The sequence below is a fragment of the Ruegeria sp. BG3 genome (assembly GCF_056538485.1).
The window spans coordinates 223,462-278,476 of record NZ_JBQFTE010000004.1 but is presented as its reverse complement, the minus strand read 5'-3'; the positions used below and the strand labels follow the sequence as shown (position 1 = coordinate 278,476).

Here is a 55,015-nt window from a genome sequence, read left to right as displayed (position 1 = left end):
TCGAACGCCGGTGGACGCAGTTTCGTGGCAAACAGGAACTGTATTTCTTTACACTCGATGTGATCGTCACGATCATTCTGGCTGGCTTGATCGTCTATCATCCGGTGAGACGTAAAGCACGTAGAAGCGTCCGCGACATAGTTATGCCAAGGCTTTTCTTCCTGTATGCGCTTATCGGCATGGCGGTGGGTTTTCTAGTGGTTCAGCACGGGTCAATGATCGGTTTTGTCATATTTGGAATCGGAGCGTTGCTCAGGTTCCGCTCCAATCTCGATGATCCGGTGGACACTGTCGAAATGATAATCGTGACTGTTCTTGGTCTTGCGGTCGGTTTGGGCTTGCCGCTGATGGCCACACTGGTGGCGGTTGTATGTTGGTGCTTCATTTGGCTCGGAGGGCGAAACAAGGGCGTGGAAGTTTCGCTCAAAGCTTCAGATGAAGAACACTCATTGAAAGTCAGCGGAGACATTGAAGCCATGGCCGCAGACGCTGGCTGGAAGCTGGTCAGAAAACACCACGTCCCCGGAAAGCCTCGCGTCTCTTTGCTTTTCATCACCTCGGGAGGGCTTTCAGAAGCCCGGATCGAAGAGATGATAAACGATCTGGTCCCTGATAAAGTCGAGCTGAAACTCAACCTCTAGTCATTTCACAAGGTCCAAACGTTTCAACACCGCGTTCGGGGATCTGATCTCTTTCGGGAGCGCTTTGAAGTTTGCCGACCTTTCGAAATCGGGCCCTCGATATACCGCAATCCCAAATTCTCCGTTTGGCTGGAACGTTACATGAGTGAAGCTGTGAGGCGATCTGGCTTTTGAGCCGATTAACCGTCGCGGGCCACCGCCCAAACAAGCTTGGGAGACGTAAGCTACACCGTCTTTCCAACCGGGATAGAAGGCATGATGGTGGCCTGACAGATGCAGAACGACACCGCTTTCCAAATAGATCTTTTCAAGTGTTGGGTCACCGATGATTTCGCGTTCGCGCTGGATCGCGAACGGCCAAAGTGGGAGGTGACTGAAGGTGACAATTGGGTCTCCGTCTGCACCCAGTTCCTGTAGGCGGCCCTGCTGGTCACCGGATAGGGGTCCTAAGGTCGTTGCATCCAGAGACGCAAACGTAATGCCCTGCATCTCAAACGCGTAGAAAAACGGGTAGTCATCTGAAATCAGGAAATCAACGTCTGGTTTTCTCGGAGTCCATTCCTCTGCGTAAATTTTTCTTTCACGCTCGAACCCACGGTACGCAGAGGCATCATGGTTTCCAGGCGTGACCGCAAATGGAATTCCGGCAGCCGCTAAAGGATCTGATACCGCCTCATGAAACGCCTTCCACATCTCTCTGACCTGTTTGTCTGACAAGTTGGGAATGCGCTGTCCCGCGACCATATCGCCCGTCGAAATCACCAAATCGGGATCAATCTCGACTATCCGCTTAATCGCCTTGTCGACGCGGGCATCGTATTTCACCGAACCATAGCTTCCATTCAGATCCGATATGACGATGACATCCAATGCCGCCGCTTTGCAGGCGAGCAGAGCGGTCCAAATGAACACCGCAATAAGAGCAGAACACCTACGGGTCATAACAGTCCACAGCCTCTACCTCGGTGCCGTTTCTCAAGAAGAATGCGACAGGATCCAAGTCGAACATCATATCGCCAATTGAACAATTGCTCTGGAGGATGGACGTTGCCAACGCGGTGTTATTCACAACTTGGGCAACCTGCCTATCTGACAACCCAAAGCTTTGCGATAGCCAGTCATAGACCGGGCCTTGGGATTGAAGGTCACTATTCAATGCAACCAAGCGCCGATACGTGCTTGGAGAGAAGTGGCGAATTTTCTCCAGCATTTGAGTGGATTTCGCGAAGTTGGCATACTCGACACGCCCGCCAGCATCGTTGTCGTTTAGATTGCTGCGACGGATCAATAATGCGTCGGCGGGAACGTCTCCATCGTTTGGCTCATGGTGCTTGGCCTTTTTATGCTTCAGCTTTCCGTCTTCGACCCAATACCAATAGGGTGCGAAGTCTATATTTCCTACGCGGTCCTGCTGGCTAAAGATGAAATCGAGAAGAACAATCTCGGTGAGTTCTTGCATCCAAAATGCCATCTGTTGGTCGCTGACATCGGGACCGAGATCCTTGTTGATCATACGGTCTTTTCTACCTTCTCCGACGCCCTCTGCGATTGCCTCTGACAATGGTTTTGAAGAACGCAAAGCTAAGAAAGCGGGGGTTTCCTGAAAATCACGGTTTTGTCCTTTTCCCCAACCAGATTTGCGGGTGCCGTTGATTTCTGAGCCATATCGATGCCCAGGGCTATCAAGCAGAACACCGTATATTTGCGTTCGATCTGCGGTGAACAGATCGTCGGTTGGCTGGTATGAGTTCGGGTCAGCATCCGCAGCTGCGAAGACCCGCCAGCCTTCGTGGTTCATGCGCCCGCCATGAGAGCCACCAGAAATCGCAAGGCCAGGCTCGGCGACCTCGGAAAAATGCGCCTGGGCGTCCATGCTACGCCAAACGGCGACTGGAACTTTTACAGTCGCGTCGAAATATCTGGAGAAATGATAGTAAAGCAGTGAAGACGTGGAAAAGGTTCCACTGGTGCCCTTTTGGTTCATGGTGGATTTGAATTTGGCCACCATGTCCTTGGCCAGATCTTTCGCCGCCTTCCCCTCTTTGCAAGCGTTTCTCTCGAACTCAGAACGGTTACCCGTGTAGGGTCCTTCCGAAATATCGTAGACGGCCATTCCTGGGCTGGTGCTCCAGGTTTTTGGGCAAATAGCAAATTCGGAGGCGTAGAAATCGATCTCGCAATAGGCCGTTTCTTCCTCAAGATCGCTTTTCTTATACTCGCCCGTTGGAATTTTTTTGATCCGAATACAGCGTTCAGTAACGCCGTTGGGACTATCAAATTTCGTGGCTTCACCGAGAACATCGTCGTTCGCCCACAAGACGGTGGGTGCAGTGAAAGCTAGTGACCCCAGAAGAATGAACTTCATTTGGATAGTCCTCCCGGTATCATTTAGGGCAAATCGCTGCCTGTTGTTCGGTGGAGATTTTCAACTTGGGGTCAACACTAAAGTTGGAGAATTTTGAGTCGATCCACTGGTCGCACCCGCCTGAACATGGGGCCCCATTTCGGGCATCATTCCAATATTCCTTGGCCCTTTCTTCTGTCCAACCGCAAAACTGAACGAGCGCCATCGCCGACAATGCACCTGAGGAATGAACCCCCCACATACAGTGCACCAGAACAGGGCCCTTTCCAGGGTTTTCAATCACCTCGTGTATGGACGCCATGACAGCACCGGGTCGGGAGGATCTGGCGCTTTGATAGTCAAGGGACCCGTTTCCACAACTGGTGCGACCGTATTCGGTGTTTTTGCCAAAGTCGGCATAAAAACCGGTTGAAAACCCTTCATTGCACAGAGTTTCGCGTTGACCTTCACTCAGGCCAGTTCGATCCTTGTCGCCGCCCTTGAAACCGGATCGATACAACACTCCGCTTAAGACTGGGCGAAAGAAAGCGACACCATCAACGCCTCCGTCACCCCCCTTTGAAAGCATTTGACTGTTGGTTGGACCGCCATTTCGACTGGTCACGTCAGAGTTCGCAGCGGTTGCGAGAAAACCAATGAATATGAGGGACGCAAAAAACCGCATGCCAACTCCTTTCTATTCTTGAACCTCTGATGCCCAAACCTTTGCGACCTGATAGTCTCTCGGAAAGGCTAATTCACGACGACCATATCAAGTGGGCAGTTAGCTTTCCGCTGTGGAACTTTAAATAGGCCACACCAGATTGATGATAACGACGACCACGAAGTAGGCTAGAAAAACTTTCCAATTCCATTGGTGCTTGTTTTCTTCGTTGATCACGCCAGCCGATTTCAATGCCAGGTTAGTGATGATCAAGGCGACTACGATGACCGCCGCGTGTGCCAGGTCGAAATGCAAGTTTGAGCTCCTTCTTCAAGATTTGGGATTGATGGAAATTTGTCAGCAGTCACCTGATGGCAGCATAGCTACTTCTGAGTACCTTCCCTCAGACGTCGTAATCCGAGCACATGCACCAGTATCCTTGTTAAACCAGTACGAGGTCAGACCTTCGCTTCGGATGAGTTCAAATCCGAGACTTTGGATGCCCATTTCAGCTTGGCCCGCTCTTGCCCCTTCAAATGACGAAAGATCGCTAGCGCTGCCCACAGTTGGTGCACTTGCATCCACCGATCCGTCACTCTCGTCGCATGCTGCAAGCGCCGAAATGCACATTGTGCCGATCACCAATAGGACCTTGGGTTTCATCTGTTTTTCCCTCGCTTTTTTGGACTTGCGTTCCAGGGTTTCTGATTGATCACCTATTCAATTCCGAAAATGACGTTGTAGTCGACAGAAGAGTTGCTGCGATTGATAACCTCCACAACATGATCACCGGATTGCCAAAGCTGTCCTCGATACTCCTTGTCCGCCGACATCAATCCCAACAGTTCAGATCCATCGGGGTTGCGAATAACGTAGTCCAAGGAGCCATTTCGCGGAGCAACGCGAACGTAAAGGAACTGTTCGTTTTTGGCACCCAGAACATATTGCTGAGAGGCGCCGGGCGCGAGTTCACCAACTAGTTCGGCACCGGTGGAGCCAGCATCGAATTTGACACGTTGGCTACCGGTAGAACCAGCGACGCCTGCCATTGCTCCACCGCCATCATCCATCGCTTCGACAACCGACATCTCGCCGATGCTTCCATCTTTGTACGCGATACAGCGCCAGAGTGTTCCACCTGCATCACGCAGCATGACCAGCGTACCGGCTTCCGAGAACTGCGAGCTTTCAATCGTACCTGATTGACCGTCTGGTCCACCAACCTGCCGCAAATGGTCGATACACGCGTCGTCGGCTTCTGACATTGCAAAAGCTGCTGCGCCCGCGATTGCGAACATGGGTGTGAGGAGTTTGAGTAAATCGAGTTTCATCAGATGGTTCCCTGTCGGCTTGTCTTTACAGTTCTGTTCCATGCAAAGCGGAACCTCACTTTGCTTCTCGTAACTTTGACAGAAATTCATCGCATGCCTGTGCGCTGCTGACGATCTCGTCCGTCGTTTCAATTCCTTGCAGTGACGCCACTTCGGAATTTACGCGGTTGAGGATCTGATCCGCTTGCTCGGCGGTGATAAGGTTCTCGGCTTGTGCTCCTTTCAATGTGGTGCAGACACCGGCGGACAAGCCTGTCGCAACTCCGAAGCCCATCGCGGCACCGCCACCCAAGGTCATCGCCCCAACCACGCCAAGGACGAGCCCGATCACAATTCCCAAGATCACTTTCCCATGTTTTCCTCCCTTTTGGTGAGACAGAGCTCTGCCTTCATTTCTGGTGTAAACTGCGAGCCCACCTGCAAATAAAAACCAGTACCAAAATGTTGAGTGCCGGTGCAATCGCCGCGAACCACGGCTTGGAGGACTCCGAGACCAAGTCCGCTACAAGTATCCAAGGTAGTCCCAACGGCAGAAGGAACACCCCGGACAAAGGGTTTCGTTCCTGTCCCAACCAGCCAAATGTGCCGGTTAAGAACGCAACCAACGCCAACAGGTACAGAATTGCGAATACGATGATAGTGGTTCTACAAACCAAGTCGAGCCTCAGAAGATCAAGCCAGTGCTGCGCAGCCGTTTTCAGCCAAGCAGCAGACAGGTCACAATGCACCTTCGTCGCCCAAGAATTCGATACCAGCTGTCGCGCCATCCGTGTAAGCAATACAATTCCAAGGAGCGCGATCCTCACCAACGCCGACAGTGACTTGTGTTCCAGCTTCGCTAAACGCGGATGAGAGCACAACGACTTGCGAATTGTTCGTTGTTTTGGCCACATCTCGCAAACATGCCTGCTGAGCGGGTGTGGGTTCGGCGGACGTGCTCGACGTACTCGTTTCGTCACATGCCGCAAGCAATGCGAACAAAGTTGTGCCTGCAATCATCACTGTCTTTTTGGTCATTTTCTTCTCCATCTGGGTCCTTCGAGATTGATGAAACTGGACGCTCCTTTTTGAAGCGCCCGCTTCTATTCAGCCAATTGAGCACAGCTCGATCCGGTGCCCACCTTTTCCGAAGATTAGTCGCCAACGGATTGGTCGGAAGAACGATATTGAGCTGATTGCCGGGGCCGACAACAACGGGAGTCAAATAAAGCTTAGTCGAATTCGCATGTTTGAATCTTATTTTTCATAAATCAACATTTTTTCCGCGCGTAAATTTCGCTACCTTTTCCTACGAAAGGTTTTTGGCGTTCAAACAAAAAGGAAGGCGGGAAACCCAGAAGGGCGAGGGCGTGCTTTTGGGTCCGCGAGGCGTTCTGAGGCCGCACAGAAACTAAGAAAGGGTTGAAAAATGGGATTTGGTGAAGCCGTTAAAACGTGTTTCTCGAAATACTTCCAGTTCTCCGGTCGGGCGATACGCTCAGAATACTGGTGGTTCTTCTTGTTTGTGGTTCTCGTGAGTGCGGCTTTGGCTGTGCTGGATACGATCATATTCGGGACCGACCCCGAAACAGGACAGGGATCTCGGGTTCTGTCCTCCGTTTTCCAACTGGCCGTTCTCATACCAATGCTGGCCGCCGGTTGGCGGAGGCTGCATGATACAGGTCGGCCTGGCTGGTACTTGCTACTGCCGATGGCGCTCAGCATTACAACGCTTTTTGTCATGCTGGGTGGGGTGGCGTTCTTCTCGGTATTGGAGCAAGGGACCGAAAACCCAGATGCGTTGCGAGGACCTGCGGCCGTCCTGGGCGTTACCGGTATTGTTGTTGTCTCAATTCTTCAATTGGTTCTGTCCATCCTGATGATCTGGTGGCTGACGCGACCTTCCCAAGAAGGCGCAAACGAATACGGCCCACCTGTTTCCTAACCTTGTTGCCTGGGTAGCGGGCCGGAAACTCTGACTTAATGACAATACGAACCACAACACCATGGAGAGAGAAAATGAGTTTCAAAACGATTTCCATTGGAATGCTACTGGTGGCTATGGCGACCACAGCATCAGCGGAGTGGTCGTTCAGTTCCGGGCCCAACCCCAATGCTATTGTTCAGACCGGCAACATGACGCTGGAACTTCAGTGTAATCGTATCCGCTTTGCTCCGGCTGGATTTGAGGACAGCCAGGACATTGTGGATAAGCAGGGGCTCTCCATTCGATTTTTGAAGAACGGCACCACCGAAGTCGGGGCATTTCAGGTTGGCGCAGAAAACGCTGCTGTGCAGATCGTCGACAATTATCCTGTCGAGGTTAGTTTCAATAGCCAGCAGGATTATGGTTTCGTACTGGACCAGCTTGCGGCCAATGCATCCGTTAATCTGTCTATGATTGATCAAGATGTCAGCTACGGAATCTTTGACTTGAAAGGTTCCAGCGCGGCAATTCAGTCCCTTCGTTCAGTCTGCGATTCAGGTGCTAGCCAGGGGGCCTCCTACGAACCCCCAGAAGGCATCGTCTATTGTGGTGGCGGAGCGGTAGAGCGAGTCATCGAACCCGTAATTTTGGACAACCCGGAGGGAGAATGGGACGCGCGAGTAACGGTCGACGGAGAGTCGATCAGAGCCATGACGGCCTACAGCTACTTCGGAAACTATGAGCCGCCCGCAGGATTTGTCGTTGCCCTGCTTGGGGAGGACAGGTCAGAGTTTCTGCTTTTTAGCGAAGGCTCGGAAAACTGGCTGGAGTACGGGGACTACAGGTATGATCAATGCAACTAAAACCACCTTCCAACCGGCTTCCCAATTGGCAAGCTACTTGAAGCGTTTGGTATCTGCGATTCTGCTTGGTTCGGGCCTAGTTTGGACCTCACCAGTTGTCGCGGCTGACGTTTCGCAACTTCCAACTGGTTTTCGAGCAAAAGGTTGATCTGGCGGCGCAGGCATGCGCGGAGTTTAACAACGGTCAGTTCGACTTAGATTGGGGCGCGGTTGAAAGGGTCGATCTCGACGGAATAAACCCAACGCCTTGCCCAACCGCCAGTGTTTGGGATGCGGACGCTACGACGTGGCGCTCGTCTGCTGGCGATTGGGAATAAGTTGCATTTGAGAATTGCAGATAAGCCATAGGAGCTGGTCTGTTCGATGGGTTCTCTGTGGCACGTAAACTCATGGGCAAATCGTTCAATCGTTGGTAATTGTTCTGCAAATCAATCAACTACAGGCGTTATGCCTCAATCATAGATGCACTTAGATAAGCAAAATTCAACCTTTATCAGAGGGATTCAGTTTGCGGGCAATTGCGAGTGATAACTTCACCGGTCTTCTTGCCGAAATCTTTCCTCTCCGCGTCGAACGGAGAAAACAACCCGTTAACAACCGACGAACTCATACGATGTATCGATTGGGTGCTGACGCGCACGGCAAAGGATGCACGTCAGCACTCAAAATGAGACATCTGGGCCCTAAGAGATATTGACCCTTCTTACTTGAAGGGCTCTCTGCACCAAACGTATGAGGCGGTACGCCTCACGCAACGGAGATTTTGTGAAAGAGACCCCGGCCTAACGCCCCTTCCTGCCGAACCAAATTCAGGAACACCAACACTGATGGGTACACTCACGCGCGATGCTGAGTGTCCTTTTTGTTGTGCTTTCGTAAAATCGAGACATCCCAATGAATATCTCAAAGCACGAGTAACGTGTTTTACACGAACTCGCCCTTGGCGGGGCGATCCACTTCGAACGACTGAAAAACGGAAAAGTCCATGACGTCACTTGTTATACGCGTGACGGCTAAGCATTTCCCCAACACTGCTCTGCGTCTATTATAGGTGTCCACCAAATCAGAGCAAAACCAACCAGCCCAAAACGGACCTTGCTCGTCGGGCTTTGCAAACGCCTATTTGCGGACAAACGCCGCCATTCAGCCTCAGCGACTGATCCGTCAGGATAAAGCAGTCTCCAAACGTTCCAACGAATTCTGCGGCCACACCTCATCGAATTTGTAAAATTCCTCGAAGATAGGAATGTCCTCGCTGAGTGGCACCCAGGCCTGTTTGCTGCTCGTGAAAATCTGTGCATCCGGAGGACATTGATCCGGGTTGTTCAGTGTTCCGACGCGCACGTACCTAATCTTTCCAAGGCGGATCATGTAGCTGCTAAAAACGGCGACGCCGCAATCCCTGCAGCGCGTAATAATCTGCCCTTTCCCGCTTGGAGTGGAGAGCTCATTTTCGGTGATTGGCCCCTCGAACTTCACGCGATCAGCTTCAATGATGGCGTTCAAGACATAGGCTGCTCCGGTTTGTCGCTGGCATTCGCGACAGTGGCAGCAATGCACGAACATGGGTGGCGAAGTCATCTTATACGTTACGGCTCCGCAGCCGCATTTCCCTGTGATCATTATTTCCCCCCGAGTTATTTCCTAGCATTCAATCCATGGCCCTTATTGGACCAGTTCGTAGTGCTTGATAGAACGCGACTCGACTAATTCGTCCTCCGCCGGATCGATATGCGGGCTCTGGTAGTTTTCGCCGACAAAAGCCTTTAGTGACTCTAGGTTTTCCCACACCATGACAAAGCTGAACTCTCGTGGTGTGTCAGCACGTGCGGCACCTGGAAACACCTGAACGATGCCCTTAGTACCTCTCATCAAGGGTATAGCTGTTTCATGGAAGAACTTGCTGAACTCTTCCTCTTTGCCTGGCCGAGTCACGACCTGAAAGATGCGCATGATCATTCGTCCGACCTCCGTAAAGTACGGTTCCTGAATGTATGAGCGCCTCTGGTTCTATGATCATATCATTTTGCTACGGGTGTGTCTGCTTTGGGCTCCGACGTGGCCATTCTCCGCTGCCTGCATGAATAGCTGGTCGCAGCCCAAACCGGACATTCAATCCAAGACTTTGCAGTCTACAGAAGCCGCAATTTTGGCTTTACGAAGTATCGAACTGACCGAAGGCGTGGAACCTCGTGATCGGCCCCACGTAATTTGTATGTAATAGTCACTCTGGTTTGATGGTGTAGTCCAAATCAACCGCCTCAGGCCCGTATGCTGGTCCGATCAGCTGGCGCATTTGATCGCGAAACCGCTCGACCATCGGGCGTTTAAGCATCCAGCGGTGGAAGTCGCCTGGTGACGTGTTGTGACGAAGAACCGAACCATATTCACCTGGGGCCTCGACATCCATCCGCACGGGGAATTGCAGCCAGGTGCCCTGGAAGTCTTCTGATAACATCCAGTTCAGATAGAGCTTTGCTGCTGCTTTGTTCTTGGCTTGAACGGGAATGCCTGCGGTTTGGAACCAGGTCAAGAAATAGTCCTCTTCCGGCAGCATGAATTCCGTGTTGAGACCGGGGAAGTTCTCAAACGCCCAGAAGGTTGTGAAGCTTGCCGCATACCAACCATTGTTGACGGCGTGGTAAGGCATCGCGGTGCCGCGCGTCCAAACAGGCTCCTGTGCCACAAGTTTCTCAAGATAGTCCCAGCCATGCGCTTCTTTGAGGTTCCAGAACTGATAGAGCACCGCGTCATCGTCATGAGGATAGGTCAGAATGATCTGCCCCTTAAGGCTTGGGTCCAGGTAGTCCAGGGCATCCCGCGGCGGATTTTCAGGATCCACCATCTCGAGGTTCACGTAGTTGCTGAAGGTAACCCCATAAAGACCAGTCCAGCGACCATGTGGGTCTTTGTGATCGGGATACACCTTGTCCCAATTTGCGGGTTTGTAAGGGTCCAGAAGCCCTCGCTCCATGTAGTAATTGAAATCATGCAGGGTTTGGAACTGGATGACATCAGGGACGTTCTTTGTATCGCCAGCAGCGCGTGCATTGTCGAAACGAGGGGCATGATTGATGCTGACATCCACGCTATGTGTCACCTTAAGGTCCGGGAACCGCTCCTTGAAGCGATCAAGATAGTAGTCGATTTGATTGGGCTCATCGCCGCCTGCGCGCAAGACGAACTCGCCACCTTCGGCCAACGCTTCTGCATAAAGCTGATCGAGCGTTTTGGTTTCGATATCCAGAGCATGTGCAGAGCTGCCAAACAGGCCGAGGCTCAGCACCATTGCTGTCCTTACCATAGACATTGAGGTCCTCCATTTTGAACACTGTCAAAAAGGTGGGTTGCCGTGATGCACAGAAAATTGCCAAAGACTGCAAGTCAGTTTTGCAAAATGGCACAGATGGAAATGCGGCTTCTATGGCTTGCCTAATATCTCATCGGTGATGTGCTTCGTGGCGAAGTCATAAAACGCATTCACCCGTGCACTTCGCCGCACATCCGGATGGGCCAAAAGCCACAGATGCCAGTTCGCGGTGTCATCGGGGTCGTGTACGCGCACAAGGCTCTCATGTTTTTCGCCGAGGTAGCACGGCATGGCAGCAATGCCGAAGCCAGCGTTCACCATGTCAAACACGCTCATCATCGTATTGAGCATTGTGGCTTTGGCCCGCTCATGCTTACAGCGCAGGGTGATTTTGCTCATCGGGGATTGGTTAAGATCGTCGCCTAGCATAACCCAGTGATAGGTGTCGGGATCTTTGTCTCGAATAATCTGCCAATAATCACGATGTGCATAAGTACCAAAAGACAACGCTGACAACTCCCGTCCAATCCAGTGCTCAGGAGGTGTGTTTGTTGGCCTAAGCGCAATATCTGCATCCCGCTGCATCAAGTCGAGGGCGCGCACATCGGACAACAGACGCAGTTCAACATCCGGGTACACAGACTGGAACTTGGCAAATACAGGGGCAAGGCAGTGCAGCAGCGAGTCCGTCGTTGTGACAGTCAGCGGGCCTGCCAATCGCAAATCCTGCCCGCCCAGTTCACGTTCAATCTCATCCATGCCTTTGCAAAGTAGGATGGCGCGTTCATAGAAACACTCGCCTGCCGGAGTCATCACGTATCCACGTGGCAGACGTTCAAACAGGCGGACACCTAATCTTGCCTCCACAGCTTCGATGCGCCTGAACACCGTTGAGTGATTGACCCCAAGCATACGCGCAGCACCAGCAAGACTACCAGCTTCACATACCGACAATAGATAGGGCATGTCGGCCCATTCTAGATTCTGATCGGCACGGGATCTCTGTGCATTCATGCAAAACTCGCTTGCAATTTTGTGATGTTTATTTGCGAGGATACACGCATATCTTTAACCCAAGCAACAGTATGGAGCGGACAATGCACTCTCTTCTAAACCTGCCAATTCGCCCAGGGCCAGCACCGAAGACGCTCGGACAACTCCCCCATTCGCAGCTAACCCAACATGGACCGGACGACATCGTTGAGGCTTTGCATGCCTGGTGCTTTGCGCTGCCGCACATCAACAACGAAGACAGCGGGATATCTGTCCCCGGATCGCGTGCCCTGATCTTGCGCGATGGAGTGCCGGGGAACCAAGCGGCCTTTATGATTGGGCGAGAGTTTGCGCATATCCACCCGAAACCCGACAATGGCAGCATGCACTTGGTGTTGCCGACACAAGATGTGGCGGAGGTTAAACGGACGGGCTGGGGAGAAGACCATTATTTGGTGACACAAGGACAGTGGCACTCCGGTTTAGTTATGATCTTCTCTCCTCGCGATGAAAGCGAATTGAAGGCCGTGAAGCAGATCGTCGCTCGGTCCTATGAATTTGCAACCGGCACACAAGTCTCCGTTTGAATGGCCGACATTCATCCGCCATGCAGCTTCTGGATCTATGGGCTTGTTATCGCTACTTGCCGCCTTCCGCATCAGTAATTGAAGGCAGCCCGAAGCGGACTTTCATTGCCAAACTTTGTATACTCCGAGATGTGGGACAAAGCTGCCATTTGGAAAGTCTGGTGGCTTACTCTTCTACCGATATCCGTCTGGGTCGTTGGGGGTGTGCAGTAATGTGCCTTCAAACGCTTCGAGATCATCAGTCATTTGCAACCAAGACAACCTGCTTTGATTGTTAACGTGAAAGGTCGGTTTGAAATCTTCCGGGTTTTCGAGCGATCCAGCATAGAGGTGCATACCTCCCGGATAGTGATCGGCTTCAAATCCAATGGGTGACCCACAAGTCCCGCAAAAGTGCCTGAAAACGCCTTTGGAACTTTCGTAAGTGCGGGGTTTATCACCAGTCCACTCAAAGTTCTCTATCGGTACACCAAACCACGCAACCACCGGCGCCGCACAATTCCGACGGCAGTCATCACAGTGGCAATAGCATGCCCATGTTTGATTTCCCCGGTAGACCCAGCTTGTTTTTTTACACAGACAATACCCGCGCGTCGCCATTTGATTTGCCTCCAAACCTCCGGAAACATAGGACGCAGGCGGGTTTTGAGATGGATATTATTGGACGTTTAACCAGCAGAAAACGTCAAAACTCAGGGTTGATTAAGGTTCGGGACGGTCATGCTATCCGATCTGACTAAAGGCTGCTATACGGAGAGGCTGTGTGGAAACTCCGGACAAACTTGTCCTTGGATGCCGCTCTTTCAATTTCCGTTTTCATTGTGCGGTAGCGTCCTCGATGCTGTTTCCAGCTCAACACTCAAACTTGCGGCCAAATTAAAAAACTGTCGTCGCACCGTCTCGGCGTAAGGATTGGCCTTCTCAATCGCTTCGAATACTTCTGGCGCATCGTGCTGAACCATGGATATTGCCTCAGATAACAAGTCAAAGCTCTTCGTTGTCATGCGCGTTGGCAGCGGTCCCATTCTCATTAGCACTTTGGCAATGAGGTGCGTGAGGCCCTGGACAACTGCTGCTTCTTGGTCGTGATCTTCTGGTGTCGTCATGATGACGGTCAGACCGAGCGCTTTGCGTAAAAACGCAGCCAACCTTGTATGCCGGTTTCCCTGAATGGGACAGACCGCGATCTTTAGACCCTCAATACCCGTCGCGGCACTCTGAGGACCAAACAAGGGGTGGGTTGCGACGATGTCTACATGGTTCGACAGCAGCCGCCGCATGATTTCCGCGGGAATTACTTTAACTGAGCCAACATCGACAATCAGCGCGCCGGGTTTACAGGCAACCGCGATCTCTCTGACAACCTGCTCGAAAGAGGACACTGGTGCCGCAATGAGGATCACATCAGCCTGCGATACTGAGTGCATGGATGACAGACGCACGCCGAGTTTCTTTGCGATCTTGGCAAGGCCCGGCGACGGATCATAGGCCGATATCTCGAAGTGCTTTCCGAGATGAAGTGCTGCAAGTTGTCCGAACGCACCAAACCCCACGATGCCTAGCGACGTATTTTGACTTCCGCTGTTGTTGTTCATTTTGCGACCTTTGAATTTGCCGCCCGGCACAAGGTCGTTTTCATGTTGACCGCTGTCAGGGGCAGCGGAAAACCAATGATAAATTGCCCGCAGCTATCGAAGCTGAGGATAATAGTCCTGCGATGCGAAGAACGATTTCACCATGAGGTCAGCGATAAGGCACCCAAGAGCGCAAAGTCAACGATATTGCTGCCTAAAGGCTACGATGCAGCACTCTGTAGGAATGGGCTCAATCCGAACATGTGTCGCTTTCTGAACGAACTGCTGCTTCAGATCGCGAAACTGCAAACGCTCCATAATCGCGACTTATGTTAAATCCCAATCAGTCTCTGGATCGGGGGCAAAATTCGCATTTCTTATACGTGAGATTAATTTCGACCTGCAATGGTTGCCCGGTATTCTACAAGTTTTCAGAAATCCAGATTCTCAACGCTTAGAGCATTCTGCTGGATGAACTCGCGGCGTGGCTCCACCACGTCTCCCATCAGTTTGGTGAACAGATCATCGGCCTCGACCATGTCGTCCACACGTACCTGCAACAGGGTGCGCGCGTCCGGGTCCAGGGTGGTTTCCCACAGCTGATCTGGGTTCATCTCACCCAAGCCCTTGTAGCGCTGAAGCGACAGGCCCTTTTCGCCTTCTTCCAGAATGGCGCGCAAAAGGTCCAGCGGGCCGTGGATCGCCTGCATCCGGTCTCGGCGGATCAGGGTAGCTGGGGTGTTGTAGACCTCTTGTAGGCTTTGTGTGAAGCTGCCGGTCTTGCGAGCCTCGCCCGAGCGCAGCATCGGGCCGTCCAGTGTGCGGACCTCTTCAACGCCGCGCAGGATACGGGCTAAGCGGATGCCGTGATCCTGCGTGATACGGCCCTGCCAGCCGCGTTCATATTCCAACGCGATCAGGTCGAGACGGGCGGCGACCTTGTCGGCCACGCCTTGCAGGTCAGCATCGACAGCACCGGGGACGAAGGCACCGGCCACAGCGGCCTGTTCCAGAATGTGACGCGGGTAGTGAGTTGGGAAGGCATCCAGAACGCGTTTCAACTGGCGCGCTTCGTCGACGACGCGGGTCAGGTCTTGGCCGACGATTTCCTCGCCCGAGCCGAGTTTCAGAACAGCACCCTCGACCCCCTGATTGATCAGATAGTCATCCAGTGCGGCCTGGTCTTTCAGGTAAACCTCTGATTTACCACGCGAAACCTTATAGAGCGGCGGCTGTGCGATGTAGAGGTATCCACCTTCAATCAATTCCGGCATCTGACGGTAGAAGAAGGTCAACAAAAGTGTACGGATGTGCGCGCCATCGACATCCGCATCGGTCATGATGACGATCTTATGGTAGCGCAGCTTTTCGATATTGAACTCATCGCGGCCAATGCCAGTGCCCAGCGCCATGACGAGGTTCCCGATCTCCTGCGACGACAGCATCCGGTCAAACCGCGCGCGTTCGACGTTCAGGATTTTCCCGCGCAGGGGCAGAACGGCCTGAGTCAGACGATCCCGACCCGTCTGGGCCGAGCCACCCGCCGAGTCACCCTCAACGAGGAAGACTTCGGTCTTGGACGGGTCTTTCTCAGAACAATCTTTCAGCTTTCCCGCCAGGTAATTCACATCCATCGCCGTTTTGCGGCGGGTCAGCTCACGCGCCTTTCGGGCGGCCTCACGGGCCAATGCGGCCTCGATGATCTTGCCGACGATCCCTTTGGCTTCATTGGGGTTTTCTTCGAACCACTCAGCCAGCTTTTCGTTCATCAAGCCCTCAACCGCAGGTCGTACTTCGGACGACACCAGCTTGTCTTTGGTCTGTGACGAGAATTTCGGGTCAGGCACTTTGACCGACAGCACACAGGTCAGACCTTCGCGTGCATCGTCGCCGGTGAAGCTGACCTTTTCCTTCTTCGCGATCCCGCTGGACTGCGCATAGTTGTTGATCGTCCGGGTCAGAGCGCCTCGGAAACCGGCTACGTGTGTGCCACCGTCCCGCTGTGGGATGTTATTGGTAAAGGGCAGAACCGTCTCGTGGTAGCTATCGTTCCACCACATCGCGATTTCGACGCCGATATCGTCCCGCTCGCCCTTGATATAGATTGGCTCGGGCATGGCCGGGGTTTTCGACCGGTCGAGGTATTTGACGAATTCCTTGACGCCACCCTCATAGAACAGCTCGGTCTCCAACCGTTCTGCAGGGCGCTCATCAATCAGAATGATCCGCACGCCCGAGTTCAGGAAGGCCAGCTCACGCAGACGTTTCTCCAGCGTCTCAAACGAGTATTCGAGGTTCGAGAACGTATCTGTCGAGGCCAGAAAGCGCACCTCGGTCCCTGTGCGATCACCACACTCACCGACGACTTTCAGGTGTTCAGCGGTCTCACCACGCTCAAAACGCGCAACGTGTTCTTTGCCCGCGCGCCAGATGCGCAGCTCCAGCCATTCGGACAGAGCATTCACAACCGAAACGCCCACGCCGTGCAGACCGCCCGACACCTTGTACGAGTTGCTGTCGAACTTACCACCCGCGTGCAGCTGGGTCATAATAACCTCGGCCGCCGAGACGCCCTCTTCGGGGTGAATATCCACCGGGATGCCACGGCCGTTGTCACTGACCGAGACGCTGGAATCAGCGTGAATTTTCACGGTCACATGGTCAGCATGACCGGCCAGAGCCTCATCAATTCCGTTGTCCACGACCTCATACACCATATGGTGCAAACCCGAGCCATCATCCGTATCCCCGATATACATACCGGGACGTTTGCGAACCGCCTCTAAGCCTTTGAGAACTTTTATGGAATCTGCGCCGTATTCCTGGGGTGCCTGTGCGTCTTCGGACATGCCGTTAGTACCTATATTATTTTGGTAACTTATACGTTTTCTGGTGGGGAATGTCACGCGCTCCCCCAAGATTTTGTGGTTGAAATCCGATTTATCTGCGGATCAAAGCCGATCGAGGTCTGCCGCGATATCAGCTGCAATTTCGGCGGCGTTGACGTCGTCCCGTTCGGCCGTCAATCGCAGGCCCAGAAGGTCCGACTGATAGCGCGCAGCAAGGCGTTCGGGATCGTGATCAGGGCTTAACTCTCCGGCCTTTTGGGCGCGGCGAAACAGGTCTGCAAAACAGGATTTCATTGCGATCATATGCGCGCCTGCCTGACCGGCCAGATCGTGATCCTTTGCCTGCAACTCGGCATAGGTCTTGGCCAGCATACAAGCTTTGGTCGGCAGGTCAGAGGCAGCAATCACGCGATAGGGCTGCGCCTTGAGCGCCCCGAGCGGCCCCAGCTCCTCAGCCAAGGCCAGCATACTGGCAACCCCGTCTTGCGCGTAACGCTCCAGCGCCAGCGCATAGAGGGCATCTTTCGAGCCAAACGCCGCATAGAAACTGCCCGGCTTCAGCTTCAACTCGCGCTCAAGGTCCTTCAGCGACGTCCCTGCCCAGCCGTGACGCCAGAAGATATCACGCGCCTGCGCGATTAGAGCGTCTCGGTCATATGCGGGTTTGCGGGGCATTGGATCACCAATTTTTGAGCATTTGCTCAAATATATACTTGAGTGATCGCTCAAGAAACCCTAAATACGACTCATCGCGCCAGAAATCAGGAGTTTTGACATGGCCAACTTCCCGTCTCACGACCTCGAATCCGCCCCTGAGGGGTCCAAACCGCTGCTAGAGAAATCGCAAGCCGCCTTTGGCCGCCTGCCCGGTCTGCACAAGGTGATGGCGGAAAGCCCGCAGCATCTTGAGGCCTATCAGGTTCTTCACGGCCTCTTCCTGCAAACCGATTTCGACAATGATGAGAAAACCGTCGTCTGGCAGACCATCAACGTTGAAAACGAATGCCACTACTGTGTCCCCGCCCATACCGGCATCGCCAAAATGATGAAGGTCTCAGACGAGATCACCGAGGCTCTGCGCAACGAAACCCCGCTGCCGACTGCCAAGCTGGAGGCCCTGCGCACTTTCACCCTGCAAGTGATGGAAACCCGCGGTAACCCGACCGAAGAACAGCTGCAGGCGTTCTTTGACGCCGGTTACTCGCACCGCGCCGTTCTGGATGTGATTCTGGGTCTGGCGCAGAAAACCATGTCGAACTACGTCAACCACATGGCCAAAACTCCGGTCGATCAGGTCATGCGCGGTTTCCTGTGGGAACGTAAAGTCAACGAACCGGCCTAAGCCGACACGACCGAGCCCTCATCGCCTTCGGTAACAACCAGCGTTTGGGCCCGGTCTCCCAATTCCGCAAACAGCTCAGGCCCGGTGCCTGTCATCCAGGCCTGAGCGCCCAGCGCACAGATCTCATCATAGAGCGCCGCGCGTCGCCCGGCATCCAGATGCGCAGCCACCTCATCCAGCAACACGATCGGCGGCGCGCCAACCATTCCCGCCAGAGCCCGTGCGTTCGACAGGATCAGAGACACCAGCAGCGCCTTCTGCTCACCCGTGGAACAATCTTTGGCCGGAATCCCTTTGACCGCGAACACCCCGTACAGGTCCGAGCGATGCGGTCCGACCAGAGTCCGCCCCGCCGCCAGATCGCGGAAACGGCTTTCGCTCAGCGCCTCGCGCAGATCATCCGCTGTCTCGGGCATCGCACCTTCTGTCTGAACCAACTCCAACTCGGCCGAAGGAAACGCTGTTTCGGCCTGATCCTGCGAGGCACGTAAATGATCCAATGCGGCAAGACGCGCCGCGTGTATCCGGTACCCTGTCTCGGCCATCTGACCTTCCAAAGCCGTGTACCAATGGGCGTCCCGGACCTGATCTTTCAATAACCGGTTCCGCTCACGCATAGCCTTTTCGTAGGTCAGCGAAGCCTCGGCATGCGCGGGATCAAAGCTCAGCGCGATGCGGTCCAGAAACCGCCGCCGCCCCTCGGCTCCTTCGATCCACAGCCGATCCATCGAAGGGATCAACCACACCACGCGCGCGAGCTTGCCCAGATCAATCTGACTGGCAGCCTTGCCATCAATCCGAACTTGACGCGCAGCGCCACCTTCGGACCATGTCTCGATCTCATACCGCCCGCCCTGCGCACTCAGCAGGCCGGACAGTTTCCAGCCCAAAGCCTCAGGCCGACGGGTCATCTCCGCCGCACTGGCCCGCCGCATCCCGCGACCGGGCGAGAACAGCGAAACAGCTTCAAGGATATTGGTCTTCCCGGCCCCGTTCGGCCCATGGATCGCAACCGGGCGCCCATCCAAAGACAAACGAGCCAGTTTGTGAGACCGAAAATGCGAGACCGTAAGCTCGGTCAGGGCCAATCCCATGACCCCTCCCTTCTTCTGTTCAAAAATACCTCCGCCGGAGGCATCGCGCGCCAGCGCGATCAGACGCGCATCGGCATGACGACGTAAACCGCGCTCAGATCGTTGCCTTCGCGCATCAAAGTCGGGTCACCGGCCGAGTTAAACAGGAATACCGCATTCTCACGATCCACCTGCGATGCAATCTCGAGCAGGTATTTCGCGTTGAACCCAATCTCGAGACGTTCATCGCCATAAGCAACGGCCAACTCTTCCTCAGCCGCGCCGCTATCCGGGGCATTGACCGACAGCACCAGCTTATCCGCATCCAGTTGCAGCTTAACAGCGCGCGAACGCTCTGACGAAACCGTTGCAACCCGATCCACGGCTTGCGCGAACTCGGCAGCATCCACTTCCAGTTGGCGCGTATTGCCCTGCGGAATAACGCGCGTGTAGTCGGGGAAAGTACCGTCAATGACTTTTGAGGTCAGCGTGATATCCGGCGTGGCAAAGCGCACCTTGGTTTCGCTGACAGAAACTGCGATATCCATCTCGTCATCGTCCAGCAGCTTGCGCAGCTCACCCACTGTTTTACGCGGCACGATCACACCGGGCATGTCCGCAGCACCATCCGGCAGGTCCGCATCAATCCGCGCCAGACGGTGACCATCGGTGGCCACGCAGCGCAGAACCTTGCCGCCTTCGGACCCGTCCGCGACATGCATGTAGACACCGTTCAGATAGTACCGCGTCTCTTCGGTCGAGATGGCGAATTTCGATTTGTCGAACAAGCGACGTAACAACGCCGCCGACGCGGTGAAATTCGACTGATATTCCGAGGACGCCATGACCGGGAAATCCTCTTTCGGCAAGGTCGCCAAAGAAAAGTTCGAACGTCCCGCCTCAACCGTCAGACGGCCAGCGGCGCTGTCGGCTGTCAGGGTGACCAGCGCGCCATCCGGTAGTTTGCGCACAATTTCATGCAGGGTCGTGGCGGCCACGGTCGTCGCACCGGCCTTTTCGACCTGCGCAGGCGCTTTGTCGACAACCTCGATATCCAGATCGGTGGCTCGGAACAGGGCTTGGTCGCCTTCGGCCTCGATCAGCACATTGGCAAGGATCGGGATCGTGTTGCGACGTTCCACAACGGATTGGGCCTGGGAAACGGCCTTGAGAAGGGTGCCGCGTTCGATGCTGATCTTCATACCCTTTGTTCCTCTGACTTGCGTGCCGACATGGGCGGGACTGGCACGTTAGCGTCTCAGCCCTGAGGCACAAGGATTTTTTACCGATTTCTGGGTGGGAATACCCCGGTGGTCAAGAGGCACGCGCGCGAAACGCGTCCATTCCTCCGCAACCGTGGAGATTAGCGCACAAGTAAATGCCCCGGACGCACTGGCGCGGGGCATTTGCCGACAATGGGTGCGGTTCAGGCCTCTAGCGAGCGGCGCAGCATTTCCACGTCTTCTGCGATCTGACCATCAGTTGTCTTCAGCTCTTCGATGCGCTTGACCCCGTGCATGACGGTTGTGTGGTCGCGCCCTCCGAAACGGCGGCCGATCTCTGGTAGAGAGCGGCTGGTTAGTTGCTTGCACAGATACATGGCCACCTGACGCGGACGAGCATAGGACCGCAGGCGCTTGGGGCCGATAATGTCGGACAGGCGAATGTTGTAGTAATCCGACACTTTGCGCTGGATTTCCTCAACGGTGATCTTGCGCTCTGAGGCGCGCAGCACGTCTGCCAGACAGTCCTGCGTCAGCTCCATGTCGATCTCACGGCCCACCAGCGAGGCAAAGGCAAACAGACGGGTCAGAGCGCCTTCGAGAACGCGCACATTGGTCGAGATGCGATGCGCCAGAAACTCCAGCACGCCATCGGCGATGACCAGATCGGGATAGGTAGCGATATGCTGCTGGACCTTGTTCTGCAGAATGCCCAGACGCAATTCGTAGTCGGTGGGATGCAAGTCAACGACCAGACCGCATTGCAGGCGCGATTTTACGCGATCTTCCAGATCCTTGATCTCACCCGGGGCGCGGTCGGCCGAGATGATGATCTGTTTGTTCTGGTCCACCAGAGCGTTGAAGGTGTGAAAGAACTCTTCCTGGGTCGAATCCTTACCTGCGATGAACTGCACATCGTCCACCATCAGCACATCGACCGAGCGGAACAAATGTTTGAAATCCATCATCCGGCGTTCGCGCAAAGCCTGTACAAAGCGATACATGAACTGTTCCGCGGATAGATAAAGCACGTTCAGCTCGGGGCTTTTGGTCTTCAGCTCCCATGCGATGGCGTGCATCAGGTGGGTTTTACCCAGCCCAACACCGCCATAGAGAACCAGCGGGTTGAACGTGACCGGGCCACCTTCGGCTACGCGGCGCGCGGCGGCATGGGCCAGTTCGTTAGGTTTGCCGACAACGAAGCTGTCGAAGGTAAAGCGCGCATCCAAGGGGGCGGCTTGCAGATCCTCAAGCGCCGCATTGGCGGACTCCGCAACCGGTGCAGCAACTTCTGTCAGCTTGGGTTCATCCGTGACAACTGCCGGTCGGGTGGTCGAATTGGCAGCTGCCTTGAAAGCAAGACGTTGGACCGTCTCACCCGCGGTATTCAGTTCATACAGAATCAAATCTGCAAAATTCTGGCTGACGTAATTCCCCATGAAGTTGGTCGGCACCGAGAACACGGCTACACCATCCTGCAGCTCCTGAAATTCCAGAGGCTCAATCCAGGTGGTGAAGTTGTTCTTACCAACGGCCTTCAGTAGTTTGCTACGCAGTTGTCCCCATTTCTCTTGTGTCATCAAGCGCCTCACGCATCCCATTTTTTTTGACCTGTCGGTCTTATCAATCGTCGCCGGTTTCCCGGTCATTGACGTTCACGCACAAGGGTACCCTGCGCCGGACTGTCCCATCCGGCGGGTAAATGAACACTCAGCATGCACAAATCGTATCCCGCAGCAGGATCCCGGAAAACCGGGGCACGCGTCGTAACCCAATTGTTTGACAGGGCTGAGATCATCGGAAAACCCGAGACCCAGAGCAGATCGTTTCACCGGCCATGGCCGGTTTTCGAACGCTGGTTCCTGATGTCTGACTGATGCCCGTCAGTCAAATGTCCGGAACAGCCTGTCCCCCCAAGCGAGTGAATCGCTGACTCAGTGGTAGCAAGATGTTGCCTGTCGCAGCAACGAAACTCTGATATTGACTCGGGGTTCAGGGCGAAAGAATCTCTCGACTTCGTGAGGTCGCGGCTTTCTGGCAACAAACACGAAAGGCGCCGCAATGCGCGACGCCTTTACGTAGGAAAACGCTTGACGCGTCCTAGCGGGAATCAACCCAGCGCTTTTACGCGTGCCGACAGGCGCGACATTTTACGCGATGCGGTGTTCTTGTGGAAAACGCCTTTGGTGACGCCGCGCATCAGTTCAGGCTGAGCTGCGCGCAGAGCTGCGGTTGCAGCGTCTTTGTCGCCGGAAGCGATCGCTTCTTCAACTTTGCGCAGGTAGGTGCGGATGCGCGAACGGCGTGCTTTGTTTACGGCGAAACGCTTTTCGTTCTGACGGGCGCGTTTCTTTGCCTGGGGCGAATTTGCCATGTGTCTCTGACCTTTGTTCGGTACGGTTATCTAGGGTTGCGCGCCACGGATTTATCCGCACCGGATCAGAAATCACGAGTGTGAGTCGGGCCAAGCGGGCCGCACGCGCATGTATGACGGCGCTCTCTACCCAAGTTTTACGGGTTTGCCAAGCCGATTCTTGCCTCGTACGCCCAACAAAAAAGGCAGGCCACCGCCTGCCCTTCCGGAATTCTTTGTCGCGACGCTACTTGTCGCGGAATTGCGCGGCGCGTTTTTCCAGAAACGCCGCCATGCCCTCTTTCTGGTCTTCGGTCGCGAACATCGAATGAAAGACGCGACGCTCGAACAGAAGACCTTCGCTCAGCGGTAGCTCATAGCTGCGATTCACGGCCTCTTTGGCCGCTGCAGCCGTTAGCAAAGATTTCTCAGCAATCTTATGGGCTGCACCCACAGCTTCCTCGATCAGCTTCTTCGCAGGAACCACGCGGCTGACAAGACCTGCGCGCTCAGCTTCTTCGGCGTCCATGAAGCGACCGGTCAGGTTCATGTCCATCGCCTTGGACTTGCCGACAAAGCGGGTCAGGCGCTGGGTGCCGCCGATACCGGCTATAACGCCCAGATTGATCTCGGGCTGGCCGAACTTGGCGGTGTCTGCGGCGATTATGAAATCGCATATCATGGCCAATTCGCAGCCGCCGCCCAGCGCGTAGCCCGCAACCGCCGCGATTATGGGTTTGCGAATGGCCGAGACACGCTCGTTGACCGAGGCAAACAGGTCGGTGCTGAACACATCGACAAAGCTCATCTCGGACATTTCCTTGATGTCCGCACCTGCGGCAAACGCCTTGTCCGAGCCGGTCAGCACGATGCAGCGCACCTTGTCGTTTTGATCCGCCTCTTCCAGCGCGTTGCACAGCTCACCCACCAATTGGGTGTTCAGCGCGTTCATCGCATCTGGTCGGTCGAGTTTGATAAGGGCGACGTGGTCTTCGATTTCGACGATGATCGTCTCAAAAGCCATGAGGTATAAGCTTCCGGTTGTTCCGTTCAGGTACGATTCCTTAACACGCGATTTCGCTGGATCAAGCTATCTTTGGCATTGCGCACAATAGAAGGATGAGCGACCGGACTGGGTGATTCTCTTGATTTCAGCACCGCAGCCCTGGGTTCGGCAGGGTTCTCCTTCGCGGCCATAGACATCAAAGCTGTGCTGAAAATATCCAAGTTCTCCATCGGCTTGACGGAAATCTTTCAGGGATGACCCCCCTGCCTCGATCGCGTCCTGCAACACCTGCCGGATGATCGGCACAAGGGCTGCGACACGCGCCGCAGAAATCTGTCCGGCCTTGCGACGTGGCGACACCTTGCCGCGATAAAGCGCCTCGCAAACGTAAATATTCCCCAACCCGGCAACGATTCCCTGATCCAGAAGTGCCGATTTGACCGGCGTGTTCTTGCCCTTGAACGCGTCAATCAGGTGCTGTTCGTGAAAATCATTGCCCAATGGCTCTGGCCCCAGAACAGACAGCAGTTTGTGGTCTTCTGCGGTTGCGGTTGGCAGCAAATCCATAGCTCCGAACCGGCGGGGATCGTTGAACGTCACGCGGGCCCCATTGGCCATGTGGAACACGACATGGTCATGCTTTTCGGGCATTGGATGGTCATGGACGAACTGCCCCAGCGGGTCACCTGATACCGTCATACGCCCCGACATGCCCAAGTGAATCAACAACGTCTCGCCACTGCTGAGATCCGCCAGAATGTATTTGGAACGTCGCCTTAGCCGATCCACCCGCTGTCCCGTCAGTCTCTCGGCCATACGCTCCGGGAAGGGCCAACGCAGATCGGGGCGGTTCACATCTGCACGCTCGATTACCACCCCCTCCATCGCAGGGGTCAGGCCGCGTCTTACTGTCTCGACCTCGGGCAATTCGGGCATTAGATGGCTCCTATTCCAAAGGGCCGCATTGTGCCCGCCTCTGATGGCCCTATAACAGAGGCGAAATTCGACAAACGGCAAGGCAAATGTCCGACAACAGCGACAAGACCACTCATTTCGGGTTCGAAACCGTCCGCGAGGCTGACAAGGCCGGGCGCGTACAGGGCGTTTTCAATTCGGTGGCCTCGAAATACGACGTGATGAATGATGTCATGTCGATGGGCATCCATCGGGTTTGGAAAGACGCGATGATGGACTGGCTTGCCCCGCGCCCCGGTCAGCGCCTGCTGGACGTCGCCGGCGGCACCGGAGACATCTCGTTCCGCTTTCTCAAACGCGCGGGCTATGGCCACGCCACCGTTCTGGACCTGACCGAGCCGATGCTGGTCGAGGGCCGCCAACGGGCTGAGGCCGACCAGATGTCGGACAGCCTGAACTGGGTCGTCGGCGATGCGATGTCCCTGCCGTTCGAGGACAACACCTTCGACGTCTATACGATCTCCTTCGGCATTCGGAACGTCACCCGCCCGCAAAGGGCGCTGAACGAGGCCTACCGCGTGTTGAAACCCGGCGGCCGCCTGATAGTGCTGGAATTCAGCCAATTGCCAAATGACGGGCTGCAAAAACTCTATGACCTCTACAGCTTCAACGTCATCCCACGCATGGGCAAGCTGATCGCCAATGACTACGACAGCTACCAGTACCTCGTGGAATCGATCCGCAAGTTCCCCGATCAGGAGACATTCCTGGGCATGGTTCGCACTGCCGGTTTTGAGAACGCCAAATACCGCAACCTGAGCATGGGAATCGCCGCGCTGCATTCCGGCTGGAAGATCTAAATGCGCGGCCCTCACAACATCATGCGCCTGATCCGCACAGGCGCCACGCTAGAGCGCACAGGCGCGATGAATGTCGTGCTGGACGCGTTCGAAGCCCCCCGCGCGGTCCGCTTTGTCGCCCACGCGCTCGGCAAACCGTTTCAATGGCTTGGGTACAAGGGCGACCCCGAGATGCCCCCTGCCACACGCGCCCTGACGGCGCTGGGTCCGGCGTATATCAAATTCGGACAGGTCCTGTCGACCCGACCCGACGTGGTTGGCAACGAACTGGCCGAGCAACTGCGCGTATTGCAGGACAAGCTGCCCCCATTCCCGAAGGCCGAGGCCATGGCTGAGGTCGAGAAGGAGCTGGGCCAGCCGATCTCGGACATGTTCAGCGAGTTCAGCGAACCGATCGCTGCAGCCTCGATCGCTCAGGTTCACAAGGCCAAGCTGGCGACCACAGGCGAAGACGTCGCCGTCAAAGTCCTGCGTCCGGGAATCGAGCGCGCTTTCCGCAAGGATGTTGACGCGTTCTATTTCGCCGCACGCATGGTACAACTTTGCGCGCCTGGCGCGCGCCGCCTCCGTCCAATGGAAGTGATCGAACACTTCGATGGCGTGGTTCGGGGTGAGCTGGATCTGCGTCTGGAAAGCTCAGCAGCCTCAGAATACGCCGCCAACACCAAGGATGATGCCGGGTTCTGGTTGCCTCCGGTTGTGTGGTCCCTGTCCGCGCGCCGGGTGATGACACTCAGCTGGGCGGATGGCATCCCGCTTGGCGACAACGACGCTCTGGACGCCGCGGGCCATAACCGCCGCGATCTGGGCGAGCGTGTCCTACGCCTGTTCCTGTTGCACGCCCTGCGCGATGGCTACTTCCACGCTGACATGCACCAGGGCAACCTGAAGGTCGCCGCCAATAGCGATATCATCGCCTATGACTACGGCATCATGGGCCATATCGACGAATACACCCGCCGGGTTTATGCCGAGATCCTGTTCGGCTTCATCCGTCGCGACTACAAACGCGTGGCCGAGGTTCATTTCGAGGCCGGATATGTCCCAGCCAATCAAGACGTCGACGAATTCGCCCGCGCCCTGCGCGCTGTGGGCGAGCCCATCTTCGGCATGGACGCCACCCATATCTCGATGGGCCGCCTGCTGAACTACCTGTTCGAAGTCACCGAACGCTTTGGCATGGAAACCCGAACCGAGCTGATCCTGCTTCAGCGGACCATGGTTGTGGTTGAAGGCGTCGCCCGCTCACTCGATCCGCATATCAATATATGGGAGGTCGCGCGCCCGGTCGTCGAGGATTACATTAAGAAATCCATCGGCCCGCGCGCGGCGCTCCGCGACTTTGGCAAAACCGCGCTGGTTCTGGCACGGTTCGGCCCACGTCTGCCTGCGCTGGTGGAAGACGCTCTGATCGCACAAACCCAGAAAGACGATCAGTCCAACTCCCGCCTGTGGTCCAAAGCCCTTCCCGCCACGCTCGGAGCCGTGGCAGGCGCTGCTTTGGTCCTGTTGCTAACAGCGCTCAGCTAGGCGCCAGCCGCCTGCTTCATCTGGCTGAAAATATCCTCGGGGGGAATTGCGCTTAAGGCGCGATGGGGGGCAGACAGCCCCCTGCCCAACTCGAGGTCAGAGCCGCTCTATGGCAATCGCAATACCCTGACCACCGCCGATACACATGGTGATCAGACCTTTGGAACCTCCAGTCCGCTCTAACTCATACAAAGCCTTCAGCGTGATGATCGCACCAGTCGCACCCACCGGGTGACCCAACGCAATCGCACCACCGTTCGGGTTTACCTTGGCGGCATCTAGACCCAGCTCTTTATTCACGGCCAGAGCCTGCGAAGCAAAGGCTTCGTTGCTTTCGATCACGTCGAAGTCTTCCACCGTCAGGCCGGTCTTGGCCAGCAGGTTCTGAACCGCAGGCACCGGACCAATGCCCATCACCTCGGGGCGGACACCGGCGTGGCCGTAACCCAGAATACGCGCTTTCGGCTTCAGACCAGCCTTCTCTGCCGCGCCTGCCGTGGCCAGAACCATCGCTGCCGCGCCATCATTGATGCCAGAGGCGTTGCCCGCCGTCACCCGGCCATCCTTCTTGAACGCCGGACGCAGACCCGCCAGCGCCTCAATCGAGGTCGCCTTGGGATGCTCGTCGACCATGAAATCAACCATGTCGCGCTTAACCTTGACCTGAACCGGCGCGATCTGGCTCTGGAAAAATCCTGCCTCAATGGCCGCTGCGGCACGGGTCTGGCTGGTTATAGCAAACTCATCCATCTGCTCGCGTGTGACTTGATGTTCATCAGCGACGTTCTCAGCTGTCACACCCATATGTCCGGTACCAAAGGGGCAGTTCAGCGCACCCAACATCATGTCCAGCGATTTGATATCGCCCATCTTGGCACCCCAGCGCGCCTGCTGCAGGATGTAGGGGCTGCGCGACATGCTCTCAGCCCCACCAGCCACAGCAAAGTCGGCATCGCCCAACATCAGCGACTGTACCGCCGACACAATTGCCTGCGCCCCCGATCCACACAGACGGTTCACGTTCATCGCGGGGGTTTCGACCGGGATACCTGCCTGTTTGGCCGCCGCACGCGACAGATACATGTCGCGCGGTTCGGTGTTTATCACATGGCCAAAGACAACATTGCCAATCTGGCCGCCTTCGACGCCCGATTTCTCCATCGCGGCTTCGGTCACAACGGTCGCCAGGTCAATCGGTGCGGTCGAGGCCAGAGCACCCCCAAACGTTCCAACAGCCGTACGGGCCCCATCCAGAATGACGATATCTTTCATGTCTCTTCTCCTCTTGGATTTGGTGGCACTATTACGCCCAGTTGGCGCGTTGTCCTATACGACGTACCGTCACAAGCAGAATTGACAACCCATCGGGAAAAGCGCATCAGATTCCGTCATGACGGAAAACACGGACGATATCCTGACCCTTCTGCCCGCCCGCCTGAAAGAGGCGCGTCGCGCCAAGGGCCTGTCGCTGGAAGCTGTTGCCAATCTCAGCGGCGTATCTCGATCAATGGTCAGTCAGATCGAACGGGGCGAAAGCAGCCCGACAATCTCAACCCTGTGGAACCTGACGCGGGCCTTGCAGGTGGATTTCGCAGGGCTGCTGGAAGAGACCAAGACCTCAGATCAGATCGAAGTTCTGCGCCAGGCCGAGGTGCCCAGCATCGACAACATGGGCACAAACTGTCGGATCCGTATCCTGTCGCCCCCGGAAGAGGCCGGAGGGCATGAGGTCTACGACATCCGCTTTGACCACGACGGGACACTGAACAGCCAGCCGCATGCCCGCGGCACACGCGAACAGTTGACGGTTCTGGAGGGCGCGGTGCGCGTAACCTCGGGCACTGCGATATCTGAGATGCAACAGGGCGACACCGCCCGCTATGCGGCTGATGTGACCCATTCCATTGCCTCAATAGGCCCCGCGCGGGTTTTTTTGATAGTCAAGAACGCCTAAATCGTTTTGCGTTTTACCCGAGGCAAGTCCATCGAAATGCGCGTTCGACCGCAGGGAGAAGCAGCGTATTTCGTTTCAAATCAAACGAAATACGATATATTTTCCGCCTTCACGGAAATTTTTCCCGTATAGTGTAATTCTCCTATTTGGGAATTGCATCCGTTATGTTAGACACCCGACTCAGATGAACGGAGGTCGCCATGGCAGATGCATTCCTGTCCCATATCACGGACACCCTCGCGCAGATCGAATCCGAAGGTCTGTATAAACGCGAACGCATGATTACGTCTCCTCAGGGCGGTGAGATCACGGTGGGCGACAAGCAGGTCATCAACCTGTGCGCCAACAACTACCTGGGTCTTGCCGACCATCCCGCGCTGATCGACGCCGCCACAGATGCAATGGGCCCCAAAGGGTTCGGCATGGCCTCGGTCCGGTTTATCTGCGGAACGCAGGACACTCACCGCGAGTTGGAACATAAACTGGCCGAGTTCCTGAACAAGGATGATTCGATCCTGTTCGCCGCTTGTTTCGACGCAAACGGAGGGCTATTCGAACCCCTTCTCGGCCCAGAGGACGCAATCATCTCGGACAGTCTGAACCATGCCTCGATCATTGACGGGGTGCGGTTGTGCAAGGCCAAGCGCTATCGCTATCTGAACAACGACATGAACGATCTTGAGGCCTGGCTGAAGCAGGCGCGTGAGGACGGTGCGCGGCATATCATGATCGCGACTGATGGCGTGTTTTCAATGGATGGCTATCTGGCCAATCTGCCGAAAATCCGTGAGCTGGCCGATAAATACGACGCCATCGTCATGGTCGATGATTGCCACGCCACCGGATTTATGGGACCGAACGGCGCGGGCACGCCGGATCATTTCGGTGTCGATGTCGACATCCTGACGGGAACCTTGGGCAAAGCACTTGGAGGGGCAATCGGCGGTTATATCGCCGGGCCGCAGCCAGTGATCGACCTGCTGCGGCAGCGGGCGCGGCCCTATCTGTTCTCGAACTCGCTGCCGCCCTCCATTGTCGCCGCCGGGATTGAGGCGATCCGTCTGGTGCAGCAAGGCGACATGCTGCGCGCGCAGCTGTTCGGCAACGCCAAATACTGGCGGGCGGGGCTGGAGAAGCTGGGTTTTGACCTTTTGCCGGGTGAACACCCGATCATTCCGGTCATGCTGGGAGACGCGACTTTGGCGCAGGATATGGCGGCCCGGTTGTTTGACGAAGGCGTCTATGTCTCAGGCTTTTTCTTTCCCGTGGTCCCGCGCGGGCAGGCCCGGATCAGAACCCAGATGAACGCCGCACTGACAAGGCAGGAGCTTGACCAGGCGCTTGCCGCATTTGAGAAAGTCGGCAAAGAGCTTGGAGTCATCAAATGACCTTTGCCTCTGTCATCGACGCCATCGGCAATACCCCTTTGGTGGACCTGTCGCGCATCTGCCAGCAGCTTCAGCTGGACGGTCGCATTCTGGCCAAGCTGGACTATCTGTTGCCCGGATTCTCGAAAAAGGACCGCGCGGCAAAATCCATCATCGAAATGGCCTGCGCCGATGGAACGCTTGCGCCAGGGCAAACTGTTGTCGAGCTGACCTCGGGCAATATGGGAACCGGTCTGGCGATTGTCTGCGGAATCATGGGCCATCCGTTTGTCGCCGTGATGAGCGCCGGAAACTCGGTCGAGCGCGCGCGTATGATGCGGGCGCTGGGGGCAGAGGTGATCATCGTGCCGCAGGCCGAGGGCAGCAAACCGGGTGAGGTTTCGGGCGCTGATCTGGCGCTGGTGGATGAGGCGGCGCAGAAAGTCACAGCAGAACGCGGCGCGTTTCGCGCGGATCAGTTCGGTCATTCGGGTAACCCAATAGCGCATTCAACAGGGACCGGGCCGGAAATCTGGGAGCAGTCTGGCGGTGCGGTCACGGCCTTCTGTGATTTCGCCGGTTCAGGCGGCACCTTGGCCGGAGCAGCTGCATTCTTCGCGCCGCATGGCGTGCGGTGTTACGCCATCGAACCCGAGGGCGCACGGGCCTTGGCTGGTGAAGTCGTCGACACGCCCGACCATCCGATACAGGGCGGCGGCTATGCCATGGCTGACCTGACCCATGTGAACGGCGTCCCCCTCGCGGGGCACCTTTCGGTGTCAGGCAGCGCGGCCCGAGATTGCGCCCGGTTGCTCGCACGCAGCGAAGGGATCTTTGCCGGATACTCAGCCGGCGCGAACCTTGCCGCAGCGATCGATCTGCTGCGCGGCCCGGAGCGTGGCGGCTGCGTCGCGATCGTCATTTGCGACAGTGGCCTGAAATACCTGTCCACCGATTTATGGGAGTAGTGCAATGCGTCCCAATACGATGAAAGCACTGGAAAAATCCGAACCCAAGGAAGGCCTGTGGATGGTACAGGCTCCGGTGCCCGAGATCGGCTCGGATGAGGTGCTGATCCGGATCAACAAGACCGGCATCTGCGGGACTGACATTCACATCTGGAACTGGGACGACTGGGCGGCCGCCACCGTGCCCGTTCCAATGATCACCGGCCATGAGTTCGCGGGTGAGATCGTTGAGGTCGGCCGAAACGTAACCGGGCTTGAGATCGGGCAGCGCTGCTCGGGCGAGGGGCACCTGATCGGAACAGACAGCCGTCAGAGCCGCGCGGGCAAGTTCCACCTTGACCCCGGCACGCGCGGCATAGGCGTCAACGAACAAGGCGCGTTTGCGCAATTTCTGAAACTGCCTGCCTTTAACGTCGTCCCCCTACCCGACGACGTGCCAGACGAAATCGGGGCTATCCTCGACCCTCTTGGAAACGCCGTTCACACCGCCCTCAGCTTTGATCTGCTGGGAGAGGATGTGCTGATCACGGGCGCTGGGCCGATTGGCATCATGTCCGCAGCCGTCGCCCGCCACGCAGGCGCCCGCAATGTGGTCATCACCGACATCAACCCCGACCGCCTGAAACTGGCCGAACACGTTGTGCCAACGGTCCGCGCAGTCGATGTCTCCAAAGAGGACCTGCAAGATGTCATCGCTGAGCTGGGATTGAAGGAAGGTTTCGATGTGGGGCTGGAAATGTCCGGCTCGCAAGTCGCGCTGGATCAAATGGTCGAGGCATTGGTTATGGGCGGAAAGATCGCTCTGCTGGGTATTCCGCCAGGAAAATCTCCTGTCGATTGGTCCCGCATCGTGTTCAAGGCCATCACCATCAAGGGCGTCTACGGGCGTGAGATGTTCGAGACCTGGTACAAGATGATCGCCATGCTGCAAAACGGTCTGGATGTCAGCCGTGTGATCACCCACCAGATGAAGGTCGACGATTTTGCCGAAGGGTTTGCCGCCATGAAATCTGGTCAATCCGGCAAGGTGGTTCTCGACTGGACCTGACCCTCTGGCGCTGCGCGGGCTGACCCCTTACACATCGGGGAACCTCAGGCGTTTGGAGGAGCAAATGAGCGACACTGACAGGTATCTGGAACGCGGGATCGAAGACTCTCTGGTCACCGATTTCACCGAGACCCATCGCAAAAGCTATGGCGATTTTCTGCAACTCAAGACGCTGCTGAACCTGCAGAAGACATTTCAAGACCCCGCCCAGCCCGATGAGATGTTGTTCATCATCATCCATCAGGTCAGCGAGCTGTGGCTGAAACTGATGCACCATCAACTCGTCGAGGTGCGCCGCTTCCTGCAGCAGGACGCGTTTGGCCCGGCGATGAAAAACCTCGACCGCATCAAAGCCATCCAGCATCAGTTGATTGCGGCTTGGGAAACCCTGCTGACCATGACGCCCGCCGACTACATGACCTTTCGGCAGGCTCTTGGCAGTTCCTCCGGGTTCCAAAGCTATGGCTACCGCCAGATCGAGTTCATTCTGGGCAACAAGGACCCCTCGACCCTGAAGGTCCACGCCCATGATCCCGAAGTCATGGAGATGCTGAACGCAGCACTTACCAAGCCGTCGCTCTATGACGAGGTGCTGCACATGCTGGCCCGTCAGGGCTTCGACGTGCCGCAGGACCTGCTGGAGAGGGACTATGCGCAGCCCTACTCCGGTGATCCTCGGGTGGTCAAAATCTGGGTTCAGGTCTTTCGCGAGACCGAAAAAAACTGGGAGCTTTATGCGCTGGCAGAGAAGCTGATGGATGTGGAATGCCTGTTCCAACGGTGGCGGTTCGATCATGCGACCGCCGTTGAACGTGTCATCGGGATGCAGCCGGGAACAGGAGGCTCCAGCGGCGTCGGCTTCTTACGCAAAGCATTGGAATTGCGCTTCTTCCACGATTTGTATGATATGCGCACACAACTGATCTATGCGGGGGACTGATGCTGTATCGCGGGTTTTCACAAGCTGAACTGGAACAGGAATATTCGCCGAGATCAATGATCGGTGGTGACCTGACGCCTTATATTGCCAGCTATAGCGCCCTCAGTGCGCAGGCGAGGGCCAGTCTGACGGTTCAGGAAAATCTTTCCTATGGTGCAGGCCCCGCGCAGGTTCTGGATTATTTCCCGGCGGCCGAGGCAGGCGCGCCGCTGCATGTGTTTATCCATGGCGGCTATTGGCAGGCCCTTAGCCAGCGCGAGTCCGCCATGATGGCACCGGCGCTGATTGAAGCGGGTCAGGCTTTCGCAACATTGAACTATACTCTGGCCCCTGATGCCCGCATCGCGGACATGATCGACGAGTGCCGTGATGCACTGCTCTGGTTGGCGACGCAGGCTGAGTCGCTGGGGTTTGATCCCAGCAGAATAACCTTGTCAGGGCACAGCGCCGGGGCGCAATTGGCCAGCATGGTTATGGCGCAATCTGCAAACGCTCTGGCCCGCGCCGGGTTGCGGGTGCGCGATGTGATCTTGATCAGCGGGGTTTACGATCTGGAGCCGATCAGCCTGACCTCGGTCAACGATCCGCTGCAACTGACCCCGGTTGAGGTCAACGACCTGTCCCCCATCCGTCACGTGCCCCGCCCCGGACCGCGCTACCACGTGACCGTGGCTGAGAGGGACACACCGGAATTCATCCGTCAAAGCCGCGACTACGCCGAGCACCTGCGCAAGGCCGGACATTCTGTCAGCTTCGATCTGAAAAAAGGGATGCAACATTTCGATATCATCATGCATCCAGCAACGTTCACAGCTTCAAAGCAGTCTGGAACGTCCTAGTCTTCCCGACGCGCGGGGCTGGCCCCAGTTAATTCAAACTCGGGTCCTTGATGCCAATCCGTATGTTCAGGGATGACCGGGCCCAAGGGGATTGCACTCCGTCCGTTTCGCCAATCACTTCCGTGCGCACCTGATCAAACATCTGCTCAAGAGTTAAACCTCGGGTCCCGACGGCGCGCGCAATGGCTGCTGTGTAGGGGCTGTTGGCTCCGGTCCCGTCCAGTGCGACGTCGCCGGGTCCGGTGGCATAGGCGATCAGGTTGTTCGTGCGGGCTGTCATACGCGCAAGCCCGTCGCCGACATCCAGTGCACCGTCCGTTTCACCACCAAAAGGATTGTCGCGGCACGCGTCCAGAATCATAACACTCACGGCCTGAGGTGTGTGAATGCGATCCAGAACCCATTCGGCCGGCACCGCCTGATCTGCAATATCGGCCTCGGACTGAATGTTTACGCCCAGCGGAAGCAGGTAGTTGAACTCATCACTGCGCACACCATGCCCGGCAAAATAGAACACCGCCAAAGCCTCGGACCCCGCCGCACGTACGGTACTGGCAAAAGCCTCGACCTCCTGCTCCATCTCTGCGCGACTTGCATCTGTCAGTGTCGTGACCGCAAAGCCCGCGCCGCGCAGTTCTTCGCTCATCAAGCGCGCGTCGTTCACAGGGTTGTCGAGGGCGGGGACACTTGTGTACCCAGCATTCCCGATCACGAGGGCGAACCGTTCATGCGCCGATGCGGGTCCGGCGATCAGGGTGATGACAAAGCAGAGTGCTGTAAAAATACGCGTCAAATCTATCTCCAAATCCTGTCGAACGAGAGAAGCAGGTCTCTGCGTTTAGTCCTTAAGTACTGCGGGTCCGTTCAATCCCGACCAACAGTAAATCAAGACCGGGCCTCGAAAGTCCATATACGAACTTGTTACAGCCTCCTGCAGAGCTTGAATGTAACAAGGAACACGTTGAACCAAAAAATAGACGTAGATCGCGATGTGCCCAAAAAAACAGCGGCCCAAGTCGAGCCGCTGTTTTCAAACCTACTTGTAGAACCGGATCAGTCCAGCGTGCGGGTGACTTCTTCGCGCTCGAAGATTTCGATCACGTCGCCTGCACGGATATCGTCGTAGTTCTCGAACGCCATACCGCATTCCTGACCCGACTGAACCTCGGCCACTTCGTCCTTGAAGCGCTTCAGCGTCTTCAGCGTACCTTCGTGGATCACCACGTTGTCGCGCAGCAGACGGACACCTGCGGAGCGGCGGGCAACGCCTTCGGTGACCAGACAGCCAGCGACCTTGCCGACGCCAGTGACCTTGAAGACTTCGCGGATCTCGGCGTAACCGATGAACTTCTCGCGGATCTCGGCGCTTAGCAGGCCGGATGCGGCCGCTTTCACATCATCCACGAGGTCATAGATCACCGAATAATAGCGGATCTCGACACCCTTCTGGTTCGCGGTGTTCCGTGCCGATGCGTTGGCACGGACGTTGAACCCGAAGATCGGTGCGCCGGAGGCTTCGGCCAGACCGACATCCGTCTCGGTGATCGCACCTACGCCCGAGTGCAGAACGCGCACGCGCACTTCGTCGTTGCCGATCTTTTCCATCGCCTGAACGATGGCTTCGGCCGAACCTTGTACGTCCGCCTTCATCAGAATCGGCAGCTCGGTGACGTTTTCGTCTTCCTTGGCCTTCTGCATCAGCTGCTCAAGGGTGGTCGCGGCACCAGCGGCGGCGCGTTTGTCCTTGGCGGCTTGCTCACGATAGGCAGCAATCTCACGGGCCTGCGCTTCGGTCTCGGTCACGTTCAGAACGTCGCCCGCTTCGGGCGTACCGTTGAGACCCAGAACCTCGACCGGAACCGACGGACCCGCTTCTTTGACGCGGTCGCCCTTGTCATTGATCAGCGCACGGACCTTACCGTATTGCTCACCCACAACGAAGATATCGCCCTGACGCAGCGTGCCGGTCTGAACCAGAACGGTGGCCACGGGGCCGCGGCCCACATCCAGCTGCGCCTCGATCACGGCACCTTGGGCGGCGCGGTCGGGGTTGGCTTTCAGCTCCAGAATTTCGGCCTGCAGCGCGATGGCTTCCAGCAGTTCATCCAAACCCTGACCGGTGATGGCAGAGACTTCGACGTCCTGAACCTCACCCGACATTTTCTCGACGATCACTTCATGCTGAAGCAGATCGGTCCGTACCTTGTCAGGGTTCGCATCTGGCTTGTCGACCTTGTTGATCGCCACGATCATCGGCACTCCGGCCGCTTTGGCGTGGTTGATCGCCTCGATGGTCTGCGGCATCACGGCATCGTCAGCCGCAACAACCAGAACCACGATATCCGTGACCTGAGCACCGCGCGACCGCATCGACGTAAACGCCGCGTGGCCCGGTGTATCCAGGAAGGTCAGCGTGGTGCCGCCATCGGTTTTTACCTGATACGCACCGATATGCTGGGTGATGCCACCAGCCTCACCTGCCACAACACGCGCGTCGCGGATCGCATCCAGCAGCGAGGTTTTACCGTGGTCAACGTGACCCATGATGGTGATGACCGGCGGACGCGGTTGCAGATCGTCTTCGCTGTCTTCGACCTCTTTGATGACGTCTTCAACGTCCGAATCGGAGACACGAGTGACCTTGTGGCCAAACTCTTCGATGATCAGTTCCGCAGTGTCAGCGTCGATGGTCTGGTTCTGAGTAACCATCATGCCCATCTGCATCAGCGATTTGACGACATCAGCCACACGCTCGGCCATACGGTTAGCCAGTTCAGAGACCATGATGGCCTCGGGCAGCTGCACGTCACGAATTACCTTTTCGCGTTCGACCGAACCGCCCATGGCTTTCTGACGCGCACGCTCTTGCTTGCGCTTCATCGCTGCCATCGAGCGTTGGCGGTTGCCTTCGCCACCGGTGGCCTGACCCAGTGTCAGCTTGCCTGAGCGGCGGTTGTCGTCGCGGCCTTTGCCACGACCGCGCTGTTCACGCTCACGATCCTGTTTGCGCGGAGCAGCCGCAGGTGCAGGCTTGCTGGCCGGGCTACGGGCCGCTTTGGGCTCTTCCGGGGCCGGGGCGGCAGCAGCGCGTTTGGCAGCTTCTTCCGCCTCTTGGCGCTTACGCTCTTCTTCTTCGGCCTTGGCGCGGGCTTTCTCTTCGGCCTCACGCTGTTCGCGTTCCTTGGCCTCTTGTTCCGCACGGCGACGGGCGCGTTCTTCTTCACGCGCTTTTTCAGCTGCCTCGCGGGCGGCGGCCTCTTCGACCTCGCGCGCTTTGGCGGCCTGCAATGCCTTCATCCGGCGGGCCATTTCCGCGTCGGAGATCCCGGCAGGACGGCGCGACGGATCACCCGAGGGCGTTGCTCCGCCACTCGGCTTCCCGGCACCCGGCTTGGGGACCACCACGCGTTTGCGTTTGGTTTCCACCACGACATTCTTGGTGCGTCCGTGGCTGAAACTCTGTTTCACATTTCCGGGGCGTGCCCCGCCACGAAGACCCAATGTCTTTTTGCCGTCATTATCGCTCATAAAGCTTCTTACCCTTCCGCGCGGCCCCTGCCGCCGTCATCCGTTTCGCGCAAGCCACGCAGGCGCTGCGCTTCCTCTACAACACGTTTGGCGAGTCCGCCAGAGGCCAGCGCCGCATGAATCACGGTTTGGCGCCCAAATGCCGCCCCTAACTCGTCTGCCGTGAGCCATCCGATGTATTTTCCGAAGTGCGGCGTGCTGAGTTTCGACTTGCCGCGCCCCGATCCATCGCTGGCCTGAATCAGTACCTGAGCCTCTTCCCGGTCCAGCCACGTCTTGACCTTTTCGTATCCGGCGACCGCATCGCCGGACTTGCGCGCCAGGCTGAGAAGCTCAACCACACGACGCGCGACTTGTTTTTCGACCTCATCGGCCAGGTCCGCTTGAGCCGAGACCTGCGCCTTGAACCCGCGCGAGAACAGCTTTTTGCTGACCGCCTTGTCCAAGGCTGCGCGATCTGCCGCCACATAGACCCCGCGCCCCGGCAATTTCGCCGCGACATCAGGATAGACCTGACAATCCGGCCCCGTCACAAAGCGGATCAGCCCATATTTGGGCTGAACTTCGCCCGTGGCGATGCACTTGCGCTCAGGTCCGTCGGACCGATCCTTATGGACGCCACCGCGACCCATCTCAGCCACCCGAGGCCCTGAGATCAGGCCTCGGCCTCCTCTTCGGCATCAACGTCTTCTTCTGCTTGTTCAAGTTCAGCCGGATCAACCCAACCCAACATGATACGAGCAGTCATGACCAGATCCTGCGCCTCTTCCAGCGTTACGCCGAACGGCTCAAGCACACCGTCATCCTTGATACGCTCACCATCGACAGTGGTCCAGCCACCGGCCAGTTCCCAGTCAGCACAGGTTGCGAAGTCTTCGAGCGTCTTCACATCGTCCTTGGCCAGCGCTTCTACCATCTGGGGTGTCAGGCCTTCGAATTCAATAAGGCTGTCCTCGGCACCCAGAGCGCGCGCGGCATCCAGCGCGGCCTTGGCCTGCGCCTCAAGGAAATCGCGGGCACGCGCCTGCAGTTCCTGCGCGGTGCCTTCGTCAACGCCGTCGATGACAAGCAGTTCGTCCAGCTCAACATAGGCAACCTCTTCGAGGTTGGTGAAGCCTTCGGAAACCAGCAGCTGCGCGAAGAATTCGTCCAGATCCAGGCTGTCCATGAACAGCTGGGTGCGGGCTTCGAATTCTTTCTGACGACGCGCCGATTCCTCGGCTTCGGTCATGATGTCGATGTCCAGATTGGTCAGCTGGCTGGCCAGACGCACATTCTGACCACGGCGACCAATTGCCAGCGACAGCTGTTCTTCAGGAACCACAACTTCGATCTTGCCGGCTTCTTCATCCAGAACCACCTTGGAAACCTCGGCAGGTTGCAGAGCGTTCACCAGGAAAGTCGGCTGATCTTCGTTCCACGGGATGATGTCGATCTTTTCGCCCTGCAGCTCGTTCACAACGGCCTGCACGCGGCTGCCGCGCATACCAACGCAGGCGCCCACAGGGTCAATCGAGCCATCATACGAGATCACGGCGATCTTGGCGCGCGAGCCGGGGTCACGGGCCACGGCTTTGACCTCGATGATGCCGTCATAGATTTCCGGCACTTCCATCTTGAACAGCTCGGCCATGAATTCCGGCGCGGTGCGCGACAGGAATATCTGGTGGCCACGCACCTCGCGACGCACTTCCTTGATATAGGCGCGCACGCGGTCGTTGGGGCGATAGCTTTCGCGACCGATCTTGTCATTGCGGCGCAGAACGGCCTCGGCACCGCCCAGATCGACGATGACATTGCCAAATTCTTCGCGCTTGACCGCGCCGTTGATGATGGTGCCTGCACGATCCTTGAATTCTTCGTACTGACGGTCGCGCTCGGCTTCGCGAACCTTCTGCAGGATCACCTGCTTGGCGGATTGAGCAGCAATACGGCCCATCTCAACCGGAGGAACTTCTTCCACAAAGACATCGCCAACCTCAGGCGATTCCATGTACTGACGCGCCTGCTCGACGGTCATCTCGGCCTGGTAGTTTTCCAGTTCCTCTTCCTCGACCACGGTGCGGACGCGGGTAAAGGTCGCCTTGCCGGTCTTGCGGTCGATGGAGACACGAATGTCCATTTCCGCGCCGTAACGGCTCTTGGCGGCACGGGCGAGCGATTCCTCCATCGCTTCGACAACCAGACCGGGGTCGATCATCTTTTCGCGGGCCACGGCCTCGGCGGTCTGCAGCAGCTCCAGCTGGTTGGCTGAGGTGATTGCCATCAGTTCGTCTCCTCTTCGGACCCTTCGGTCTCAATCTCGTCGAAAGCGTTTTCGTTCAGGGCGCCGGCGTCTTTGCGCTGGCGCAGCATTTCCTTGATCAGGTCATCGGTCAGGACCAGCTTGGCGTCGCTCAGCCAGTCGAATTGCAGACCGATGGTGATCGTCTCAGACCCCTCGGGGATGTTGATCAAAACCTCATCCCCTTCGATCCCGGCCAATTCACCCTTGAATCGGCGGCGACCGTCGATCAGCTCGGCAGTTTCGATCTTGGCCTCATACCCTTCGAAATTCTCAAAGTCCTTGAGACGGGTCAGAGGGCGGTCGATACCGGGGCTGGAGACCTCCAGTGTATAGGCGTCAAGGATCGGGTCCTCGACATCCAGCGTGGCGCTGACTGCGTTCGAAATCTCGGCGCAGTCATCCACTTCGATACCGCCATCGGGCTTGTCGGCCATGATCTGCAGCGTGGTCTGCTTGCCGCTCATCAAACGGATGCGGACGAGTTCATACCCCAGATCCTCGATCACGGGGGTGATGATCTCGGCCAGTCGCCGGTCAATGGCCGCTTTGGCTATCAGGTCGTTTGTCATCAGGTTCTCTACCCTATCGATCGGGCACAAAAAAACGGGCGCGCGGCCCGTCGAATTTTCCGGTGGAGCCTTGAACCAGAAGTCCAAACGCGCCGCTGTTGCAACTGCATATACGCAGGAGTTCCCGAGTCTGCAACCCCCGGCGCAATTCGTGAACGGATTTACGCCAACCACCACCGTTCAGCAATGCGGCCATCGTCAAGTGTCGCTTTGCCGATCTGCCTCGGCATTCCCACCTGAGCCGCCACGGCCAGCGCAATATCCGATTCGCTTGGGTAGTAGCGCAGCCCCCGCTGGGTTTTCAACTCGCCGCTCTCGGGCAGGGCGGCAATGTCCACATACCCGTCGCGCAAGGCTTCGGCGCGGACGCGCGCATCAGGGATCACGATGATTTCCACTGTATCGGCCCAACCGGCCTGACCGTCTTTGTAATGGCCCGCAACTTTGCGACCCAGGAAATGACGCCCATCCTCGGCCCGCTCGACCCGGTAGCATCCGGTCCCGTTGGCCGCGTGCAAAGGCGTAACCGCCTGCCCATCGCGCGCTACGACAAAACGGCTATCGGCCAGCAGGAAGGGAAGCCCGGGATTGGCCTCGGCCAGTTCCAGCCGCACGAGATCAGCAGCCAGGGCTTCGGCCTGACCAAGATCAGACAACACGGCCACAACATCCTCGGCGTGCAGCGCCGTTCCATCGTGGAACGAGGCGTCCTGGCGCAGATCAAACCGCCAGATCCGCGCGTTGTCTTCGGTCTGCCACCCTGTCGCCAACTCTCCGCGCAACGTGCCATCCGGCGCGATCTCGGTCAGGGTGTCGAACACGGCCCCACGGGCCAACTGCTCCAAACTGTCATCGCGCGGAACCGCAAGCCGCAGCGCGCCACCTTTCTTCGGAGTATCGGCCAAAGACGCCCCGGTGGCCGCCAGCAGCGCAGCGGCGGCACCCGATGCAAACAAGGCACGACGGTCCATCCGGGTCATGCGGCCCCCTCGGCCACGCGGTCCATGATGCGGACCAGCTCGGCACTTATTCCGGGTTCCGATAGGGCGTGGCCTGCATGGCGAACCATCTTCAGTTCGGCATTGGGCCAACGCTCGGCCAGCGACCACGCCGCCTGAGGCGGGCAGATCATGTCATAGCGCCCCTGCACGATATGTCCGGGGATATGCGCGATGCGATCCATCTGATCCAGAATCTGCCCATCCTTCTGCAGAAAGGCATTGTTGGTGAAATAGTGATTCTCGAGCCGCGCGAAGGCCCGCGCGTATTCACCGGGGCTTTCGCCGGTCGACCCGTTGGAATGGATCGACGCTAGGGCGTTCTCCCACGCCGACCAAGCGCGCCCGTACAGAACTTCGGTCGCCCGGTCGCCCGAGAACAGGCGCTTGTTATAGGCCGCAATCGTATCCGACAGCTCTTCCTCGGACAGCAGGGCGGTGAATTTTGCCCACTGCTCGGGCCAGAACTTGCCCGCGCCGCCGCCATAGAACCAATCCAGCTCGGCCTGCGTGGCCAGAAACACCCCGCGCAGAACCAGACGGCTGACGCGATCCGGGTGCGCCTGCGCGTAGATCAATGCCAGAGTCGCCCCCCAGCTGCCGCCAAATACCGTCCATTCGTCGATATCCAGCAGCGACCGCAACCGCTCGATATCCTCGACAAGATGCCACGTCGTGTTGTCCTCGACCGAGGCATGAGGCCGCGATTTCCCGCATCCGCGCTGATCAAACAGAATCACCCGAAAGACACGTGGATCAAAGTACCGCCGCATCGCAGGGCTGCAGCCACCGCCCGGCCCTCCATGCAGCACAACCACCGGCACCCCGTCGGGATTGCCGCTTTGCTCCATATAAATCTGGTGCCCATCGCCCACATTGACCAACCGCTGATCAAAAGGATCGATCGGCGGGTAGAGATATTGCACTGCGCGCTTTTGGTCCGGGTACTTGTCCATTATGGCCCTATATAGTCCTTAAGACGTAAAAGAGCATACGGAGACAGGAATGCAAGCGCATCCGAACACGGTCGACCCATCCGAGATCGCTAAATTCGAGGCGATGGCAGCGGAATGGTGGGACCCGCATGGGAAATTCAAACCTCTGCACATGCTGAATCCGTGTCGTCTGGATTATATCACACAGCAAATCGCGGGTGAGTTTGACCGCGACCTGACCGCACCTGCACCGTTCGAGGGCCTGCGCCTTCTGGATATCGGCTGCGGGGGAGGGCTGCTGAGCGAACCCATGGCCCGCCTTGGAGCGGAAGTCGTAGGGGCCGACGCCGCTGCAGGCAACCTGCCCGTCGCCCGCATCCATGCCGAGCAATCGGGGCTTGAGATCGACTATCGCCACACCACCGCCGAGGACATGGCCGCCGCTGGCGAGCAGTTCGACGTGGTGCTGAACATGGAAGTGGTTGAACATGTCGCCGACCCGCTGAGCTACCTGGCCGCCACGCAACAATTGCTGAAACCCGGCGGGCTCGAGATTTGCTCGACCATCAACCGCAACCCGAAATCCTATGCCATGGCCATCTTCGGAGCCGAGGTCGTCATGCGCTGGCTGCCACGCGGCACACATGAGTGGAACAAGTTCATCACCCCCGATGAGCTGTTCGAACTACTACGCCAAGCAGGGCTGGAGCCGGTGGACCGCAAGGGATTCGTCTTCAACCCGATCCTCTGGAGCTGGTCGATCTCAGACAGGGATTTGAGCGTGAACTACGTGACGGCGAGTGTGAAGCCGGGGTAGTCTCGGCACAAATATGCGACCGATCAGCAACTGGACAATTGGGTGGTTCCTTCCGCTCTATGATCGAAATCCGCTTGTCGGAAGCGTGTTGGGCTTAGCGTGCGTATTTTTTTTGCGCTCATTGCGATTGACGTGTTCAAGCTTGCGATCAAAGAGAGCGCCGGAACTCCAATTCCTATAACCGGGTTGGTATTGGCACCTGTCTTCATCATTTTGATGCAACCAATTTTTATGGTGATGTGCCTAGCGAGCGAATTCCTATGGCGGAATTTTGGAGTTTACTCTCTTCTAAAAGTTGAAGGTTGCCCTATTCGCAACAGCTATGATCCCCAGGACTAAAGCAAAGTCGCCTCGTGCTCTCAAGAGTCCAATTCTGGCGCATAGCAACACTGCCCGTGCTTACTCCCCCTCCAACTGCAACCGCAAATCTCGCAGCACCGGCAACGTACTCCGGACCCGCTCCAACCCAAGCTCTCCAACCACACGGTTGATCAGCGGGGCAATCGAGGAAATCGCCTGATCGCGCGCGCGGCGTCCGGCGGGGCTGATCGCGACCATCTTGCGGCGGGCGTCGTCCCAGTCGGGACGGATGTGGATGTAACCGGCCCATTCCAGCTTGGCCAACGTGTTGGTCATCGCCCCTCGGGTCACGTGGAAGGTGCTGGCCAGTTGCGCGGGCGTCCGTTCTCCTCCGGCATAGGCCAGATGGTTCAGCACCGAGAAGTGTGAGATTTCCATGCCCTTGGGCAGCACCCGGCTCAGCCGGTTGCGCAATAGCTGGTCGGCGGTCAGGATCTCGCTGAAAAGCGTGACCGCAAGGGCATTGGTGTCGTCTGTCATGGTCCGGTTCTGGTTCAGGGGCCGTCAAAAGCCCGCACATGGGTCAATGAGGGCACGCGACGGCGCGCCTCGGACACAGAACTATCATTCAATTCGAAAAAGTGAATGCCCGGATCGGACCCTGCGTCGATCAGAACCTCTCCCCAAGGGTCGACGACCATGCTGTGACCGTGAGTGTGGCGGGTTTTGCCCCGCGTTTTGGGATGCGTACCGGTTTGCGCGGGGGCCAGAACCCAGCAGCCGGTCTCAATCGCGCGGGCACGCAGCAGCGATTCCCAATGTGCTGCTCCTGTGACGGGCGAAAACGCCGCCGGAACAGTCAAAATCCTCGCCCCGGCCTGCGCCAGCGCAGCGTGTAAGTGCGGAAAGCGTATGTCATAGCAGATGGTCAGGCCGACCTTGCCGAACTCCGTCTCGGCGATGACGGCCTTGCCACCGGGACGGTAATTGGCCGATTCGCGGAAGGTCTCGGTCTCGGTCACCTGCACATCGAACATATGTATCTTGTCATAGCGCGCCACGATCTGCCCCTTGGGGTCGATCATGAAGCACCGGTTGGCAAAACGGCCATGCGCATCATGGGTCTTGATGCCCAACGAGCCGATCAGCAGCCACACACCCAACTCGGCGGCTTGCGCGCGCAGACCGGCCAGAGTGGTGTCGTCTTCTTCATGCTGCAACACCTCGCGCTGCCGCGTGGTGCTGTTGGACACGCAATTCGTGACCTCGGGGGTCAGGATGAACTGCGCGCCTTGCTCGGCGGCCTCGGCCATCATGGCGCGCACCATTTCCAGATTCGCAGCCGGATCGTCCGACGAGGTGATTTGCAGCAGAGCGGTCTTCATCACGCCGCCAGAAGACGGTCCAGCTTGCCTTGGCGGTCCAGTTCATAGAGGTCATCACAGCCGCCCACGTGATCGGGGCCGATGAAGATCTGCGGCACGGTGCGTTTGCCACCGGCGCGCTTGATCATCTCGGGCTTGCGCTTGGGGTGCAGCAAGACGTCGATTTCCTTGAACTCGACCCCTTTTTGCTTCAGCAAGCGCTTGGCCGCGTGGCAGAAGCCGCACAGAGGCGATGTGTAGATTTCAACAGGTTTCATAAATCCGTCCCTTCGGGTTTCACACGATCTTGTGCGAATTAGGCATCCTTGGCAACGCGCGCCAGCACCAACACGAAAATATGATTTGCCCCTGCGGCAAGACACGCCCGCGTACAGGCCGCCAGCGTGGCACCCGAAGTCATCACGTCATCCACCAACAGGATATCGCGACCTTTGATACGCTGATGCCGTTTGGGATGCGGCGCAATGACGCCATCCAGTGCCTCGGCACGTTGGTCAGCTGTTTTGCCGTCCAGAACCAGCGTGCGCGCCGTTCGCACCAGCAGGTCCGGGCAGACCTGCAGCCCTGTATCGCGCCCCAGATGCTGTGCCAGAAGCGCCGATTGGTTGTATTGCCGCTTCACCAGACGGGACCAGTGCAGCGGAACCGGCGCGATCAGCATGTCGGGCTTCAGAACCTTTCGGCCCGCTTGCGCCATCCAGCGCGCGGCGGGTTTGGCCAGCTCAGGCCGGTCGCCATGTTTCAAGGCCAGGATCAGGGATTTTGCCCGCCCTCTATACAGCAACGCCGCGCGCCCGTCCTGCCACGGGCGCGGCGTTTTTCGGCAATCGTCGCAGTCGATTCGAAAGCCGTCCCTTTCGCCGGGGACGGGCATGCCGCAACTGTCGCAGACCGTCCCGCCGATGAAGGGCGTGTCCCGCCAACATGTGGCACATAGGCCAAAGTCGGATTCGGTCAGCTCTCCGCAACTCATGCAACGTGGGGGATAGATCAGGTGCAACGCTGTTTGAACTCGGGGCCAAATGCGATACCTGCGGGGTATGAAAATGCCTGCGTCCAATGCACCCTCCCTGTTCGACCGAGCCACCCTGCGCCACCGCCGCGCGCGGGTTCAGGATGAGGCCCTGTTTCTGCACCGCGCCGCTGTGGACGAGGTGCAGGATCGGCTGAGCATGGTTAACAGAACCTTTACGACGCCCGCGATTGTGACCCCGTTTGCGCATATCTGGCAGGATGCCCTGCCCGGCGCGACACTCGTGGCGGATGAGGAAACGCTGAAGCTTACGCCCGGTGCGCATGATCTGGTGGTTCATGCGATGGCCCTGCATTGGGCCAATGACCCGGTCGGCCAGCTGATCCAATGCCTCCGCGCCTTACGCCCGGACGGGTTGCTTCTGACCGTCTGTCTGGGCGGAGAGACCCTGCATCAGCTGCGCGCCGCCCTCGGGCAGGCCGAGATTGAGGTGACCGGTGGCCTCAGCCCCCGAATCGCTCCGATGGGAGAGCTGCGGGATTTGGGCGCTCTGTTGCAACGCGCGGGGTTGGCGCTGCCGGTGGCGGATGCGGTGCCTCTAACGGCGGAATATCGCGACTTGACCCATCTGATGCAGGACCTGCGCGCGATGGCCGAGACCAACGTTCTGACCAACCGATTGAAAACTCCGACCCGCCGCAAGGTGTTCGAACGCGCGCAAAGTATCTACGTAGAACATTTCGCGACGCCTCAAGGCCGCCTGCCCGCCACGTTCGAGCTGATCTGCCTGACCGGCTGGTCGCCCGACGATAGCCAACCCAAACCGCTGCGCCCCGGATCCGCCCGGATGCGCCTTGCCGAAGCCCTTGGTACAGATGAAGGTAAACTGTCCGATTGACGACCGGACATTTCCCCTTATCTCAGGCCAGACCTAGAAAATGCAGGAAGACCAAAATGTTTGACGCCACACGCCCCGTGCATGCACCAGCCGACCACCCCAAGGTTAAATTGGGGCGCGTGGGCATCCTGCTGGCCAACCTAGGCACGCCCGATCACTACAGCTATTGGCCAATGCGCCGCTATTTGAACGAGTTCCTCTCGGACCGCCGAGTGATCGACTATCCGGCGTGGAAATGGCAGCCGATTCTGCAGGCGATCATCCTGACCAAGCGTCCCTTCAGCTCGGGTGAGGCTTACAAGTCCATTTGGAATCACGACAAGGGCGAAAGCCCGCTGATGACGATCACTAAGGAACAGACCGCCAAGCTGCGCGGTGCGATGCAGGCTCGCTATGGCGATCAGGTCATGGTCGATTTCTGCATGCGCTACGGCAATCCGTCGACCAAATCCAAGGTCCGGAACATGGTTGCGGAAGGCTGCGACCGTATCCTGTTCTTCCCGCTCTATCCGCACTACGCCGGGGCCACGACGGCAACCGCCAATGACCAGTTCTTCCGTTGCCTGATGGAGGAACCATGGCAACCTGCCAGCCGCACGGTGCCCGCCTATTACGACGAACCCACCTATATCGAGGCATTGGCCCAATCTGTCGAACGCGCCTATGCCAAGATGGAGACCAAACCGGATGTGCTGGTCTGTTCCTACCACGGGATGCCTGAACGCTATCTGCAACAGGGCGATCCCTATCACTGCCAATGCGTCAAGACCTCACGATTGCTGAAAGAGCGGCTCGGCTGGTCGGACGATCAGCTGGTTTCAACCTTTCAATCGCGCTTTGGCCCTGAGGAATGGTTGAAGCCCTATACAGTCGACCACGTGGCCGATCTGGCGAAGCAAGGCAAAAAGAACATCGCGGTGATTGCGCCCGCGTTCTCGGCCGATTGCATCGAGACGCTGGAAGAGATCAACGAAGAAATCAAGGAAAGCTTTGAAGAGGCCGGCGGTGAACACTTCACCTATATTCCCTGCCTCAATGACGATGATTCGCATATCGCCGCTTTAGGCAAGATCATCGAAGATAACCTAAACGGCTGGCTGGACTAACCAGCCCTGACGGCTGGACATGAAAAAAGGCGGTGGAAAGCTCCACCGCCTTTTCTCTGGATATTGCTCGTCGAATTAGCTTGCTGCAACAGCTGCGGCAACTACAACCAGCAGGATCAGCGGCAGGATGATGCCCTGCGATGTGCCCTGGGTTTCTTCAACAACAACAGGTGCCTCAACAACCGGCTCTTCCAGGTTACCGGCATAAGCGGTCGAAGCAGCAGCGGTCAGTGCAGCGGCGAGAACGAGTTTTTTCATATTAACCTCCAGAATCTGCACGGCTCCAGTCCGCGGAACCGCACATCTAAGACTTACCTCGTGATATTTTTCTAATCAGCAAAGCGGTTGGAATGCAATTGCAACTTGCCGATTAATCGAGTCGGTGAGCGAAAATGTCGTCAAATTAGCAACACTTGCGTGCCGACCTTCGCCATTGAGAACAGCTCGGCGATGTCTTCGTTGAACAGGCCGATGCAGCCATTCGAAGATTTCCGCCCGATCTTGCGCGTGTCATGTGTACCGTGGATGCGGTAATACTTCCACCCCAGATACAAAGCGTGCGATCCCAATGGGTTATCGGGGCCGGGCGGGATGTAATCGGGCCATTCGGGGTTTCGTCTCTTCATCGACGGCGTCGGAGACCAGCTTGGCCCCTCAACCTTGCGAATGACGCTGGTGCGCCCGCGACGGGTCATCTCCTCGGTCAAAGGAACCGAAGAGGGGTAGAGTTTGTATACAGATTGATCATTTGACCAATAATGCAGCGCTCGTGACGTGGTATCGACAAGAATGGCCCCGTTTCTGGTGTTCGAGAAATAAGGCCGCCAGTCCTGAGCGCGGAATCCTGAGACATTACGCCGGACCGGCGCTTCGGGTTCAGGTGCAGGTCGTAGCGGGTCGCCCGGGATGTACTGCGCGATCGCAGGCGCGGCCAGCAGAGACGAGGCTCCGGCCAGAAACCCCCGGCGCGTCGAAAGAGGAATGTGCTTTTTAACCATGACAAAAGGTCCTTCGTTATGGCGAAATGGAAAATCTGGCCCATTTTATTGCCAGAATGCTTCAGTCGCAAACCAAACCGGCAGAATCATGCAGGGTATGGTCATTGTGCGTTTGCTCAAGACAGCCTAGCGCGTTATGCCCGTTAGCGACACAATAATCAGGTCGATCATGACGCGTATCTTTTCTTTTCTGTTGATTTGCCTTGTCGCCTTGGCGGCATGTACCGACACGAGCACCACGGCGCTGGGTGCCGATGGGCGCCCCTTACCTTCAGTCTACAAAATCCGTGGCAACCCCGAGAAGCTGCAGTTCCGCATGCTCGATTCGGTGAATGCACTGCGGCAGGCGCAGGGCTTGCAGTCCGTGCAACTGAACTCTCAGTTGAACGCGGCTGCGGCGACGCATTCCAAAGATATGGCCCGACAGAATCGTCCCTGGCACTTCGGATCGGATGGCTCTTCCCCGATCGACCGAGCGGCACGCGTTGGCTATTTCGGGACGTTCCTGGGCGAGGCGATCTCGGAAACCTATGAGACGGAAACCGAGACACTGGCCGCCTGGATGCAGGAACCCGGCCCCCGTTCTGTAATCCTGGACCCCAAGGCGACGCAGATGGGCTTTGCGTGGCATCAGGAAAACGGTGGCAAGATCTGGTGGACGCTGGAAATGGGAACCGGCGGCTAACAACCCGCCCCTTCCAAAAACAAAAAAGCCCGCGATTTTCGCGGGCTTTTTTTCAATTTCACAAGGCTTTAGGCGGCTTGCATGGACTGCGCTTCGGTCAGGATCGCGTATAGCTTGACCGGATCAGGGTTCGCCCGCAGCTTGGCGCAAACTGCGCTGTCACGCAGGGTGCGCGACACCAGTGCCAAAGCCTTGAGGTGATCCACACCTGCCTCTTCGGGGGCAAACAGCGCAAAGGCGATATCCACTGGCTGGCGGTCAACCGCGCTAAAGTCGATCGGCTTTTCAAGCATCACAAAAACGCCCGAGACCGACTCGATCCCGCCCAGCCGCGCATGTGGCAATGCCACGCCATGACCCACACCCGTGGGGCCGAGGCTTTCGCGCTCCAGCAGGCAATCCACGACGACCTGGGTATCCAGGTCCAAAGCACCGGCAGCGACGTCGCCGATTTCCTGAAACAGCCGCTTCTTGCTAGACGCGGCAGATAACACACGTACTGCTTCGGGCTTGAGAATGCTCGAAAGCTCCATGATCATGCTCCATAGCGGCCTTTGCGTGCTAAGGCCGATCTCTCTCAACTTGCCTGTTTAAGGATCAATCCAGCCGATATTGCCGTCATCGCGGCGATACACGACATTCAACCCATCCTTGTTCTCATTCCGGAACACTAACACCGGCGCTCCGGCAAGTTCCATTTGCATTACGGCCTCACCAACGCTGAGCGATGGGATCTTTGTTTCCATCTCAGCCACAATCATGGGCTGTAGCGATTCGGGTTCATCTGCCGTGTTCGATTCGTCAGAGGCGAGGATATAAGAGGACGCCCCAAAGAGTTCAACAGGCTCAGAACGATCCTTGTGATGGTCCTTCAGGCGGCGCTTGTAGCGGCGCAACTGTGTTTCCATCTTGTCACAGCATGCCTCGAACGCTGCATAGATCTCGGTTGCGTGGGCCTTGGCCTGAGCGGTCAGGCCGGTAGATAAATGTACAGTCGTTTCGCATACATATTCATGCGCCGAACGGGAAAAGACGACATTGGCGTCGGTCGGGCGCTGGGCATACTTGCCAACAACTTCGCCCAGTTCGGTCTGCACGTGGGTCTGCAGGGCCGCACCGATGTCGATCTGTTTTCCGCTGATTTGGTAACGCATGTGATCTCCTTCACAATTCACACCCATTCTGACGTTGCGTCACGCAACATGCTTGTTTTTATCGGGTGGGGGATATCGACATTTTGATCGGTTGCTGCCGTCCCAGCCCTTCAGTGAAGGGGTATCGAGATCCAGACTGGAACCGAATAAATGCCATACCCCAATTGAGACAAGAGGCGGCGGAAGAGTCAATCAAAACAGAGGTGTATATACGCGATTTCCGCGAAGCGTCCGGCGAAAAATCGCCCAACCCTATGAAATACGGAAGTTTTCGCCCAGATAAACCCGGCGCACGTTTTCGTTCTCGACCACTTCGTCAGGTGTACCTGACATCAGAACCTGCCCGTCATGCAGGATATAGGCGCGATCCACGATCTCGAGTGTTTCGCGCACGTTGTGGTCGGTGATCAACACGCCAATCCCGCGCTTCTTCAGATCAGCCACCAGATGCCGGATATCCCCCACACTGATTGGGTCAACGCCAGCAAAGGGTTCATCAAGCAGCAGATATTTCGGATCGGCGGCCAAACAGCGCGCGATTTCTACCCGGCGGCGTTCACCGCCCGACAGGGCAAGCGCAGGCGCGCGACGCAGGTGTTCAATCGAGAAGTCCGACAGAAGCTCCTCCAGCCGCTCTTTCCGGCGATGGGCGTGCTTGACGGTGATATCCAGAACTGAGGCAATGTTGTCCTCGACGCTCATGCCGCGGAAAATCGACATTTCCTGCGGTAGATAGCCGATCCCAAGACGCGCGCGCCGATACATCGGCAGCGTCGTGACATTCTGCCCGTCTATTGTGACCTTACCGGCTTCGGGGAAAACCAGCCCGGCGACGGAGTAAAAGGTCGTCGTCTTACCCGACCCGTTCGGACCCAGCAGTGCTACAACCTCGGACCGGTCGAGCGTCATGGACACGTCCCGGATCACAGTTTTTTTCCTATAGGACTTGCGCAGTTTCTCGATGCGCAGACCTGCGCTACCTTCTGCGACAGACAAGTTTGGGGCAGCCATCAGTTTCCGTCACCCTGCTGCAGAATGGTTTTGACGCGGCCCGTCATCGTTGCTGTGCCTGATGTCAGGTTCGCAACCATCTGGTCGCTACTGATCGTGCTGGGCCCCTGTGTCAGCAGCACATTGCCCTTCATCACGATCACGCCGGTGTCGATGGTATATTCCGCCTGATCCCCTTCGGCGGCATCTGGAGGGCTGACCAGAACGACATTCTCGGTCGCTTCCATCCGCTCGATGGAGGAGCGATCCTGACTGTAGATCACCAGAACCCGCTCAGCCGACAGGCGCATTTCCCCCTGAATCACGATCACATTTCCGAGAAACTCGGCCGATCCGTCCTCTTGATTGACGTTTAGCGATTCCGAGGTCACCTCAACTGGCAAGCTTGGGTCGGCCTTAACCGAACCGAACGCAACCTGCGCTTCCTGTGCGATGGCAGAAACCGGGCCCATCAACAGAGCCATGCAAACAAAGAGAAATCGAAAATAGATCACAGGTTATCTTTCTGCTTTTGTTGGCTCATATACCAACTTCACGCCGTCTGTAAAAAGAATATGGACCGGTCCATCCTTTTTTTCAGTGCCAAATTGCATACGACCGGCAGAGAATGTGCCGATAACGCCGGTGCCATCGACTTGGCCAGGGGTGTCGCCACGTATTTCTTCCAGCGATGTATTCAGCAGATCGGTCGTGACCAGAATGCCGTCCGAGGTGGTAATCACCACATCGCCAACAAAGGTCGCCGTCCCCTTGTCGGGCCGGATCAGGCCAGAGTTGGAGTCCAGCTTGATTTCACCACCGTTCAACATGCCGAAACGACCACGAAACTGCGCCGCCGTCGGCTCTTCGCCCTCGGACCCTTGGGTCACCCTGGTCGACTCAATCTGGACCTCTTCGCCCTTTTTGGTGGTGCCCCGGTAGTTGGGCTGCGTGATGACCTGCCCGGCCAGGCGATCTTCGATATCCTCCTGCGAGAAGGGCACTGAGACATCAGTCTCGATGCTGCGCGACAGAAGGAAAACGGTGGACAGCAAGACAATCGCCGTCAGAGGCAGCAGCACCTTGAGGAACTGAACCATGCGGGAATAGCGATCCACTGTATCGCTCCCTAACCCAGACCGACGCGCAGGCAGTCGTGGATATGCAACAGACCCTGCGCCTGCCCATCCGCTTCAGGATCAACCACGAACAGCGATGTGATCTTACGGTCATTCATGATGCCTACGGCCTCTTCCGCCATGGCGTTGGGCGCGATGGTCAGAGGATCGCGAGTCATAACCTCATCCGTGGTCTTGTTCAAAAGCCCGTCCATATTGCGGCGCAAGTCGCCATCGGTGACGATGCCCAACAGACGCCCGGCATCATCTGTCACGCCCACCACGCCAAAGCTCTTCTGGCTCATGACCAGCAGCGCCTCGCTCATGGAAGTCCCGGACCGCACCACAGGCAAATCAGCATGCATGAGGTCGCGCACGGTGGAGAGTTGCGCGCCCAGTTTACCGCCTGGGTGGAAGGCGCGGAAATCCTCGGGCTTGAAATCACGGTGCTTCATCAGCGCGATCGCCAAGGCATCGCCCATAGCCAGCGTCAGCGTGGTCGAAATCGAGGGCACCATGCCGAACCCGCAGGCCTCGCCCATGGACGGGATCAGCAGATGCACGTCGGCCTGTTTCATCAGCGTGCTTTCCGGCTTGCTGGACAGGCCGATCAGAGGGATGCCAAAGCGGCGCGTAAAGGCCAGAAGGTTGACCAGCTCGGGCGCTTCGCCGGAGTTCGAGATCGCCAAAACCACATCATCCTTGGACACCATGCCCAGATCACCGTGGCTCGCCTCGGCGGGATGGACGAAATAGGCCGGCGTGCCGGTCGAGGCCAATGTGGCCGCGATCTTGTGGCCGATATGGCCCGACTTGCCGATGCCGCTGATGATGATGCGACCGGTGGCCTGCAGGATCAGCTGCACCGCTTCGGCAAAATCCTCGTTCAGGCTTTCGGCCAGCATGTCTAGTGCGCGGGCCTCGTCGGTGACAACCTGACGGGCGGTTTTCAGGAATGCTTCGATATCGGTCATGAGTGCGCAAAAATATCCGTTTCGGGCCAACCTGCGAGGTCGAGTTTCGCACGCATGGGCAGGAAGTCAAAACAGGCCTGCGCCATCTCGGTCCGGCCTTCGCGGGCCAGCCGTTTGTTCAGCTCATCCCGCAAGCGATGCAGGTACAACACGTCCGAAGCCGCGTATTCCAGCTGGGCCTCAGACAGAGTCTCGGCCCCCCAATCGCTCATCTGCTGTTGCTTCGAGATATCGACGCCAATCAACTCCTGACACAGGTTTTTCAGCCCGTGACGGTCGGTATAGGTGCGCACAAGGCGGCTGGCGATCTTGGTGCAATAGACCGGGGCGGCCAGTGCCCCAAAGGCGTGGTACATCGCGGCGATATCGAAACGCCCGAAATGGAACAGTTTCAGCACATCTGCGTCTTCCAGCATGGCGCAAAGGTTCGGAGCCTCTGTCTGCCCCTTTTCAACCTGAACGATATGGCTGTTGCCGTCGCCGCCGGACATCTGGATTACGCACAAGCGATCCCGATGCGGATTCAGCCCCATGGTTTCACAGTCAATGGCCACGATCGGCCCAAGGTCCAGCCCTTCGGGCAGGTCGTTTTTATACAGGTGGTTTGCCACAGAGGTTTCCTTTGTGCGGTCTCGACCCCGAGATAGGCGGTTTATCCGGCAAACTCAACGCTGAGCCTGTAGCCGGGCATTCTGTCGCTGGATGGGCTTGATATTATCCCCATGGGGGGGATATGGATATATCATGACCAATCACACGCATGAATCGCACCCGCAAATCACCGCCCGCCTGAAGAGGGCGCATGGGCATCTGGCGAAAG

At 57.2% G+C, this 55,015-nt stretch carries 61 protein-coding genes and 1 pseudogene (2 of these 62 running past the window's edge); 20 read left to right on the top strand and 42 right to left on the bottom strand.

The genetic code is table 11. The annotated features are described in order from the left end of the window. A protein-coding gene (locus tag ACR0AI_RS08930; RefSeq protein ID WP_480673282.1) for a DUF4956 domain-containing protein crosses the window boundary here: on the top strand, positions 1-641 show its 3' portion. 118 nt of this gene lie to the left of the window's left edge; 641 of the gene's 759 nt are visible here — the last part of the coding sequence; the start codon falls outside the window, past its left edge; the stop codon is at positions 639-641. On the opposite strand, the gene ACR0AI_RS08925 is transcribed toward ACR0AI_RS08930, so the two are convergent. The 7 genes from ACR0AI_RS08925 to ACR0AI_RS08895 all read right to left on the bottom strand — a co-directional run bounded on the left by ACR0AI_RS08925 (position 642) and on the right by ACR0AI_RS08895 (position 5,997). After that, the gene (locus ACR0AI_RS08925; protein ID WP_480673280.1) at positions 642-1,583 is read right to left on the bottom strand and encodes a metallophosphoesterase family protein; all 942 of its coding nucleotides are present in this window, start codon (positions 1,581-1,583) and stop codon (positions 642-644) included. Then, positions 1,573-3,006: a hypothetical protein gene (locus ACR0AI_RS08920; protein ID WP_480673278.1), complete on the bottom strand. Its 1,434-nt coding sequence runs from the start codon at positions 3,004-3,006 to the stop codon at positions 1,573-1,575. Before ACR0AI_RS08920 ends, ACR0AI_RS08925 begins: the two co-directional genes overlap by 11 nt. 19 nt (positions 3,007-3,025) lie before the next feature. Further along, positions 3,026-3,670, bottom strand: coding sequence for a protein-tyrosine phosphatase family protein (locus tag ACR0AI_RS08915; protein WP_170681742.1), 645 nt, complete (start codon positions 3,668-3,670; stop codon positions 3,026-3,028). A 120-nt stretch (positions 3,671-3,790) separates the two neighbouring features. Continuing rightward, complete coding sequence (locus ACR0AI_RS08910) at positions 3,791-3,964, bottom strand: hypothetical protein (RefSeq protein WP_170355752.1); 174 nt, start codon at positions 3,962-3,964, stop codon at positions 3,791-3,793. Between the two features lie 401 nt (positions 3,965-4,365). Further along, positions 4,366-4,980: a hypothetical protein gene (locus ACR0AI_RS08905; protein ID WP_480673276.1), complete on the bottom strand. Its 615-nt coding sequence runs from the start codon at positions 4,978-4,980 to the stop codon at positions 4,366-4,368. A gap of 55 nt (positions 4,981-5,035) precedes the next feature. Next, entirely contained in the window at positions 5,036-5,320 is a 285-nt protein-coding gene (locus ACR0AI_RS08900) for a hypothetical protein (protein ID WP_480673274.1), read from the bottom strand. A gap of 377 nt (positions 5,321-5,697) precedes the next feature. Further along, the gene (locus ACR0AI_RS08895; RefSeq protein WP_480673272.1) at positions 5,698-5,997 is read right to left on the bottom strand and encodes a hypothetical protein; all 300 of its coding nucleotides are present in this window, start codon (positions 5,995-5,997) and stop codon (positions 5,698-5,700) included. A gap of 391 nt (positions 5,998-6,388) precedes the next feature. On the opposite strand from ACR0AI_RS08895, the gene ACR0AI_RS08890 reads away from it, so the two are divergent. From ACR0AI_RS08890 to ACR0AI_RS08875, 4 genes and pseudogenes are all read left to right on the top strand, one after another. Further along, a complete protein-coding gene (locus tag ACR0AI_RS08890; protein ID WP_480673270.1) occupies positions 6,389-6,904 on the top strand; it encodes a DUF805 domain-containing protein in 516 nt (171 codons plus the stop codon). Positions 6,905-6,978: 74 nt separating this feature from the next. Next, positions 6,979-7,749 carry a hypothetical protein gene (locus tag ACR0AI_RS08885; RefSeq protein WP_480673268.1) on the top strand — a complete coding sequence of 257 codons (771 nt, stop codon included), beginning with the start codon at positions 6,979-6,981 and terminating at the stop codon, positions 7,747-7,749. Positions 7,750-7,844: 95 nt separating this feature from the next. Further along, positions 7,845-8,066, top strand: a complete 222-nt coding sequence (locus tag ACR0AI_RS08880) for a hypothetical protein (protein WP_480673266.1) — start codon at positions 7,845-7,847, stop codon at positions 8,064-8,066. 613 nt (positions 8,067-8,679) lie between these two features. After that, a pseudogene (locus ACR0AI_RS08875) lies at positions 8,680-8,766 on the top strand (YjhX family toxin); the annotation flags it as partial. Positions 8,767-8,913: 147 nt separating this feature from the next. Here ACR0AI_RS08875 and ACR0AI_RS08870 read toward each other — a convergent pair. From ACR0AI_RS08870 to ACR0AI_RS08855, 4 genes are all read right to left on the bottom strand, one after another. Then, entirely contained in the window at positions 8,914-9,372 is a 459-nt protein-coding gene (locus ACR0AI_RS08870; RefSeq protein WP_480673264.1) for a GFA family protein, read from the bottom strand. 42 nt (positions 9,373-9,414) lie between these two features. After that, positions 9,415-9,708 (bottom strand): putative quinol monooxygenase, encoded by a 294-nt coding sequence (locus ACR0AI_RS08865; RefSeq protein WP_480673262.1) that lies wholly within the window; start codon positions 9,706-9,708, stop codon positions 9,415-9,417. A gap of 265 nt (positions 9,709-9,973) precedes the next feature. Further along, positions 9,974-11,059 carry an ABC transporter substrate-binding protein gene (locus ACR0AI_RS08860; RefSeq protein ID WP_480673260.1) on the bottom strand — a complete coding sequence of 362 codons (1,086 nt, stop codon included), beginning with the start codon at positions 11,057-11,059 and terminating at the stop codon, positions 9,974-9,976. Positions 11,060-11,170: 111 nt separating this feature from the next. Continuing rightward, the gene (locus ACR0AI_RS08855; RefSeq protein WP_480673258.1) at positions 11,171-12,025 is read right to left on the bottom strand and encodes a LysR family transcriptional regulator; all 855 of its coding nucleotides are present in this window, start codon (positions 12,023-12,025) and stop codon (positions 11,171-11,173) included. 131 nt (positions 12,026-12,156) lie between these two features. On the opposite strand from ACR0AI_RS08855, the gene ACR0AI_RS08850 reads away from it, so the two are divergent. Next, positions 12,157-12,639, top strand: a complete 483-nt coding sequence (locus tag ACR0AI_RS08850) for a luciferase domain-containing protein (protein ID WP_480701297.1) — start codon at positions 12,157-12,159, stop codon at positions 12,637-12,639. Positions 12,640-12,813: 174 nt separating this feature from the next. On the opposite strand, the gene ACR0AI_RS08845 is transcribed toward ACR0AI_RS08850, so the two are convergent. The 4 genes from ACR0AI_RS08845 to ACR0AI_RS08830 all read right to left on the bottom strand — a co-directional run bounded on the left by ACR0AI_RS08845 (position 12,814) and on the right by ACR0AI_RS08830 (position 17,737). After that, positions 12,814-13,239: a GFA family protein gene (locus ACR0AI_RS08845; RefSeq protein ID WP_480673254.1), complete on the bottom strand. Its 426-nt coding sequence runs from the start codon at positions 13,237-13,239 to the stop codon at positions 12,814-12,816. Positions 13,240-13,442: 203 nt separating this feature from the next. Beyond that, positions 13,443-14,264, bottom strand: coding sequence for a prephenate dehydrogenase/arogenate dehydrogenase family protein (locus tag ACR0AI_RS08840; RefSeq protein ID WP_480673252.1), 822 nt, complete (start codon positions 14,262-14,264; stop codon positions 13,443-13,445). A gap of 380 nt (positions 14,265-14,644) precedes the next feature. Further along, positions 14,645-17,062 carry a DNA topoisomerase (ATP-hydrolyzing) subunit B gene (gene gyrB / locus ACR0AI_RS08835; RefSeq protein WP_170463049.1) on the bottom strand — a complete coding sequence of 806 codons (2,418 nt, stop codon included), beginning with the start codon at positions 17,060-17,062 and terminating at the stop codon, positions 14,645-14,647. Positions 17,063-17,164: 102 nt separating this feature from the next. Continuing rightward, entirely contained in the window at positions 17,165-17,737 is a 573-nt protein-coding gene (locus ACR0AI_RS08830) for a TetR/AcrR family transcriptional regulator (protein ID WP_480673250.1), read from the bottom strand. A 100-nt stretch (positions 17,738-17,837) separates the two neighbouring features. On the opposite strand from ACR0AI_RS08830, the gene ACR0AI_RS08825 reads away from it, so the two are divergent. Beyond that, positions 17,838-18,404, top strand: a complete 567-nt coding sequence (locus tag ACR0AI_RS08825) for a carboxymuconolactone decarboxylase family protein (protein WP_170471008.1) — start codon at positions 17,838-17,840, stop codon at positions 18,402-18,404. On the opposite strand, the gene recF is transcribed toward ACR0AI_RS08825, so the two are convergent. The 6 genes from recF to mutM all read right to left on the bottom strand — a co-directional run bounded on the left by recF (position 18,401) and on the right by mutM (position 24,995). Beyond that, positions 18,401-19,498 (bottom strand): DNA replication/repair protein RecF, encoded by a 1,098-nt coding sequence (gene recF, locus ACR0AI_RS08820; RefSeq protein WP_480673248.1) that lies wholly within the window; start codon positions 19,496-19,498, stop codon positions 18,401-18,403. The two genes, ACR0AI_RS08825 and recF, sit on opposite strands and share 4 nt — an antisense overlap. Positions 19,499-19,557: 59 nt before the next feature. After that, on the bottom strand, positions 19,558-20,679 hold the full coding sequence (gene dnaN, locus ACR0AI_RS08815; RefSeq protein WP_170351930.1) for a DNA polymerase III subunit beta: 1,122 nt from the start codon (positions 20,677-20,679) through the stop codon (positions 19,558-19,560). Between the two features lie 224 nt (positions 20,680-20,903). Next, a complete protein-coding gene (dnaA, locus tag ACR0AI_RS08810) occupies positions 20,904-22,280 on the bottom strand; it encodes a chromosomal replication initiator protein DnaA (protein ID WP_480668738.1) in 1,377 nt (458 codons plus the stop codon). 530 nt (positions 22,281-22,810) lie between these two features. Further along, on the bottom strand, positions 22,811-23,074 hold the full coding sequence (gene rpsT, locus ACR0AI_RS08805; protein WP_142638226.1) for a 30S ribosomal protein S20: 264 nt from the start codon (positions 23,072-23,074) through the stop codon (positions 22,811-22,813). A 226-nt stretch (positions 23,075-23,300) separates the two neighbouring features. Continuing rightward, entirely contained in the window at positions 23,301-24,077 is a 777-nt protein-coding gene (locus tag ACR0AI_RS08800) for an enoyl-CoA hydratase (protein WP_480673245.1), read from the bottom strand. A gap of 66 nt (positions 24,078-24,143) precedes the next feature. Beyond that, positions 24,144-24,995 (bottom strand): bifunctional DNA-formamidopyrimidine glycosylase/DNA-(apurinic or apyrimidinic site) lyase, encoded by an 852-nt coding sequence (mutM, locus tag ACR0AI_RS08795; protein WP_480673243.1) that lies wholly within the window; start codon positions 24,993-24,995, stop codon positions 24,144-24,146. 86 nt (positions 24,996-25,081) lie between these two features. Here mutM and ubiE point away from each other — a divergent pair, with 86 nt between their 5' ends. After that, a complete protein-coding gene (ubiE, locus tag ACR0AI_RS08790) occupies positions 25,082-25,834 on the top strand; it encodes a bifunctional demethylmenaquinone methyltransferase/2-methoxy-6-polyprenyl-1,4-benzoquinol methylase UbiE (protein ID WP_480673241.1) in 753 nt (250 codons plus the stop codon). Further along, complete coding sequence (ubiB, locus tag ACR0AI_RS08785; RefSeq protein WP_480673239.1) at positions 25,835-27,364, top strand: 2-polyprenylphenol 6-hydroxylase; 1,530 nt, start codon at positions 25,835-25,837, stop codon at positions 27,362-27,364. A 96-nt stretch (positions 27,365-27,460) separates the two neighbouring features. Here the strand turns inward: ubiB and ACR0AI_RS08780 are convergent, their stop codons facing one another. Then, positions 27,461-28,636 (bottom strand): acetyl-CoA C-acyltransferase family protein, encoded by a 1,176-nt coding sequence (locus tag ACR0AI_RS08780; protein WP_419741304.1) that lies wholly within the window; start codon positions 28,634-28,636, stop codon positions 27,461-27,463. Positions 28,637-28,754: 118 nt separating this feature from the next. Between ACR0AI_RS08780 and ACR0AI_RS08775 the strand changes: the two genes are divergently transcribed. The 6 genes from ACR0AI_RS08775 (at position 28,755) to ACR0AI_RS08750 (ending at position 34,480) form a co-directional block, all read left to right on the top strand. Beyond that, complete coding sequence (locus ACR0AI_RS08775) at positions 28,755-29,318, top strand: XRE family transcriptional regulator (RefSeq protein ID WP_170550269.1); 564 nt, start codon at positions 28,755-28,757, stop codon at positions 29,316-29,318. A 200-nt stretch (positions 29,319-29,518) separates the two neighbouring features. After that, complete coding sequence (locus ACR0AI_RS08770) at positions 29,519-30,706, top strand: glycine C-acetyltransferase (protein WP_480673236.1); 1,188 nt, start codon at positions 29,519-29,521, stop codon at positions 30,704-30,706. Further along, on the top strand, positions 30,703-31,653 hold the full coding sequence (locus ACR0AI_RS08765; RefSeq protein WP_480673235.1) for a PLP-dependent cysteine synthase family protein: 951 nt from the start codon (positions 30,703-30,705) through the stop codon (positions 31,651-31,653). The genes ACR0AI_RS08770 and ACR0AI_RS08765 overlap by 4 nt, the downstream gene beginning before the upstream one ends. A 19-nt stretch (positions 31,654-31,672) precedes the next feature. Then, positions 31,673-32,701: an L-threonine 3-dehydrogenase gene (gene tdh / locus ACR0AI_RS08760; protein WP_480673361.1), complete on the top strand. Its 1,029-nt coding sequence runs from the start codon at positions 31,673-31,675 to the stop codon at positions 32,699-32,701. 64 nt (positions 32,702-32,765) lie between these two features. Further along, a complete protein-coding gene (locus ACR0AI_RS08755; protein WP_480673233.1) occupies positions 32,766-33,641 on the top strand; it encodes a tryptophan 2,3-dioxygenase in 876 nt (291 codons plus the stop codon). Then, on the top strand, positions 33,641-34,480 hold the full coding sequence (locus ACR0AI_RS08750) for an alpha/beta hydrolase (protein WP_480673231.1): 840 nt from the start codon (positions 33,641-33,643) through the stop codon (positions 34,478-34,480). The genes ACR0AI_RS08755 and ACR0AI_RS08750 overlap by 1 nt, the downstream gene beginning before the upstream one ends. A gap of 28 nt (positions 34,481-34,508) precedes the next feature. Here ACR0AI_RS08750 and ACR0AI_RS08745 read toward each other — a convergent pair whose 3' ends face one another. The 7 genes from ACR0AI_RS08745 to pip all read right to left on the bottom strand — a co-directional run bounded on the left by ACR0AI_RS08745 (position 34,509) and on the right by pip (position 42,818). Further along, positions 34,509-35,273, bottom strand: coding sequence for a caspase family protein (locus tag ACR0AI_RS08745; RefSeq protein ID WP_480673229.1), 765 nt, complete (start codon positions 35,271-35,273; stop codon positions 34,509-34,511). A gap of 260 nt (positions 35,274-35,533) precedes the next feature. Beyond that, entirely contained in the window at positions 35,534-38,008 is a 2,475-nt protein-coding gene (gene infB / locus ACR0AI_RS08740) for a translation initiation factor IF-2 (RefSeq protein ID WP_480673227.1), read from the bottom strand. 8 nt (positions 38,009-38,016) lie between these two features. Beyond that, positions 38,017-38,640 (bottom strand): RNA-binding protein, encoded by a 624-nt coding sequence (locus ACR0AI_RS08735; RefSeq protein ID WP_480673359.1) that lies wholly within the window; start codon positions 38,638-38,640, stop codon positions 38,017-38,019. Between the two features lie 23 nt (positions 38,641-38,663). Continuing rightward, positions 38,664-40,274 (bottom strand): transcription termination factor NusA, encoded by a 1,611-nt coding sequence (gene nusA, locus ACR0AI_RS08730; protein ID WP_170379972.1) that lies wholly within the window; start codon positions 40,272-40,274, stop codon positions 38,664-38,666. Next, positions 40,274-40,864, bottom strand: coding sequence for a ribosome maturation factor RimP (gene rimP / locus ACR0AI_RS08725; protein WP_170463029.1), 591 nt, complete (start codon positions 40,862-40,864; stop codon positions 40,274-40,276). Before rimP ends, nusA begins: the two co-directional genes overlap by 1 nt. Positions 40,865-41,025: 161 nt before the next feature. Beyond that, entirely contained in the window at positions 41,026-41,844 is an 819-nt protein-coding gene (locus tag ACR0AI_RS08720; RefSeq protein ID WP_480673225.1) for an ABC transporter substrate-binding protein, read from the bottom strand. After that, complete coding sequence (gene pip / locus ACR0AI_RS08715; protein WP_480673223.1) at positions 41,841-42,818, bottom strand: prolyl aminopeptidase; 978 nt, start codon at positions 42,816-42,818, stop codon at positions 41,841-41,843. The genes ACR0AI_RS08720 and pip overlap by 4 nt, the downstream gene beginning before the upstream one ends. Before the next feature lie 49 nt (positions 42,819-42,867). Between pip and ubiG the strand changes: the two genes are divergently transcribed. After that, a complete protein-coding gene (gene ubiG / locus ACR0AI_RS08710; protein WP_480673221.1) occupies positions 42,868-43,614 on the top strand; it encodes a bifunctional 2-polyprenyl-6-hydroxyphenol methylase/3-demethylubiquinol 3-O-methyltransferase UbiG in 747 nt (248 codons plus the stop codon). 399 nt (positions 43,615-44,013) lie between these two features. On the opposite strand, the gene ACR0AI_RS08705 is transcribed toward ubiG, so the two are convergent. From ACR0AI_RS08705 to ACR0AI_RS08690, 4 genes are read right to left on the bottom strand one after another with little or no spacing between them, the layout of a single operon-like run. After that, positions 44,014-44,454 carry a MarR family winged helix-turn-helix transcriptional regulator gene (locus ACR0AI_RS08705; RefSeq protein WP_170379967.1) on the bottom strand — a complete coding sequence of 147 codons (441 nt, stop codon included), beginning with the start codon at positions 44,452-44,454 and terminating at the stop codon, positions 44,014-44,016. Between the two features lie 14 nt (positions 44,455-44,468). Continuing rightward, positions 44,469-45,299 (bottom strand): carbon-nitrogen hydrolase family protein, encoded by an 831-nt coding sequence (locus tag ACR0AI_RS08700; protein WP_480673219.1) that lies wholly within the window; start codon positions 45,297-45,299, stop codon positions 44,469-44,471. Next, on the bottom strand, positions 45,299-45,556 hold the full coding sequence (grxC, locus tag ACR0AI_RS08695; RefSeq protein ID WP_170455778.1) for a glutaredoxin 3: 258 nt from the start codon (positions 45,554-45,556) through the stop codon (positions 45,299-45,301). The genes ACR0AI_RS08700 and grxC overlap by 1 nt, the downstream gene beginning before the upstream one ends. 38 nt (positions 45,557-45,594) lie before the next feature. Further along, a complete protein-coding gene (locus ACR0AI_RS08690; protein ID WP_480673216.1) occupies positions 45,595-46,359 on the bottom strand; it encodes a double zinc ribbon domain-containing protein in 765 nt (254 codons plus the stop codon). Between ACR0AI_RS08690 and ACR0AI_RS08685 the strand changes: the two genes are divergently transcribed. Further along, positions 46,340-47,170: a class I SAM-dependent methyltransferase gene (locus ACR0AI_RS08685; protein ID WP_480673214.1), complete on the top strand. Its 831-nt coding sequence runs from the start codon at positions 46,340-46,342 to the stop codon at positions 47,168-47,170. The two genes, ACR0AI_RS08690 and ACR0AI_RS08685, sit on opposite strands and share 20 nt — an antisense overlap. A 56-nt stretch (positions 47,171-47,226) precedes the next feature. Beyond that, a complete protein-coding gene (hemH, locus tag ACR0AI_RS08680; protein WP_480673213.1) occupies positions 47,227-48,276 on the top strand; it encodes a ferrochelatase in 1,050 nt (349 codons plus the stop codon). Between the two features lie 75 nt (positions 48,277-48,351). Here the strand turns inward: hemH and ACR0AI_RS08675 are convergent, their stop codons facing one another. Together ACR0AI_RS08675 and ACR0AI_RS08670 are read right to left on the bottom strand one after the other, a co-directional pair. After that, on the bottom strand, positions 48,352-48,534 hold the full coding sequence (locus ACR0AI_RS08675) for a hypothetical protein (RefSeq protein WP_170379961.1): 183 nt from the start codon (positions 48,532-48,534) through the stop codon (positions 48,352-48,354). A gap of 140 nt (positions 48,535-48,674) precedes the next feature. Further along, a complete protein-coding gene (locus tag ACR0AI_RS08670) occupies positions 48,675-49,274 on the bottom strand; it encodes a L,D-transpeptidase (protein ID WP_480673211.1) in 600 nt (199 codons plus the stop codon). A gap of 169 nt (positions 49,275-49,443) precedes the next feature. Between ACR0AI_RS08670 and dalA the strand changes: the two genes are divergently transcribed. Next, positions 49,444-49,959, top strand: a complete 516-nt coding sequence (dalA, locus tag ACR0AI_RS08665) for a divisome-associated lipoprotein DalA (RefSeq protein WP_170379959.1) — start codon at positions 49,444-49,446, stop codon at positions 49,957-49,959. Between the two features lie 68 nt (positions 49,960-50,027). Here the strand turns inward: dalA and ACR0AI_RS08660 are convergent, their stop codons facing one another. The 7 genes from ACR0AI_RS08660 to ACR0AI_RS08630 all read right to left on the bottom strand — a co-directional run bounded on the left by ACR0AI_RS08660 (position 50,028) and on the right by ACR0AI_RS08630 (position 54,806). Beyond that, on the bottom strand, positions 50,028-50,492 hold the full coding sequence (locus tag ACR0AI_RS08660; RefSeq protein WP_170379958.1) for a PTS sugar transporter subunit IIA: 465 nt from the start codon (positions 50,490-50,492) through the stop codon (positions 50,028-50,030). Positions 50,493-50,549: 57 nt separating this feature from the next. Next, a complete protein-coding gene (gene hpf / locus ACR0AI_RS08655; RefSeq protein ID WP_170379957.1) occupies positions 50,550-51,113 on the bottom strand; it encodes a ribosome hibernation-promoting factor, HPF/YfiA family in 564 nt (187 codons plus the stop codon). Positions 51,114-51,365: 252 nt separating this feature from the next. Next, the gene (gene lptB / locus ACR0AI_RS08650; protein ID WP_170702772.1) at positions 51,366-52,124 is read right to left on the bottom strand and encodes an LPS export ABC transporter ATP-binding protein; all 759 of its coding nucleotides are present in this window, start codon (positions 52,122-52,124) and stop codon (positions 51,366-51,368) included. Further along, entirely contained in the window at positions 52,124-52,618 is a 495-nt protein-coding gene (locus tag ACR0AI_RS08645; protein WP_480701295.1) for an LptA/OstA family protein, read from the bottom strand. Before ACR0AI_RS08645 ends, lptB begins: the two co-directional genes overlap by 1 nt. Before the next feature lie 3 nt (positions 52,619-52,621). After that, positions 52,622-53,221, bottom strand: coding sequence for an LPS export ABC transporter periplasmic protein LptC (locus tag ACR0AI_RS08640; protein WP_480673206.1), 600 nt, complete (start codon positions 53,219-53,221; stop codon positions 52,622-52,624). 11 nt (positions 53,222-53,232) lie between these two features. After that, on the bottom strand, positions 53,233-54,195 hold the full coding sequence (locus tag ACR0AI_RS08635; protein WP_480673204.1) for a KpsF/GutQ family sugar-phosphate isomerase: 963 nt from the start codon (positions 54,193-54,195) through the stop codon (positions 53,233-53,235). Continuing rightward, complete coding sequence (locus tag ACR0AI_RS08630; protein ID WP_480673202.1) at positions 54,192-54,806, bottom strand: ribonuclease D; 615 nt, start codon at positions 54,804-54,806, stop codon at positions 54,192-54,194. Before ACR0AI_RS08630 ends, ACR0AI_RS08635 begins: the two co-directional genes overlap by 4 nt. A gap of 133 nt (positions 54,807-54,939) precedes the next feature. Between ACR0AI_RS08630 and ACR0AI_RS08625 the strand changes: the two genes are divergently transcribed. Then, on the top strand, positions 54,940-55,015 hold the 5' end (the start) of the coding sequence (locus tag ACR0AI_RS08625) for a metal-sensing transcriptional repressor (RefSeq protein WP_480673200.1). It continues 179 nt past the right edge of the window; only the first 76 of its 255 coding nucleotides appear in the window; its start codon is at positions 54,940-54,942; its stop codon lies beyond the right edge, outside the window.

Excerpts from the sequence above, each read along its gene's own strand:
- ACR0AI_RS08925 (WP_480673280.1), bottom strand. The coding sequence starts at position 1,583 with ATGACCCGTAGGTGTTCTGCTCTTATTGCGGTGTTCATTTGGACCGCT.
- ACR0AI_RS08920 (WP_480673278.1), bottom strand. The coding sequence starts at position 3,006 with ATGAAGTTCATTCTTCTGGGGTCACTAGCTTTCACTGCACCCACCGTC.
- ACR0AI_RS08915 (WP_170681742.1), bottom strand. The coding sequence starts at position 3,670 with ATGCGGTTTTTTGCGTCCCTCATATTCATTGGTTTTCTCGCAACCGCT.
- ACR0AI_RS08905 (WP_480673276.1), bottom strand. The coding sequence starts at position 4,980 with ATGAAACTCGATTTACTCAAACTCCTCACACCCATGTTCGCAATCGCG.
- ACR0AI_RS08895 (WP_480673272.1), bottom strand. The coding sequence starts at position 5,997 with ATGACCAAAAAGACAGTGATGATTGCAGGCACAACTTTGTTCGCATTG.
- ACR0AI_RS08890 (WP_480673270.1), top strand. The coding sequence starts at position 6,389 with ATGGGATTTGGTGAAGCCGTTAAAACGTGTTTCTCGAAATACTTCCAG.
- ACR0AI_RS08885 (WP_480673268.1), top strand. The coding sequence starts at position 6,979 with ATGAGTTTCAAAACGATTTCCATTGGAATGCTACTGGTGGCTATGGCG.
- ACR0AI_RS08870 (WP_480673264.1), bottom strand. The coding sequence starts at position 9,372 with ATGATCACAGGGAAATGCGGCTGCGGAGCCGTAACGTATAAGATGACT.
- ACR0AI_RS08865 (WP_480673262.1), bottom strand. The coding sequence starts at position 9,708 with ATGATCATGCGCATCTTTCAGGTCGTGACTCGGCCAGGCAAAGAGGAA.
- ACR0AI_RS08860 (WP_480673260.1), bottom strand. The coding sequence starts at position 11,059 with ATGTCTATGGTAAGGACAGCAATGGTGCTGAGCCTCGGCCTGTTTGGC.
- ACR0AI_RS08855 (WP_480673258.1), bottom strand. The coding sequence starts at position 12,025 with ATGCCCTATCTATTGTCGGTATGTGAAGCTGGTAGTCTTGCTGGTGCT.
- ACR0AI_RS08850 (WP_480701297.1), top strand. The coding sequence starts at position 12,157 with ATGCACTCTCTTCTAAACCTGCCAATTCGCCCAGGGCCAGCACCGAAG.
- ACR0AI_RS08845 (WP_480673254.1), bottom strand. The coding sequence starts at position 13,239 with ATGGCGACGCGCGGGTATTGTCTGTGTAAAAAAACAAGCTGGGTCTAC.
- gyrB (WP_170463049.1), bottom strand. The coding sequence starts at position 17,062 with ATGTCCGAAGACGCACAGGCACCCCAGGAATACGGCGCAGATTCCATA.
- ACR0AI_RS08830 (WP_480673250.1), bottom strand. The coding sequence starts at position 17,737 with ATGCCCCGCAAACCCGCATATGACCGAGACGCTCTAATCGCGCAGGCG.
- ACR0AI_RS08825 (WP_170471008.1), top strand. The coding sequence starts at position 17,838 with ATGGCCAACTTCCCGTCTCACGACCTCGAATCCGCCCCTGAGGGGTCC.
- recF (WP_480673248.1), bottom strand. The coding sequence starts at position 19,498 with ATGGGATTGGCCCTGACCGAGCTTACGGTCTCGCATTTTCGGTCTCAC.
- dnaN (WP_170351930.1), bottom strand. The coding sequence starts at position 20,679 with ATGAAGATCAGCATCGAACGCGGCACCCTTCTCAAGGCCGTTTCCCAG.
- dnaA (WP_480668738.1), bottom strand. The coding sequence starts at position 22,280 with ATGACACAAGAGAAATGGGGACAACTGCGTAGCAAACTACTGAAGGCC.
- rpsT (WP_142638226.1), bottom strand. The coding sequence starts at position 23,074 with ATGGCAAATTCGCCCCAGGCAAAGAAACGCGCCCGTCAGAACGAAAAG.
- ACR0AI_RS08800 (WP_480673245.1), bottom strand. The coding sequence starts at position 24,077 with ATGGCTTTTGAGACGATCATCGTCGAAATCGAAGACCACGTCGCCCTT.
- mutM (WP_480673243.1), bottom strand. The coding sequence starts at position 24,995 with ATGCCCGAATTGCCCGAGGTCGAGACAGTAAGACGCGGCCTGACCCCT.
- ubiE (WP_480673241.1), top strand. The coding sequence starts at position 25,082 with ATGTCCGACAACAGCGACAAGACCACTCATTTCGGGTTCGAAACCGTC.
- ubiB (WP_480673239.1), top strand. The coding sequence starts at position 25,835 with ATGCGCGGCCCTCACAACATCATGCGCCTGATCCGCACAGGCGCCACG.
- ACR0AI_RS08780 (WP_419741304.1), bottom strand. The coding sequence starts at position 28,636 with ATGAAAGATATCGTCATTCTGGATGGGGCCCGTACGGCTGTTGGAACG.
- ACR0AI_RS08775 (WP_170550269.1), top strand. The coding sequence starts at position 28,755 with ATGACGGAAAACACGGACGATATCCTGACCCTTCTGCCCGCCCGCCTG.
- ACR0AI_RS08770 (WP_480673236.1), top strand. The coding sequence starts at position 29,519 with ATGGCAGATGCATTCCTGTCCCATATCACGGACACCCTCGCGCAGATC.
- ACR0AI_RS08765 (WP_480673235.1), top strand. The coding sequence starts at position 30,703 with ATGACCTTTGCCTCTGTCATCGACGCCATCGGCAATACCCCTTTGGTG.
- tdh (WP_480673361.1), top strand. The coding sequence starts at position 31,673 with ATGAAAGCACTGGAAAAATCCGAACCCAAGGAAGGCCTGTGGATGGTA.
- ACR0AI_RS08755 (WP_480673233.1), top strand. The coding sequence starts at position 32,766 with ATGAGCGACACTGACAGGTATCTGGAACGCGGGATCGAAGACTCTCTG.
- ACR0AI_RS08750 (WP_480673231.1), top strand. The coding sequence starts at position 33,641 with ATGCTGTATCGCGGGTTTTCACAAGCTGAACTGGAACAGGAATATTCG.
- infB (WP_480673227.1), bottom strand. The coding sequence starts at position 38,008 with ATGAGCGATAATGACGGCAAAAAGACATTGGGTCTTCGTGGCGGGGCA.
- ACR0AI_RS08735 (WP_480673359.1), bottom strand. The coding sequence starts at position 38,640 with ATGGGTCGCGGTGGCGTCCATAAGGATCGGTCCGACGGACCTGAGCGC.
- nusA (WP_170379972.1), bottom strand. The coding sequence starts at position 40,274 with ATGGCAATCACCTCAGCCAACCAGCTGGAGCTGCTGCAGACCGCCGAG.
- rimP (WP_170463029.1), bottom strand. The coding sequence starts at position 40,864 with ATGACAAACGACCTGATAGCCAAAGCGGCCATTGACCGGCGACTGGCC.
- ACR0AI_RS08720 (WP_480673225.1), bottom strand. The coding sequence starts at position 41,844 with ATGACCCGGATGGACCGTCGTGCCTTGTTTGCATCGGGTGCCGCCGCT.
- pip (WP_480673223.1), bottom strand. The coding sequence starts at position 42,818 with ATGGACAAGTACCCGGACCAAAAGCGCGCAGTGCAATATCTCTACCCG.
- ubiG (WP_480673221.1), top strand. The coding sequence starts at position 42,868 with ATGCAAGCGCATCCGAACACGGTCGACCCATCCGAGATCGCTAAATTC.
- ACR0AI_RS08705 (WP_170379967.1), bottom strand. The coding sequence starts at position 44,454 with ATGACAGACGACACCAATGCCCTTGCGGTCACGCTTTTCAGCGAGATC.
- ACR0AI_RS08700 (WP_480673219.1), bottom strand. The coding sequence starts at position 45,299 with ATGAAGACCGCTCTGCTGCAAATCACCTCGTCGGACGATCCGGCTGCG.
- grxC (WP_170455778.1), bottom strand. The coding sequence starts at position 45,556 with ATGAAACCTGTTGAAATCTACACATCGCCTCTGTGCGGCTTCTGCCAC.
- ACR0AI_RS08685 (WP_480673214.1), top strand. The coding sequence starts at position 46,340 with ATGAAAATGCCTGCGTCCAATGCACCCTCCCTGTTCGACCGAGCCACC.
- hemH (WP_480673213.1), top strand. The coding sequence starts at position 47,227 with ATGTTTGACGCCACACGCCCCGTGCATGCACCAGCCGACCACCCCAAG.
- ACR0AI_RS08675 (WP_170379961.1), bottom strand. The coding sequence starts at position 48,534 with ATGAAAAAACTCGTTCTCGCCGCTGCACTGACCGCTGCTGCTTCGACC.
- ACR0AI_RS08670 (WP_480673211.1), bottom strand. The coding sequence starts at position 49,274 with ATGGTTAAAAAGCACATTCCTCTTTCGACGCGCCGGGGGTTTCTGGCC.
- dalA (WP_170379959.1), top strand. The coding sequence starts at position 49,444 with ATGACGCGTATCTTTTCTTTTCTGTTGATTTGCCTTGTCGCCTTGGCG.
- ACR0AI_RS08660 (WP_170379958.1), bottom strand. The coding sequence starts at position 50,492 with ATGGAGCTTTCGAGCATTCTCAAGCCCGAAGCAGTACGTGTGTTATCT.
- hpf (WP_170379957.1), bottom strand. The coding sequence starts at position 51,113 with ATGCGTTACCAAATCAGCGGAAAACAGATCGACATCGGTGCGGCCCTG.
- lptB (WP_170702772.1), bottom strand. The coding sequence starts at position 52,124 with ATGGCTGCCCCAAACTTGTCTGTCGCAGAAGGTAGCGCAGGTCTGCGC.
- ACR0AI_RS08635 (WP_480673204.1), bottom strand. The coding sequence starts at position 54,195 with ATGACCGATATCGAAGCATTCCTGAAAACCGCCCGTCAGGTTGTCACC.